Raw genomic sequence first — 57,671 nt, forward strand, 5'->3', positions numbered from 1 at the left:
AAAGAATAATCAAACAAATTTTCGGCAGTAACTCCCACATGAAAGGAACTTCGAGTAAGATCACCAAAATTAAAATCAAATCCTGGTTGAGCTGTTAATCCAAATGTTTTTTTGAAGTTAAAAAGAGGATCATTAGGTGCGTTAATTATTACTCGATTTTCATCAATCCCACTATACATAGGTATAACGTTTAAACCTAAGCGCAATCCCATATTATCGGAAAATTGCACATAATGTCCATAATTAAGTACAATACCCGTATTGGACATAATTCCTGCATTGCGTCTGTATACAAAAGCGTTGGCAGAACTTATTTCGTTCCAATTGATTCCGTACGAAAGTCCCATTAAGTTAAAGTTATCATTTTTAAACCCAGACCATTGTTGTCTATAATACAATCCCGCATTCTGTTCCTGAAAACCCAATAAGGGAAAGGCCGGGTTTGCCAAAAAGGTATTAAACTTAACAGATGAATGTGTTGGCATCTGATAAGGTAGATAAAATGATGCATCCTGGGCAAAAATATTCGCCCAGAATAGCATCATCAACCCCAAATAAATTCTTTTTAACATAATTCTTTTAATTATACCTTATCCTATTGATTTACAACAAAATAAGATTTGTTTTCATAAATGTGTTTATTTCTAATTTCTTTCTAATAAAATCCTATTTATACAGAAATCTACAATTAGTTAAGTACCGTGATTGTACCTTGTGCTTCGATTTGTCCTCCTTTTTCAATCACATAGAAGAAAATATTGGCTCGTCCTTTATTTTCTGTTCGCAACGATAAGGGAGGCCAGTCGCCTTTGTACGATTTTTGTTCTAAAACTTTTTTACCAGTTTGTGCATATATAGTAACGGTATATTGTGCATTGTTCATATATTGCTCTGGAAGTACCCATTTGTTGTTGGCATCTTCGGAAGAACTCATAATTACAATATTAGGTATTTTATCTATTTTAATAGCTTTTACATTGAAAATGATTTTTTCATCAATATATGTTTTGGTTTGTGTTGTCGAATTAACCACATAGGTTTTGAGTATATAATTTCCTTCTTTAGTTAATCGGAACGAATTAGTTTCTTTATCCACAACGCCATCTTCTGGCACTACTTCATAACCATCAAAAGCACCTTTCATATCAATACGAGCACCTACTCCTTCTATAATTTCGATTTTAAAAGCAACTATGGAGAGGTCTTGTGGTACATCTTTGATACGTAATTCGTCTAAACCATATTTTTTAAACTCAATATCTCGAGTAATTGAGCAATTTGGATCATCTTTAAGCGAAACTTTTAGTCGATATAGGCCCAAAGCATTTTTATATCCAGCAGAATTTACATCTTTTGTATCTGTGGTTACCTCCAAAGTAGGATTATTAGCTCCTTGTATTTCTTCTTCTCTTCCTGACACAATTTTATACCATTGATAATTAAAATCAGTACTTGTTTCGGAAGATTCTAATTTCAAAGGTTTGTTAGGTTCTAAAAGCCATACATTATTTCCAGAAGAAAGTTGAAAACCTGTTTCAGGTTTTTTAATAGCAATTTCTGTATGTTTTACTTCGTTGGAATATGTATTGCCTCCATTAAGTTGGACGCGATATTCACCACTTCCTGACGAAATTGTTATAAACGATTTTGTTTCACCAGCAATATCAATTTTATCTTTTTGCCACTGAAATGTAAAATATTGGTAATCAACACTTTCTACAACAGTTTGTTTATTATTATTCAAATGAGCTATAATTTTTTTAACATTGACTGTATTTTCACAAAGACGATACTCAACCTCTACATCGTAGTGTGTAGCTTCAGAAATTTCTCGTTTATCCAAAGGAATTGAAGAATTACAACCTCCAGTTTGAGTTACTACGGCATGATACGCTCCTTTTTCTGTTACATTATACGATGTACCTGTAGCATTAGTTATAACATTTCCATCTTTATACCATTGTACTGTATATTGTGCATTGTCTGGTATAATACGAAGTTCTAATTTAATCTCTTTTCCTCTATTGGGATAATAAATCTTATTGGTTATTTCAGCTTTTTTAGCTTGTTTTTGAATAGATGTTAGCTTATCATCTATATCAATATTATAAAAATCAAGATATTCTGCTCGGAACGGATCTTTTTCAATACGTACCGAAGAAGAAGTAACAGGACAACCTACCATAGGCGTTATCTCTACTTTGTACAAACCGAACTCAGAGGCAACATATGTATATTTGCCTTGCCCACTTGCACTCGTTATTTCTTTATCATCTTTAAACCATTTATAAGTCGCATTATTATCTTTAACCGAAGCAGTAAGCGTATGAGTTGTCCCCACACAAATAGATACTACCGGATTTCCTTCTATTTTGATATAATCAGCATCATAGAGTTTAACATCTAGTTCATTAGAATCAGTAATTGTTCCTGAAAAACTTGCCAACGTTGTTTTTACTTTGTATTTGCCATTTTGGCTGGCTCCTGTAAGTGTTAATGTTTTTCCTGTTTGTCCTGACGAGGTAGCATCTTTTTCCCAACTAAATGTAAAGAGGTCAAAATCAGATGCATTAACGGCTATTGATTGTCCTGCTGCTGTTTGTGCCTCTATTTTAGCTACTTGAAGCGTTACTTTGTCATACTTACAATCTTGATAAGCACTCTGATACGAAATTTCAATTTTGAAACTTGTAGGTGTTTCTATTTTTATTTTATCTGTTTCCTTCGTTACAGAACATTCGTCTTGAGAGGTAACTTTGGCATAATATTCTCCTGCTTCGGTAACGGTAAGTTGTGCTGAATTTTGTCCTGTCATTTTTGTACCATCTTTATACCATTCATATTTGGGAGAAACCGCTGTGGTAGTAACTCCAATAACTTTCGACTTACCAGGCAAAAGCACGGTACCACTAGGAGCTGTAATAGTTGTTGTAAAACCATCTTTTAAAGTAAGAGTTACATTAGCTGATTTAAGCATACATGTAGGATCATTTCCCATTTCTACACGATACACACCTGCTACATTACCTGTTGCTGAGGTTGTATAGCTTGTTTTCCCTATTCCTTCATCTATTTTCTGATTATCTTTATACCATATATAATTAGAGTTTGTTTCTTTTATGCTTGCTGTAAAAGTATGGGGTTTGCCTGAACACACATTTATATTGGCTGCTCCTTCGATACTAAGGGTTTGGGTACCTCGCATAGAAACTGTAATTGTTGGAGACATCGTAGCTTGCCCTAATGTTTCACAGTTTCCATAATTTACTTGTACTTTATATCTTCCAGATTGAGTAACAGTTAATGTATGAGATGTTTGGTTAGGAATTACAGCATCGTCTTTATACCATATATAAGCATTTGCTGTTTTATTATCTACTGAAATTTGACGAGAACCTCCACTACATAGTTCAACATTTTGATTATTATTCAATTTCAAATTAGTTGTAATAGAAGCATAATGAGCTTCAAAAGCCTTAGATTCTGACGAAGTTATACTACTATTAGATGATCTTACTCTAATTTTATAAGCAGCTCCATTCAACGTAGTAGGAACATTTGCAAAAATTATCTTTATATTATTTCTATCATTCTTTGCGTCCCTCCATTGAATACTACCTAATTGAGTTGGAGAAGAAAAATCTCCTGTTGGAGAAGATAATTCTGCAATCAAAGTATCTGTATCTGTTAAACTTGTAATTGCACCTGTAATTTTAAATGTTACGCCATAATGATTTTGTCCTGTAAAACTAGACGATATACACATTCTATCATAAGTACTAGAGTCTTTTGTCTTTAATTGCAAATCTGTAATATTCTGCCCATACCCTTGTTGCAAAAAACAAAAAAAGAGTATTATACCTATTATATTTTGCCATTTTTTCCACATAGTAGTTTTATTTTTTATAGTAAAAATATCTATTTTTAACATATTATTTTGTTTTGCTTAGCATATACAATTTTCAAAGGCAAATATATAAAAGTTTTTTTATATACAAATAGTTTTTTAAAAAAAGTTACAAATTTCTAAATTTTACAATTTCATTTTACATTTATTGAAAAAATAAAATATCTTAAAATCCTTGTAAAATAAGAGATTTCAAAGTTATTTTATTTGAAAATAAAACAAAAAAAAGTTATCAACACTTATGAACAATTGGCTGTTAATAATTTTTTATTCTCTATTTTTTCAATTTAGTTTTTCGAAACATCCTTTTTAGTAAGGATAATGACATACTATTTTTTTCAATATTTACACATTTTTACATAAAATCTGTTTAAATTTTTAGTTTTTATGCAATTTAACACAATATCAAACTAAATAAAATCGTAAAAGTAAGTATGTGCTGAATCTCTTAAATTTTATTTCTTGATTTTTGTCAAAACGATAAAAACATCGTCTTTACCCTATCTAATACGCTAAAGCTTCATTATATTTTCACAATACTATTTTTTTAAAATTGATGAGAAAATCCAGTAGATAAAAAGAATTTATTTTCACTATTATATATAGAATGTCCCAAACATATATCTATCTGCCAAGTATCTGTTAGTAAATACATAACTCCTATATCTATATTATGATCTGGATTAGCTTCCTTTGAAAAATTTGCAAAATACTCTACAAATAAATTAAGTGAATTTATGGGTGTATAATTTAATTCTGAAGTAATTAAATATGTATTAAATTGATTGATTAGTCCAAAATTTCCTACAAAAGATAACTTATTTATCAGTTCATATTCAAATGAAGATACTATTTCTACCGAAAGTTTTCTTTCAGGATAAATACTATAATTTGCATATCCAACTAAAGTAATTGCAGGTAATAATTCTTTTCCATTAGTTATACGCTGCTTTGCACTTAATACAACTCCATCTAATTCTATTATATGTTTATATTTTGAAAATAATGTTTCTAAACGGAGTTCTGTATGTTGTAATATTCCATATCTAAACATCAAATCATTTGTTATATTTTCTTTATTAAATATTAAACCCTCTTCTATTTGAAGTATTTTTTTAGGTAATATATATGTACCTTCACTCTGATCAGGTCTATCTGTATTGATAACTCCTAACTCTTGTCCTTGTATTTTGAAAAAAATAAAAATTATTAGTAAAAATATCCTTTTCATCTATTTTTTTAATAATTATTATATATAAAAAATATCTATTTTAAAATAATAATAACTTACTTTAAAAAAATATTTCTTTTTAATTTTTTAATAAACAATAACAACTAATTATTATCTTTTATCATTGATACCAAATTCTTTCCAAAGAGATTGATCTATAGAAAGTTTTACTACTTTTTTAGCTTCACTCATTTTTGATTGAATTTTTTCAACAATTTCATTAAAAGATTTTGTTTTATTTTTAAGCTCTGCTTTTAATTTTTCTTGTTGATTATTTTCTTCAATAGCTTCTACTAATAGTTTCTCTAATTCTTCAATAAAATCAGACTCTAATCCTCTTTTTGATACTTCTTTTAGATTATTTTTTAATCCTGAATTCATCAAATTTCCTTGTGATACAAGTTCTGCAAAACTCTTTCTTACTTTTGCCATAATTATTTTATTTTTAAAATTAAATTTTTATTTATTATATTTTTTTTGCAAAGATATAAAATTTATTCAAAATATAAATTTTTTAATGTATCTCCGTAATCACTAATAAAAAAATCTATTTGCCAAAAAATAGAATTCAAAAATAAAAAATACCATTGAAAATAAGATAATTATATTTTATGTTTTTGGTAAATTACCACAATGAAAATTATTTATTACACTAACCGGATATACAATATTTTTTAATTTATTTTTTTATTTTAAATACTATTTTTATTTTTAAAATTATATATTATTATTGTATATCTACATAAATAGATAGAATATATAAATAAAAAAATTGAGGAAACTATCCTCAATTTATAATTTAATATCCTCAACTTTAAGGAAATTATCCTCAATATAATTTTTATACTCCTCAATATTGAGGAATAATTCCTCAACTTATATTTTTTATTCCTCAATATAAAAAATTATTATATTCACTTATTTTTTATTCTAAAAAAGATATATAAACAAAAAAACATTTCAAAAAATATATTTTGAAATGTTTTTTTATTAAAAATAAAATTATCTCACCAATTTTTTATATTTGATTCTAGTAGGTGTAACCTCTTTTCCGAGTCTTTTGCGTTTGTTTTCTTCGTATTCGGAGAAACTTCCTTCAAAAAAATACACCTGAGAATCTCCTTCAAACGCCAAAATGTGTGTACAAATCCTATCTAAGAACCATCTATCGTGCGAGATGACTACTGCACACCCAGCAAAGTTCTCCAAGCCCTCTTCTAAGGCTCTGAGGGTATTAACATCAAGGTCATTGGTAGGCTCATCGAGTAAAAGGACGTTGCCTTCCTCTTTTAGGGTCATAGCAAGGTGCAAACGGTTACGTTCTCCTCCTGAAAGGGTAGCAACTTTCTTATTTTGGTCGCTTCCACTGAAATTAAATCGGCTGAGGTAGGCTCTGGAATTTACTTGATGTCCTCCCATAAGGATAAGGTCTTGTCCGTCAGAGAAATTTTCCCAAATAGATTTATTTGGGTCGATATTTTTATGCGTTTGGTCTACATAAGCGATTTTGACTGTGTCTCCAATGCTGAATTCTCCTGCATCGGGCTTTTCTTCTCCCATAATCATACGGAAAATAGTAGATTTACCTGCTCCATTAGGTCCAATAACCCCAACAATTCCTGCTTGTGGAAGTACAAAATTAAGATTATCATACAAAAGTTTATCCCCAAAGGCTTTAGCTACTCCTTTTGCTTCAATAACATTTGTTCCTAAGCGAGGACCATTCGGGATATAGATTTCGAGTTTCTCATCTAACTGTTTTTGGTCTTCATTTAAGAGTCTATCATAGTTTTGCAAACGTGCTTTTTGCTTTGTTTGGCGTCCTTTTGCTCCTTGACGTACCCATTCTAACTCTCTTTCAAGGATTTTTCTTCGTTTGGAAGCCGATTTTTCTTCTTGCTCCAATCGTTTTGCCTTTTGGTCAAGCCAAGAAGAGTAATTTCCTTTCCAAGGAATGCCTTCACCTCGGTCAAGTTCCAAAATCCAACCTGCAACATTGTCCAAAAAGTATCGGTCGTGGGTTACAGCGATTACAGTTCCTGCATATTGTTGTAAATGTTGCTCTAACCATAGCACAGATTCAGCATCAAGGTGGTTAGTAGGCTCATCAAGGAGCAAAACATCAGGATTTTGGAGTAATAATCGGCAAAGAGCAACGCGTCTTCGCTCTCCTCCCGATAAAACTTTGATAGGAGTGTCCGCTTCGGGGGTTCTTAGTGCGTCCATTGCTATTTCGAGCTTATTATCTATCTCCCAAGCCCCTGCAGCATCTATTTTATCCTGCAATTCGGCTTGTTTGTCCATCAATTTTTGCATTTTGTCGGGGTCAGAATAGACTTCTTCCAAGCCAAACATATCATTTATCTTGTTAAATTCGTCTAATAAGGCGATAGTTTGGGCTGCTCCCTCACGAACTACCTCTATTACGGTTTTGTTTTCGTCCAATTGGGGTTCTTGTTCCAAATATCCCACCGTATAACCGGGTGCGAAGACTACTTCCCCTTGATGATTCTTATCAACTCCGGCAATTATCTTCAAAAGAGAGGATTTTCCAGAGCCATTAAGCCCTAAAATACCTATTTTTGCTCCATAAAAGAAGCTAAGGTAAATATCTTTAAGTACTTGTTTATTAGTTGAAGCGTAAGTTTTGCTTACTTTCGACATCGAAAATATTACTTTCTTATCGTCTGACATTTTTTGTTAGTTTTAAACTTTTATAATTCTATTTTAAGATGATTTTATTCGTTAAAATTTGCAATCAAAATTAACCACAAATGAACACAAATATTTTTTTGATAAAAATATTAGCAAAATCTGTAATAAACTTTTTTATTGTCTATCAATGCTACTGATTTTTTCAATCAATTCTTGCACACTTTCATCAATGGATTTATGAGCTGTATCAATCACAATTCGGCTTTCTTCCCAAGGAGTGTATTTATATTTTTCGATTTCTTCCCAAGTAGGTAATTTCAAATTTGGAATATCTACTTTTCGTTGAGCTACACGTTTTTTATGTTCTTGAATATCAGAACATAAAACTTCTATATTTACCAAAAAACTATCGGTTGTGAGTGCGACATTTTTCCATTCTTCACGAGTCAATTCGATAGGGTTACAACAATCAATCACCACATTTTGTTGTAAATTTAGATTATCAGTAGCGATTTTGTAAGCCAAACGATAGCCTTCTCCTTGCACATCAAAAGAGCATAAATCCCTGATAGCCTGTTCGATAGTGTCTATTCTTAAATAATTAGCTTTGTATTTTTTTACGACAAATTGAGCAAGTGTAGATTTCCCGGAAGCTGGCAATCCTGAAAAAACAAACAACTTCGTTTTTTGCATTTTTAGGTATTTTTTTACAAAATTTCTGGTTATTACAACTTAAATAGTTGCTTCCATTAGCCTTTTGATGGTTTCAATATCTGAAATGGGGCGTACATTTTCATTCAAAAACTGCATTGAGTTCATTGAAAAAGGCATATTCCCTGCTGTTTTTTCAAAAATAGTTGCTGAAAAATGTATCTCGTTAAATCCTGCATTTTTTATTTCCTGAATATTCTGTGAATTGATACCTCCACCAGGCATTATAGACGGAAAACCTCCTGCTATTTCATTAAGTTTTTTTAACAGTGAGAGCCCTTCAATAGCGCTTTTTTTCTGTCCAGAAGACAAAATTCGTTTCACTCCCAAATTTTTTAATATCTCAATGGCTTCTTCGGGATTAGGCGTACAATCAAACGCTCTATGATAAATAAAATCCATATCGCCGGCAACCTCAATGAGTTTTTGGGTTCGCTCTACATCTATACGGCCATCTTTGTGCAATACGCCTGTGACTACACCATCACAATTAAGTTCTCGACAAAATTTTATATCACGTAACATCACATCAAATTCTGAGTCAGAATACGTAAAATCACCACTTCTGGGGCGTATCAGCACACAATTACTTATGGATAATTCATCCATAACTTTACTAATTAGTCCATAACTTGGGGTAATTCCTCCTACTCCCAATTCGGTACATAATTCTATTCGTTGAGCTCCTGCTAATTGAGCATTTCTTGCGGATTCAAACGAACTTGCACATACTTCAAATATCATAGTAATTTATTTTGAGCCACAAAAATACAAATTTTCTAAATCAAAAATATACTAATTGATACTTTTTTCATAACTTTGTATTTTCTATCTCGAATTTTCTTGAAAATGGAAACAAAAATACATTCTTTTTCATACAAAAAATACGATAACATAAACGATTTACCTACTGATTTGCAAACACTTATGCTCGAAGCTATTAAGATAAGAAATCAAGCCTATGTTCCTTATTCTTCTTTTGCTGTAGGCGTTGCTATTCTGCTTGACAATGGGGAAATCATAACTGGAAATAATCAGGAAAATGCTGCTTTTCCTTCAGGTACATGTGCTGAAAGAGTTGCTATTTTCTATGCAATGGCACAATATCCCAAAGCTAAGATTATGAAAATAGCTATTACAGGAACAAATATTAACTTTCCTAAAAATGAACCTGTTACTCCTTGTGGCAATTGCAGACAAGCCATTCTAGAATACGAATCCGTAAAAAAACAACCTATTGAAATACTTTGTATGGGTGCCACAGGTGAAGTTTTGGTGGTTTCGTCAGTAAAAGATTTTTTACCTTTTTGTTTTGATGAATTTTAATAATACATAAACATCTGTATTTCAACAACTTGAATAATAAAAATAATTTTTAATATATCTTTTGTTGGTAGATATTAGTATTTTTATCTATTTTTACACTCCAAAAAATAAAAAATTATCGTGAATAATCCGTTAGAACAATATAATCGTAGAAAGTTAATATCATCGTATTTCTCTGTTACTCTGAGTATTACACTTGTACTTTTTTTGTTGGGAGCCTTAGGATTTTTGGTACTCAACACTCAAAACATAACCAATAGCTTCAAAGAACAAATGTTAATTACAATATTCTTAAAAAATGAAGCCAAAGATGCTGATATTGAACAACTTCAAAAAACACTTTCGGTTGCCGAATATAGCAAATCTGTACATTTTATTTCCAAAGAAAAAGCTGCTGAAGTGTATAGCGAGGAATTGGGCGAGGATTTCGTTAGTTTTATAGGAGATAATCCTTTGCGAAATTCATTTGACTTGCATTTGAAAGCCGATTATGTAAATCCGCAACAAATAGTTGAAATTGCAGAAAATATTACTCAAAATCCATCTGTTTCAGAGGTATCTTACGATAAACCTATGATAGCCAAAATTCACGATAATATTAGTAAAATCAGTGTAATTATTCTCAGTATTTCGGGTATTTTTACTTTAGTCGCTATTCTGCTAATCAATTCTTCTATTCGACTTTCTGTATACTCTAAACGATTCATTATCAAAACAATGCAACTTGTAGGAGCTACTAAGAATTTCATCAGAAAACCTTTTATTTTGACTAATATTATGTTAGGAATTATTGGAGCTATTCTGGCATGTGGAGCGCTTTTTGTTTGTCTTTACTATGTTAATTTATATCTTCCTGATTTACAACTATTTAGCAATACCCAAAATTTTAGTATTGTATTTGGGGGGCTTTTCTTGCTGGGAATTTTCATTAGCTGGTTTAGCACATTTTTTGCAGCACAACGTTTTTTGAATTTGCATACAGACGATTTATATATTTAACAAAAATTTCTTAATAATGAAACAAGATTTTATTTTTAAAAAGAAAAACTATATTTTTATGCTTATTGGATTGTTTTTCATTGGGTTAGGTTTCATTCTAATGAGTGGAGGTGGAAGCGATAATCCCAATGTTTTCAATCCAGATATTTTCAATTTCAGGCGGCTTACTTTGGCTCCAACTTTAGTTCTTTTGGGATTCGCCATCGAAGTCTATGCTATTATGCTTAATGCTGATAAAAAGAAATAGATGGATACACTACATGCTATTATTATTGCTATTGTTGAAGGATTAACCGAATATCTACCTGTGTCGTCTACGGCACATATGATTTTCACTCGAACTATTTTGAGCATTCCTGAAGATGATTTTTTCAATATGTTTGCTATGTGCATTCAATTTGGAGCTATCTTAGCGGTTGTTACACTATATTGGAAAAAATTTTTTGACTTTACCAAATGGCAATTTTATATAAAATTGGCTTGTGCTGTTGTCCCTGCTTTGTTTTTAGGTGTTTTGTTTGACGATTATATTGATCAAATATTGGGCAAACCCATTCCCATAGCTATTGTACTAGTTATTGGTGGATTTGTTCTTCTGTTTGTAGATAATTTTTTCAAAAATCCTACTATTTTTCAAGAAAAAGATATTTCTATAAAAAAAGCAGTTATTATCGGCTTTTGGCAATGCTTGGCAATGATGCCCGGTACAAGCAGGTCAGCAGCTTCTATCATTGGAGGAATGCAACAAAAACTTTCGCGTGAAACAGCAGCCGAATTTTCATTTTTCCTTGCCGTACCTACAATGCTCGCTGTAATGGTTTATTCATTGATTATTAAAAACTACTTGATAGGTAATGCCAAACTCAAAGGATACGAACTTCTAGCTGAAAGTACTGATAAACTCTCGCTCTTTATACTGGGAAATATCGTTGCATATATAGTTGCAATTATTGCTATCAAAGGATTTGTTAATCTGATAAAAAAATATGGCTTCAAACCTTGGGGATACTATCGAATAATTGTTGGTACTTTGTTACTTATTTATTTTAATTTAAAAAATTAGAAAAATGCGTCTATTCTACTTATTTTTAATTAGTTGGACTTGTGGCTTTTCACAAGCCGTTGATTTATCTTTGGATTTGAACACCGGTAGTTCGTATCCACAGCATATGAAATCAAAAGTTCATATCAAACAACACATTAGCGGACAAGATATAGAAGCCATTGCTCAAACACAAACCGATTTGATTTTTAAAGTTCGAAAACAAGATAATTCTATCTACCAAACAGAGGCTTCTTATTCAAACATTTCAATGGATATGCAGACCAATATCAATGGTAAAGAAATGAGCTTAGGAAGAACTAAAGAACTTGTAAATCAAGGCATTGAACAAATCATAAATAATCCTTTTCAAGTAACAATCAACTCGAAAGGAAAAATTGTAAAAATAACACCTTTGGACATTATTTTTGAAAAAGCCATCCGAACTATTGTAAAAAATAATCAAAAAATACAACCTATTTCCAAACCTCAACAGGAGCAAACGCTGGAACAATTAAAAAAATCTTTTGGAGTAGAAACTCTTACTGCCAATTTAGAATCATTACTTACTATTTTTCCAAAAAAACGTGTTCAAATAGGCGAAAAATGGACTATTTCTTCTTTTCTTTCCAATGGAATGAATACGCTCATTACAACGGAATATATACTCAAAGAAATAAATCCTAATTATATTCTTATCTCTGGAAAAGCAAATATACATACTGAAAATGAAAGAGTTACGCTCGAACAAGGGCAAACTATTTTCTTTTCAATGAACGGAGAAATTCTTTCAACAATAAAACTTGACCCTAAAACAAAGTGGATTAAGCAGGCACAAATGAAGCAAGTCATCAAAGGAAATACACGAACCGTTGGTGACCGCTCTCACCCAGAAGGAATTACTATTCCTATTGATACGACTTCGGAGATAACTATTGATAATCAGTAAGTTAAAATATATAAAAATCTCTTTTTCAGTTTTTATTAGCCGAAATAGAGATTCTTTTCCTTTCAAAAAATATTATTTCTTATTTTCTGATTTTTGTTCAATTGGCTTTATTTTCTTATAAAGTGGAATCATATAAGTAATGGTATAATTATAATTTATTCCGTAAGTACTGCTTTCCCATACACGATTAACACCAGGTATCCAAAAATTGGGAAAATCATTGTCTTTCTGAAAAAGAATTTTGCTAAACCGAACCGATGCTCCTGCATACAGATTTTTGAATAACTCCACTTTCATTCCGATTACCAATTCAAGCCAATGGGCTGTTCGCCCGTTATACGTTGTTAAAATATTCGGATTAGTCCCTGTAATATTTTCGTTCCAATAGTTTCGTAGTGTATGAATTGTGTATGAATTGACCTCTTGGCTGAATTGCGCAAAACCGTATCTTCCTCCTACATAAATCATATTTTCCATACCATACCAGTTATCATACGAGTTGTAGTCGATACCAAGTCGTATGTACTGCCCATCGGTTGTGAAATTGAAATAATCTGTCTGTGAAGTCTTTTTTTCTTTGCCAATTTCTCCTGCCAAATAATATCGATAGTTCCAACGATAATCTCCTACAAGTTCAATTCCCCAATAATCTTTATCAAAAAACGAACGAATTGGTTTGCTAATATCAGCCCCAATACGCAATCCATAACGTTGTGTATAGGTTTGAGGCGCTAGTTCTGGCAATTTTTCTTCTTTTTTTTCTTTTTGTAGAGAATTTTCTCTTTTTGGCATGGCTTTTTCTGTTTTTTCCTGAGAAAATCCAACAAAAATCACTCCAAAACTAATAATAAATATGAATAGTAGCTTTTTTTTCATTTTCTAAATGATTAAATAATACACGAATCGAAGAAATCCACGAAGTAGTAGGTGTTTCTGCGGAAATATCTTTATAAATTACTTTGTATCCACAACCTTTATCGGCAAAAACTTGTTCGGGAGTGTAAGTTATTTTAAGTTCCGTTTCTTCTCCTGATGTAACAATATTATTAGTTATTACTGCATTTTTAACTAATACAAAAGTTGATTCGTTTTGAAACATTTTGAGCGGAAGTACGATAGAATCAGTTGAAGAAAATTGTATTGCTTCATTATTTACGTGACCTTTACCATATACGAGCAAATTGGACACAGATTTGGTTGTATTGGTTGCATCTTTGTCATACACCCGAACAATAAGGCGCGAGGTAACTACTGTATCTGCACAAATATCATCACGCTCACAAGAGGTTAGTCCGATAATAAATACTATGAATATAACAATTTTTTTCATTTTACCAAATATTTATTTTTTTTCTAAAAGTACCACATTTTCAACGTGATACGTTTGTGGAAACATATCAACGGGGCGTACTTTGGTTACCTTATATTTTTCGTTGAGTAAAGCCAAATCGCGGGCTTGGGTAGCACTATTGCAGCTTACATAAACAATTTTGAGAGGTGCTATTCGTAGAATTTGCTCTACAACATCTTTGTGCATTCCATCGCGAGGTGGGTCTGTGATAATCACATCAGGAAAGCCATTTTTTTGTATAAATTCATCATTAAATACGGATTTCATATCACCTACAAAAAAATCTATATTATTGATATTGTTATACTTAGCGTTCTCTTTGGCATCAGAAATAGCTTCTGAAACTGCCTCTACTCCAATTACTTTTCGCACCTTTTGAGCAACAAATTGAGCAATCGTTCCCGTTCCTGTATAGAGGTCATAAACCAATTCATCTCCTTTCAAATCAGCGAAATCACGCGTTACTTTATAAAGTTCATAAGCTTGTGCCGAATTGGTCTGATAAAACGATTTTGCATTGATTTTAAATCGCAAGCCTTCCATCTGTTCATAAATACATTCGCTTCCGTGATAGCAAATAATTTCTTGGTCATAGATAGAATCGTTGGCTTTACTATTTATAATGTATTGTAATGAGGTGATTTGTGGGAATTTTTCTATCAAAAAATCTAATAATTGCGTTCGTTTTTTTATATTTTCTTCAAAAAATTGAATTACAACCATAATATCACCTGTTGAACTAATACGAATCATCATTGAACGTAACAATCCGGTTTGATTGCGTGGATTATAAAAAGGCAAATTGTGTCGCAGAGCAAACTCTTTGGTTGCCAACCGAATCGCATTGGAGGGATCTTCTTGCAAATGGCACTGGTTAATATCCAACACTTTATCCCACGCCCCTGCTATATGAAACCCTAAACCATTTCGATTACTTATCTCTTGCTCTGATTGGATTTCTTGCGGAGTAAGCCAACGCATATCCGAGAAAGAAAACTCCATTTTGTTACGATAAAAATATTTTTCAGCAGAACTTACAATAGGTAAAAGTTCAGGGATTTCAATTCCTCCCAAGCGTTTAAGATTATTTTCTACTTCTTTTTGCTTGTAAAAAAGCTGATGTTCATACGCCATATTTTGCCATTTGCATCCTCCACAATACCCAAAATGTTCACAAACGGGCTCGGTTCGCTTTGTTGATTTTTGACGAAAAGCTATTATAGTTCCTTCGTAATAAGATTTGCGTTTTTTGAAAACCTGTACATCAACTACATCATCAGGGACAACTCCTTCTAAGAAAATCACACGTCCATCAGGAGCCTTAGCAACACTCTTACCTTTAGCTCCTGCATCAATTACCAAGATATTTTCAAAAATTTGTTTCTTATCCTTCTTTCCCATAGGTGCAAAGATAACTGTTTTTAATTATAAATGAATATGAATTTCAATCCAAATTTAAAATAATACCTGTTTTATTTTTGTTTTTTCCCAAACCCTAATATTCGGGCAAATTCGCCAAGCCAAAGTACAATACTTGTTCCAACTATAATAATCCCCCAATCTTCTATTTTTAAAGGAGTTACACTAAACATCACTCCTCCAAAAGTCGTAATAATAATTTGTCCTATAATAATAATCAACGCTATAAACAAAAATCCTTTATTATTAGACAAATTATAAAATGTACTTCTACCTGTTCGATAAGCCTTAGCATTGAACATATTCCAGAATTGCAACATTACAAAAATAGAAAAAAACAGCGATAATTCGTAAGGAGAAAGTCCGTTTTCTACATTTGTAAAATTAAAAAAATTAGAAAAATAATCTACAACAGAAAAATCTGTAATCGATTGTATATCTGTATTTTTAAAATATTGAACCAGTCCGAAAAGAAAAATAATGAAAAATCCGCCTACACCAAATATCGCTCTTGCCATTGGTAAGGTAATAATATTCGATTTTCGTTCGCGAGGTCTATCTTTCATTACTTTTTTACTTGGAGGAAGTGATGCCAAAGCCAAAGCTGCAAAGGTATCCATAATCAAATTGACCCAAAGCATCTGTGTAACAGTCAAAGGAGTTTCTGTACCTAAAAAAGCTCCTATAAGAACAATAATACATGCTACTACATTGATTGTCAACTGGAAAAGAATAAAACGTTGGATATTCAAATAAAGCGAACGCCCCCACATCACTGCCTTACCAATACTACTGAACGAATTGTCTAAAATAGTTATATCACTGGCTTCTTTGGCTACTGAAGTTCCATCACCCATTGAAAGTCCCACTTGGGCTGCTTTGAGTGCCGGAGCATCATTGGTTCCATCACCTGTTACTGCTACAACTCCATCTTTTCTTTGTAATAAATTGACCAAGCGGGCTTTATCTAACGGACGAGCTCTTGAAATAACTCGCAAATCAGAAAGTTTTTCTGAAAGTTCTTCATCAGAAAGATTAGCAAAATCAGCTCCTGAAATATGATTTTTATCATCGCACGTTGCGTCCCAAAGTCCAATTTGTCGTGCAATTTCCTTAGCTGTACCAGGAGTATCTCCTGTTACAATTTTTATTTGAATACCCGCAGACATACATTCTTCAATAGCCTTAGGAACATCTTGGCGAACAGGGTCACTAATAGCTGTTATCCCAATGAAATTTAATCCATAAACAATCAATTTACCATTTTCTGAAATAATGGTATTTTCATCATCAATCACTTTATAAGCAAATCCAATAGTTCGCATAGCTTGAGATTGATATTGTTCTAATTTACGTTCAAATTCAGGTTGTGAAATTTCAGAAAGTAATTGTTTATCTGATGATTGACAAAAATTCATTATAATTTCGGGAGCGCCTTTTACATACAAAATTGTTTTTTTCAATACAGGTGATTTCACCAATGTTGCCATATATTTTCGCTCAGTAGAAAACGTCAATTGTGATATAATTGGTGTTGCTTCGCGAATAGACAGATAATTAATTTTTTGATTATCAAGCCATAACAATAAAGCCCCTTCAGTCGGATTGCCCAAAACTTGTGGTTTTTCATTATCTGAGAAATCTAAATATGCCGTTGAATTAACTGCCATTGATTCAGCAATAAGTTGTCTTTCGTCAGTTTGATTTGAAAATTTATTAAAAAAAGTTTCGTATATTTTCATCTGATTTTGCGTAAGCGTTCCTGTTTTGTCAGTACAAATTACGGTGGTGGCGCCCATAGTTTCGCAAGCATGCATTTTTCTCACTAAGTTATTGGTTTTCATCATACTACGCATACTATATGCTAAACTTAGTGTCACGCTCATTGGCAAACCCTCAGGTACGGCAACTACAATTACTGTAATTGCAATCATCACAGTATTAAGCAGATATCCTCCAAAACTAACCCAATCTATTGGAGTATGTACTGGATTTGAAAAATAAACTAATAAGCGACCAATAATAACTAAAGTAGCTATTGCGTAACTGATTTTGGTTATCATTCCTGCTAAATGGTCAAGTTGTTCATTAAGAGGTGTTTTAACAGAATCATCGATCTGTACACCTTCAAAAACTTTTCCGTATTCGGTATTATCCCCCACTTTTTTTACTTGAAAAATACAATGTCCATCTACCACAGAAGTTCCGCGACAAATGTAATTAGACGGATACGTAGCCTCATACTCAAACTCTTGAGGATTAGTCGTTTTTGAAACCAAAGGCTCTCCCGTAAGTGATGATTCATTTATTTGCAAAGAAATAGCCTCTAGAAGTTCTCCATCAGCAGGAACCTCTTCACCTGTTTCTAAAATAATTACATCATCAACTACAATTTCTTTTTTGAGAATTTGAGTAATTTTTTCATTTCGGATAACTTTATAGTAAATATCATCATTAACCTGATTGAGTATTTCAAATTGTTTATTCGCCCTCATTTCAAAATAAAAAGCCACTCCTGTTGCCAAAAGGATAGCAAATAAAATTCCAATAGGTTCTAGAAATACACTAAATCCTTTATCGGTATGAACAAAATATTCGTAACAAGAAATTCCAAAAGAAAAGACCAAGGCTACTAATAAAATAGCTATAATTGGGTCCGAGAATTTCTCTAAAAATTGTTTCCACAGTGGCTCACCTTCCACAGCTGTTAGCGTATTGGTTCCATATTTTTGATGATTTTCAAGAACTTGTGTATCTGTAAGTCCTTTATAATGATAATTTTGAGACATATTCTTTTAGCTTTTTCCTTAAAATATCGAAGGCAAAAATATAAAAAATTTTGATTGCAAATCGTTTTTTTGTACTTTATATTTTAAAGTAATTAATTTTTAGTTTTATATTTCCAATCAACAAATGATAAAATTTTATCAAAAAATAAAATTTTATCAAATCTTATTGGAAAAATCATTTTTTGGTACTATTTTTGCTGTGTTTTAAATTAAAAAAATAATAAAAAAGATGAAAAAAATTCTATTACTTACAATTATTTTAGGAAGTCTATTAACTTCATGCGCAAGTGTTAGCGTATCTTCAGACTTCGATAGAGAGGTCTATTTTCCTCAGTTCAGAACTTTCGCCTTCTTAAAAGAAGGTATTGACAAAGTTGAAATTTCAGATTTGGACAAAAAACGTATTTTACGTAGTATCGAAGCAGAATTGACTAAAAAAGGACTTACTCTTACGGATAACAATCCTGATATTTTAGTTAATTTTTTCACAAAAGAACGAGAACGTCAAGACATTTATAACAATGTCGGTTTTGGCTGGGGTTGGGGACCCTTTTGGGGTGGTACATCTTACAATGTAAGTCCACCACGTACTGAAGGGACTCTCTTCATTGATATTATCAGTGCTGAGAAAAAAGATTTGATATGGCAAGGAAAAGGAGTCGGAACACTTTCAAACTACGACAAAGACGAACGAATAAACCAATTTGTTGCCGAGATTCTAAAACAATATCCTCCGCAGGTTAAATCTAAAAAATAAATGGTCCAAAGATTTCCTAAACAAAATTTAGGAAATCTTTTTTTATTTTTGTTGTTTTATACAATGAAAAAAAGTTTAAAATTTGACAGATAATAAAATATATTGTATCTTTGTAAAATCCTCTAATTAAGAGCTATAAAATTACAACAAATAGAGCAAATTATAATCCTGTCATTAAGCAAGTCAATTATGTAATTATTATTTGCTAGATTAAGATACATTAGTTGCATCTAAAATTAAAAAATTCATTTATTTTAATATTTCGTATAAAAAAACTATGATTCAAGCGACGAATATACATAAGAAATTTGGCGGTTTAGAAGTTCTAAAAGGCGTTGATATACAAGTAGATAAAGGCAGTATTGTTTCTATTGTGGGAGCTTCGGGAGCTGGAAAAACTACACTACTGCAAATATTGGGAACATTGGAAAGAATGTCTGCTGTGCCAAATGCTTCTTTGATAATTAACAATGTAAAAATCAACGAATTGTCTTCTAAAAAATTAGCCAAATTTCGTAACGAAAATATCGGATTTATTTTCCAATTTCATCAGTTATTACCTGAATTTACAGCGCTTGAAAATGTTTGTATTCCTGCTTTTATTCAAGGTAAAAACAAATCAGAAGCTATGCCTAAAGCCAAAGAACTTCTTGATTTTTTGGGGCTTTCAAACCGATTTGAACACAAACCCAATATGCTATCTGGCGGCGAACAGCAGCGTGTGGCAGTAGCCAGAGCACTTATCAATAATCCCGCTGTGGTCTTTGCCGATGAACCTAGTGGAAATCTTGATTCAGAAAGTGCAGAACATCTGCATAAATTATTCTTTCGACTCCGAGATGAGCTAAATCAAACATTTGTCATCGTAACTCACAATACCGATTTGGCAATAATGGCTGATAAAAAATTAGTCATGCAAGATGGAAAAATAATTTCATAAAATATTCTTTTACAACTATTTATGCTAAAAAACAATTTGTCGTTTGAAGAATTACGCGATTTTCTTAATCAAAAAACAGACCAATATAACCACCCCGAATTTGTAGAAACTGACCCTATACAAATTCCGAAATTTTTTTCAGAGAAAGAGGATATTGAAATTTCAGGATTCTTAGCCGCTACCATAGCTTGGGGACAACGAAAAACAATTATCAAAAATGCCAAACGCATTATGGATTTACTTGGCAATTCGCCATATGATTTTATAATGTCTTACAAACCTTCTGACTTAATTCCGCTACAATCTTTTGTTCATCGGACTTTTAACGGACAAGATTTAACCGAGTTTATACATTCGTTACGAAAAATATATTTACAATTTGGAAGTTTGGAAGAGGCTGTGTATCAATGTATTGAAAATAACAATCTACAAAAAGGAATTTCAAATTTCAAACAACTTTTTTTCAAAGAAACTCAATCAATACGTACATTAAAACATCTATCTGACCCCGAAAAAGGCTCTGCCGCCAAGCGTATCAATATGTATTTCCGATGGCTTGTTCGTCATGATAATAAAGGGGTTGATTTGGGAATTTGGAAACGAATTACCCCCTCTCAACTCTCGTGCCCTCTTGATGTTCACTCAGGAAATGTTGCACGCTGTTTGGGACTAATAACTCGAAAACAAAACGATGCCAAATCGCTTGCCGAACTTGACAAAAATTTACGACTTTTTGATGCAAACGACCCTGCCAAATATGATTTTGCTCTTTTTGGCTTAGGAATTTTTGAAGATTTCTGCAAACGAAAAGAGTTTTAATTCAAACCTTTTAACCAATTATATTTTATTCTTCTGTAATAACTGGTGTCTGTTCTTGTCGAGCTATTTCATCAATGTATTTTCTTAACTCTTTTCCGTATTTAGAATTGACAACTTCATTAGATAATGAATTATAAATCGAATCTAAGTACTTGCGTTGTAGAGCATATCCATCAGCCAACGCTATGTAAGGTGCTATATACGAATCCTTATGAGTTAATGCATAATTGACTGAAAATAGATATTGTCGAATTTTATTTTTGTTAGAAAGTTGTAAAATAGAATCCGCAAATTGCAGATTTTTATCTTTAACTGCTTGTATTTGTTGTGCTAAAAGTTCAGTATTACGTTGTCCGAATTTTCGCATTGTAAGATTGTATTCTTCAAATAATTTTTGAGTTTCAGAACCTGAAATACGTGCATTGAGGTCAAAAGTTTCGTTATATGTATCAATTATTATAGTTTTGGGCTCACCAAAAAATAAGATTCGATTACTGAAATTTGCATTATTTTTTCTATCCAAATACAAACAGAAAACTTCGGGACTTTTCAAGGGTACTTTGAATAAAAACGTACCGCTTCCGTTTGCTATAACAGAGTCTATATTATGTGTATTTCCGTGATTATCAAAATTTTGTAAAAAAATAGTTCCCTGTTTTAGTCCTTCTACATTTCCTTTGACTATCATCAGGTTTTCATCTGATTGCGAACATCCTATGGCAAGGAATATCACCAGAATTGTTATAAATATTTGTTTCATATATTCAAAACTTAATTGATTTGTATCTTTTCTATTGTCCTAAAAATGAAATATTTATAATGTTTTTATTTTCAATCTTATAAAATACTGAATAATATTTCATTACGTTTTATACGATATCAGCAAAACTTCTTATACAATTTCATAGCCTCTGCGTTTCCTATTATAAATGCGATTTTTGTATTCATCGTTTGTAATTTTTTGTAATCTAAAAATCTAAATCAAAAACCTTTTTGAGTTCGGCAAGTAACGGATTTTCAGCAAGCATTTTCTCATATTTATCTTCAGGCTTAAGTATATAGCGTTGTTTAAATTCGCTTGCTTTGACCTCTATTTCCAAATTTATTGAGTAATTACGTAATTTTTCTCTAACAAAAGACAGAATTTCTTCTTGGTTTGCTACTATTTCTTCTTTGGAAATTTCACTTGCAACCTCTATCAGAATAGTATTATTATAAACTTTGGGATGTCCCAGAGTAAGATTGGCAGCTTGTATTTTCTCTCCTTTTTCAATCAAATTCTGAATATATGTTTGCCAAACTTCGAAAAATTGTTCTTGAGTATAGAATTCATAGGGTAATTCTTTGGTGTTAGCATTATTATTTCTTCGGATTTGTTCAGCTTCTTTTTTCAATTCTATACTTTTGATAGAAAATACTGAAACTCCTTTTATTTCTGAATAGGTATCTATTTGTGATGAAGGTTGTAAAACTTTTTTTTCATCAGAAATTATACGTTCAAATGATGATTTATTTTTTTCAATTTTAGTGTTTTTGTGAAAAAAATCAGGAGGAATTATGAAATATCCATCATTTTTTTTTTATCCCCTTCAAAGGTCAATGAAGCTAATTGCATTAGCATAAGTTCTACCATCAACCGAGGTGTACGGCTTGTTTTGTATTTCAAATCACAATCATTGACAAGTGTCAGAGCATTCATAAGAAACTCAGTATCTGTACGTTGTGTTTGTTGAATATATTTATTTCGTGTCTCCTCTCCTACTTCCAAAAGTTTGATTGTTATATTATTTTTGCAAACTATTAAATCTCTTAGATGGCTTGCTAATCCTGTAACAAAATGCTGTCCATCAAAACCTTCTGAAATAATTTGATTAAATTCGACAAGTAACTGTGGAATGTTATTACTTAAAATAAGATCTGTAATTTTAAAATAGGTGTCGTAATCAAGAACATTGAGTATTTCGGAAACCTGCTGTCTTGTAATATTTTTTCCACAAAAACTCACTACTCTATCAAAAGTAGAAAGTGCATCGCGCATAGCTCCATCTGCCTTTTGTGCAATAATTTGTAAGGCTTCATCTTCGGCAGAAAGACCTTGTTCTTGTGCAATATATTTAAGATATTCTCGCATATCATTGATTGTAATTCTCTTAAAATCAAAGATTTGACAACGAGAAAGTATCGTAGGGATTATTTTATGTTTTTCAGTAGTAGCCAAAATAAAAATAGCATGTGCGGGTGGCTCTTCCAGCGTTTTGAGAAATGCATTGAAAGCCGCTGTTGATAACATATGAGCCTCATCAATAATATAAACTTTATATTTGCCCACTTGTGGAGGAATACGCACTTGCTCAATCAGGCTACGAATTCCCTCTACGCTATTGTTTGAAGCGGCATCTAATTCGAAAATATTAAATGAAAAATCACTCTCACTATCTAAATCAGAGGTTTTTTCGTTAATTTTTTTAGCCAAAATACGCGCGCACGTAGTTTTCCCAACACCTCGTGGTCCAGTAAAGAGCAAGGCTTGAGCTAAGTGATTATTCTCAATAGCATTCTCGAGCGTATCTGTAATTGCTTGTTGCCCAACTACATCTCGGAATGTTTGAGGACGATATTTTCTTGCGGAAACTACAAAATGATTCATACGGCAAATATACACCTTATTTTTTAGTAATCGAAATTTTTAATCAGATTTTAGCAAAAAAACGCTTTTTATTTCATTTTATGAATTTTTTTCGTACCTTCATATATGGAATAATTGAGTAATCGGCTTTCGAGTTTTCCGTTGAAAAGTTTTATTTTTCGAGAAGGGCGAAGTCCAATATTTTTAATAGCATCTTCAGAAGAAGTTATCAACCACGCTTCTGTATTTGGGTAATTTTTCTTCAATACATCGCCTATATTTTTATAAAAACTAGGAACATCTATTGATAAACGTTCGCCATAAGGCGGATTTGTTACCAAATGCAATTTGTTTTCACTATTCTTCTGCGTTTTGAAAAAATCTTCATTCTTAACATTGATATATTGTGAAAGTCGAGCATTTTTTACATTTTCTTTTGCTTTTTCAACTGCCGAAGGTGCTTTATCGTATCCTATTATTTGAAAATAAAATTCTTTACTTTTGGCAAGCGAACTATCAAATATTACCTCAAACAAATCTACATCATAGTCTTTCCATTTTTCAAAAGCAAACTCTCTACGATTAAGATTTGCTGGGATATTGCAGGCAATCATAGCTGCTTCAATAAGAAATGTCCCACTACCACACATTGGATCAAGAAAATCACATTGTCCTTGCCAACCACTTAGTAGTAAAATACCTGCTGCCAAAACCTCGTTGATAGGTGCTATATTAGTCGCCGAACGATATCCTCTATGATGAAGTGATGCGCCTGAACTATCAAGCGAAATATGTACTTGGTCATTCTTGTCAATGTGTATATGTAATTGATAATCAGGGTGAAGTATATCAATATTGGGACGTTTGTTATATAGTTGTCGAAACTTATCAACTATGGCATCTTTGGCTCTGTGTGCCATATATTGCGAATGTTTGAAAGTTTCGCTTGCAAGTGTAACTTCAATGGCGAATGTTTGTGAAGGCAAAAATACCTCTTGCCACGGATAGTTATATATCTCATTGTAATAGTCTTTTTCATTTCTGATACGAAAAGAGATTATTGGTTTTAGTATTTTCAAAGCTGTTCTCAAACACAAATTAGCTTTGTACATAAATCCTTTATCACCTTCAAAACTAACGCTTCGCACGCCTTTTTCAACGTTCATCGCACCGAGATTTTTGAGTTCTTTTTCCAAAATAGCTTCAAATCCATAAAAAGTTTTAGCTATCATTTTATAATTTTGTCCCATAAAATAGTTCTTATAAGGTTGCAAATGTACGATTATTTTCAAAAGAAAATATACCAGATGATAAAATTCATTTTATATTGATGTAAAGCCAATTTTTTGTCTAAAAAAATTTGTAATTTTGCTCCCAAAATATTTTCTATGGAAGAATTGATGAATTACTTCTTGCCCTTTCTCTCTGTATTTTTAGGTTTTTTAATCATTATTTTGTTACGCCCTGAAAATCAACGCAATATAAAACTATTATTAGCTTTCAGTGGAGCTTTTCTTTTAGCTATGACTGTTTATACACTTATTCCCGAAGTCTTCCACACTCAAGAACATTTGACAGAGGAACATTCGCACTCTTTTGGAAAAAAAATAGGCGTTTGGATTGTATTAGGGATTTTACTACAAATCATATTAGAATTTTTCTCACATGGGGCAGAACACGGACATATGCACAAAGAGGAATCTGCTCTACACAAGTCGTTTCCGTGGGCGCTATTTATCAGTTTGAGTATTCACGCTATTTTAGAAGGGTTTCCGTTACATCACCATCATAACTTGGTGTATGGAATATTCGTTCACCATTTGCCTATTTCTATGGTACTTAGTGTTTTTTTTCTAAATTCAGGAATTGGTATAAAACGAACTGCTATTTTCTTAATTCTCTTTGCATTGATGACACCTTTAGGAGCTTTTTTGGCAACTTCACTTCCTGAATTAGGTAAATATACCATTGAGATTTCTTCACTTGTTATCGGGATATTTTTGCATATTTCATCAGTTATATTATTTGAAACCTCTGAAAGTCATCAATTTAACATACGTAAATTATCCGTTATTATCTTAGGATTTGTATTAGCTTACTTTTTTTGATTTTTTCTAAAAAAAAGATACTTAAAATGTTAACATTTTAAGTATCTTTTGATCTTACTTTTTGTAAAAATTTATTTTACTCCGTGCATCCACCGAGTGATGAATGGTCCCATTAGGAATAGTATTCCACCACAAGCGATGGCAATAAATCCTAACATTGTAAATACAGATAAACCTTTGTCAAGCGATTCATTTTTGATTACATTACCGATTGCTGTACTCGGTGATTTCTCAGCCAATGAAGCGTATTCGGCAACACTTTCTACTTTCGTATTTACCTCTTTTCCTTTTTCAGAAAGGAACGACATTGTAGCCGAATTTTTCACCTTTTCTCGTTTAGCTCCACTATAATTTTCAGCATCTTTCAGAATATCATCAATAACAACCGTTGATACAACATATTGTTTTTCTGGATTTTTAGCATTGAGTTTAGTAATGAAATCATTAGAAACCAATATTTTATCAACTGACATTTTAGATTTTTTCACTTTTTCCATCTCTTCTTGATTCATCAATTTTAATATTTCTTCATCTGCAAAAATTGATTTAAAATCTTCATTGATTTCAGAGTTTTTAAAAGCATCACTCTTGACAATTGTTTCTTCGCTTACGGTAGTAAGTTTGGCTATGTGTTTTCCGCCTTGATGAGCGATTGATGACGACAAAAACCAAATTCCCATCATAAAAGCTACCATATGCTTAGGCGAAAGTTTGGTTACAAGCGAAAGTCCTACGGGTGACAAGGTAAGTTCCCCCAAAGTGTGTAATAAATATAGCAATATCATAAAAATTGCTGGTACCATTCCGAAAGTAGCATAACCCCCGCCCAATTTCAACGACAAAAATCCTAAACCTAAAAGTAACAAACCTGTCCCAAACTTATATGGAGCAGCAGGTTCTTTATTTAGGTTAGAAAGTTTTATCCAAATCCAAGAAAAAACAGGTGCGAAAAGCATAATAAACAACGGGTTAATCGATTGGAAGAACGTAGTTTTGATTTCCATTCCGAAGATGCTTTTATTTACGTTTCGTGCTGTAAATAAGTTCAATGCCGACCCTGCTAGTTCGAAGAATGTCCAGAAAATAGTCGTAAATAATAACAAAATCACTACAACCCAAATACGTTGCTTGGCTGTAATTTCCATTTTGCTTGCCTGATATAGCAAATACCCAATTATAACTACTGCCAAAATACCCAACATCACATCTACGATATCGTTATTGATGATTAGCACCCAAGAAAGAGCTATCATTACAAGTATTGCCACATAAGGTAGTACCGAATTAGGAATTGATTTTACAATATTTTTAGTAGGTTTTTCATCTGGTGTAAGTCCTATTTGTTCAAAAGTACCTGATTTATTACCCCACAAGAAGATTAAATACCCAAGCATCATTCCGATACCTGCTGTCAAGAAACCATATTGCCAACCTTCATTCTCGCCAATAGCCCCACATGTAAGAGGTGCTAGGAATGCTCCCATATTGATTCCCATATAAAACAATGTGAATGCTCCATCGCGTCTTTTATCACCATCGGCATAAAAACGTCCTATCATTGAAGAAATATTGGGTTTGAAAAAGCCATTTCCAACAACAAGTAACGCTAGTCCGATAAAAAAAGTTGTTTGATTATTAGCAAACAATGTAAATTGACCAGCAGCCATAAGCAACGCTCCTATAGCAATAGCTTTACGAAACCCTATGAGTTTATCAGCAAAATAACCTCCAATAATTGGCGTTAAATAAACCAATGCTCCATAAGCTCCATAAATTCCATAGGCTTTCGCGTCATCAAATTGGAAACCTCCGTCAAGCAAATTGGCAGTCATATAAAGTATGAGCAACGCTCGCATACCATAATAACTGAATCGCTCCCAAAGTTCTACCATAAAAAGGGTAAAAAGGGCTTTTGGATGTATTTTTCGGTTTGAAAATATTACAAAACCAATCCACAACATAACAGCTCCCCAAGCCATTAGCATAAATTTGTAATCAGGATTTAACATAACTTATTTAATATTTAAGTTTAACAATTTTTAAATTTTCTCACAGATTTTCCAAAACAAATTTAGTCATTTCTTCAAACAAATGAATTCGTGTATTTCCTCCGTAAATACTATGATTTTTGTCAGGATAGATAAACCATTGGAACGATTTGTTATGTTGTATCAAAGACTCAACTAAGTGCATTGTGTTTTGCAAATGTACATTATCATCAGCCGAGCCATGTATCAACAGAAATTTTCCAATAAGATTCTGAGTATAATTCAAAGGTGAATTTTGGTCGTATCCTTGCGGATTTTCAGCAGGAGTTTTCATATAACGCTCTGTGTAAATGGTATCGTAAAATCGCCAATTGGTTACAGGCGCTACGGCTATTGCCATTTTGAAAATATGATTACCTTTCAAGATACAATTTGCCGATGTGAAACCACCAAAACTCCACCCCCAAATACCTATTCGTGAGGCATCTATATACGGAAGTTTTGATAAATATTCGGCAGTTTTTATCTGGTCTTCGACTTCGTATTTTCCTAATTGAAATTGTGTAATCTTCTTAAAATCAGCTCCTTTCGCACCTGTCCCTCGTCCATCGACACAAACAACAATATATCCTCTCTGTGTTAGAAGCAAATGCCAATAATCATTATAATCAAACCATTCATTTTGAACAGATTGAGAGCCTGGACCAGAATATTGGTACATTAGAACAGGATACTTTTTCGTTGCATCAAAATTGGAAGGTTTCAACATCCACATATTTAGATTGTTACCATTTATATTGAGTACTTGAAACTCTTTACGAACTAAAGTATAGTTATCAACTAATTTTTTCACACGTTGATTATCAATAATTTGTTTATTTTTTTTTCGTGTTTTCGTTTCAAAAATACCTATAATTGGTGGTTCTGTTGCACTCTGATGAGTTTCTATAAAATACGAAAAATCGGCGCTGAAAGAAACATCATTTATTCCTTTTTTTTCTGTTAAAAGCATCTTTTGGGTTGCTTTTAGAGAAATTGCATACACATCACGATTGATAGCTCCTCTTTCGGTTGATTGATAATATGCCGTTTTGCTTTTTTCGTCAAATCCGTAAAAATCAGTTACTTCCCAATTTCCGCGAGTGAGTTGTTGCAGTTGCTTTCCTTCTTTACTATAAAGATAAATATGATTAAATCCGTCTTTTTCGCTAGTTATCATAAAATTATTGTTCGAAAGAATATGTAATGAAGGAATCTCAACGTATGTTGTATTTTTTTCAGAATAAACAATAGTATTTTTTTCAGTTAATACATTGTAATAAAGTAATTTAAATTCATTTTGATGACGATTCATAGTTTGTAAACTAACCACATTAGGGTCTTTTGTCCATTGCAATCGCGGTATATAATAGGGCATATTTAATTCAATTTCTTGCAACTTATCTTCTGAAAGATAATACACAAGAGCATTTACCTTAGAATTATTTTCACCAGCTTTTGGATACTTGAAAACCATTGGTTTTGGATATAATTCTTTACCATATATATCCATTGAAAACTCGGGAACATTTCGTTGGTCAAAACGAATAAAAGCAATTTTTTGGCTATCAGAACTCCAATCAAACATACGAACTACGGAAAACTCTTCTTCATAAACCCAATCGGTTATTCCGTTAATTATTTCATTGTCCTTACCATCGAAAGTTATTTGCGTTGTTTTATCATTTTGTAAATCTTTTATATACAAATTATTCTGATAGGCGAATGCTATTTTTGTTCCATCGGGAGAAAATAAGGGTTCTTGTATTTTTTGGTTAAAAACAATTGTTTTCTGTTGGGTTTTCAAATCAAAAACATAGTAATTTGCCTTTTGAGAATGTCGAAAAATACTTTCTGTATCGCTTGCAAGTAATATCTTTTGCTCATCGGGGCTGAATTTGTAATCATCAAAACGGAAATTAGACAATTCGGTCGATGATATTAAGGTTCGTTTTTTAGAAAATGACGAATAATCATACACGTCTATAGAAGGTTGATATGCCTCATCATAATTAACTACAACAAATTCTTTTCCATTAGAAAGAGCGTGCATTTCTTGTAATTTTTCTGTACGAAATTTACCTGTATAAATCTCTTGCAAGGTAATTTCTTTCTGTTGAGAAAATATAGAAAAACTTAATAGAAAAAAAAGATGAGTTATATATTTCATTGCATATGATTTCTGTTAGAAAGTACAAGATTACGGATTTTTTTTGAAAAAACAATACATTTGACTTAAAAATATCAAATTTTAAGAAATTTTATTTTCAGATATTTTGTTCTGAAAAAGGAATTTCTTCTATATTTTCTTTTTTTTCTTCTTGATTTTCTTTCAAAAGAAAAATTTGTGAATACATCAAATTGCTTAGCTTAGTTACCGGCATAAACAATACTGATTTTTGTGTATATTCCTCAGGAATAATCGGAATATAACCTCGTGTTAGAAATTGCAATGAAGTTCCTACAATTAGCGTCCATTTAAGCAAGCCGAAAATACCTCCAAAAAATCGATTGACAAATCCTAATGAGGCACCTTCGATTATTTTGGTAAGAATTTTGCTCAAAATACCAACCAAAATCATTATTGTTAAAAGCGTAAAAGCAAAAGCTGTTATTTTGATAGTTTGTTTATCCCAATCAAAATTTTGGGTCATATAATCTGAAACATAAAACGAGAAGTAAATAGCTCCATAAATACCTAAAACAACTGCCAAAAGTGCCGAAGCTTCTAAAATAAGACCTTTCCAAAGTCCTCTAAAAAAACCTATTGCCAAAATTATTGCCAAAATAACATCAATTGTATTCATTTTTACAAAATTTCGGCAAAGATACAAATTTATTAGGTCTCGTAGTATGTTTTTAGTAGGAAAAAAGTTAATTGAAATATAAATAATTTAAAGAATTATTTTTTCCAATATTGACTATAAAAATTAGAAGTTTTTAAAAGATTGGAAGGAGTATCGTTATACGTAATTGTATTTTCTAAAATACAAATATTATCTGCTATTTGCGAAAGCAAATGCAACCGATGAGAGATAAATAGTATAATGCAATGGGGTTTTATCTTTTTTAAAAGCTCTATTGCAAACTTTTCTGTATTCCTGTCCATTGCTGAAGTAGCCTCATCTAACAACAGAAATTGAGGTTTTTTATACAATGCTCGTGCCAAAGCTATGAGTTGTTTTTGCCCACCCGAAAGATTGATACCTTCTTCTCCCAAAAGTGTAGCTATTCCCTGCGGAAATTGATTAAAATACGTATCAAAACCATATTTTTGCAAAAACAAATAAAATTCTTCTTCCGACAAAGATTTATCTCCTAAAAGAATATTATCAACTACATTTCCGTTAAAAATAGTTACTTCTTGCGGAATAACACCTATCATATTTCGATAGCTTTGTAGCGAAATGGTTTCGATATTACGATTATTTACTTTAATAACTCCTTTTTCGGGAGTATAAAACTGCTGTAATAATTGCCCAAAAGTACTTTTCCCACAGCCACTCTCTCCAATAAGAGCTGTTATTTGTCCTTTTTTTAGTGTTAAATTTACATCAGAGAATAATTCTTTACGTCCTGCAAAACGAAATGACAAATTTTCAACAGAAATTGTATCTATTTTTTTAATATCTTCGCCTGCTACTTTCTCGCAAGGAACGGAAGCAAATTCATACATTCGTGAAAAAGCTATTTTGGCTTCATTGATAGGAATCGTGATAAGTGCCAAATTGGCAACGGACGGAAGCAACGACCCTGAAATTCCTAAAATAGCCATCATAGCTCCTAATTGTAGCTGGTTATCAAACACTTGGAATGACGCATAAAACAAGGTAACGACCAAAAATACAATACTCGCAACACCCGATTGCCACGAGAGTTTTAGCCCAAGTATTCCTAAATTAAAGGATTTTTGTTGTAAAAAACTGAAAATATGAGTGTTATTCTGCGCAAAAAATGCCTGTCTATTATTATTTTTTATCGTTTCAATTCCTTGCATACTCGTAATATAGTTGCTCTCAACAAGGGCATAGTTTTGCATTATTTCTCTTTGGGCTTTGATAAGTGATTGATTGCTTCGATATACGATGAAAAAATAAATAGGCACACTCAAAAGTGTGATTACTCCTATCTGCCAAGAGTAAAAAAATAAGAAAATTAAAGATACAATCGTTACCAAAACGTCAATCACCAAGCTATTAACCAACTGGTTAATTACCCGCTGAATACGTTGTGTATCATTGAGCCGAGCTACTAATTCTCCTATTTTTCGAGTATCAAAAAAAGGTTTGGGCAAAGATAATAATCTGGTAAAAAAATTGGTATTTATCCGAATATTAAAATCTTTGGCTTGTTTGAGTAAAAAATAACTTCGTAGCAAACTCAATCCTACGCGTGCCAAAAGCAATAAAGTAAGTAAAACAATGCCTACAACCAATTTATTTTTGTTGTGTGAGGGCAATATATCATCTATCAATTTTTGTGAAAACACCATCATTGCCATTGCCAAAACAGCCACTAATATCCCTATAATCGTACTCGAGATCAATAACTTATAATCATCTTTAAGCAACGAAAGAAACCACTGACGTTGCCGGATTTTATCGTCTTTATCCAATACAAAATCAGCATTGGGTTCAAGCGTAAGACACGAGTGAGAAATCCATATTTTTTCTAATTCTTCAACAGAAAGTTCATATATTCCTTGGGCTGGGTCGCCTATTATAAACTTTTTGTTTTCATAACCGAAACACACCACGTAGTGTTGAAGTTTTTCTTCTAAAACAACGTGCAGAATAGTAGGACTTGGGTGATTGATAAGTGACTGAATATCAGCCTCACAGCCTTCCGCTGTAAAACCCACTTTATTGGCTGCTTGATACAAACCCAAAAGTGTTGTCCCTTGTCGCGTAGTTCCGCTATATTCACGTAGTTTTTCAAGAGATTGATTTCCGCCATAGTAGCGTATAAGCGATAACAGACATGCTACGCCACAATCGTTCTGGTCGTGTTGTAATACGACCGATTTTTTGATGCGTTTTTTATCAAACATACTATTTTACAGGTATTTTAAGATGGTTTTGGCACGTGTTTGCCCTTTGTGCTGAAATACTAACTGATGTGTTGAATTATATACAAATAAAGAAGGTATATGATTAGAATCAAATATGGTAGCAAACTTGTTCAAACTATCTTGTAGAAAAATAACATTAGAAACCTTATCCAATCCTTGGTTTTGAGCAAATTTACGAATTTTATAACTTTCCTCTGTTGAAACAAAAATAAGTTGGGTATTTTTAAACTCACTTATATGTTCTTTTATATCTTGGGTTTCGTACCAGCAATAACTACATTCTGTATTGAAGTAGAGAAATACAACCGAAGTATTTTGAGTAATATTTTTGTTTGTAAAAGGCTTTCCGTCTGTTTGAGCAAAAGAAAATTTGGGTAATGAAACAATATGCCGAGCAAGTACCTTTTTTTGTTCTATTTTCTGATAGATATAATATCCACCTATCATAACGAAAATAACAATACTTACAAGCAATATTTTCTTAATGATTTGTTTAGCCATCTTTACTTTTTATGAATAATTAAGTGTGAAAAACATTACCACAACTACCCACAAAAGCAATAAAACTCCGTAACTTGACGCTACAAAATAAAACCGCTCCTTAAAACTAATTTTCAGTACCTTGCCCAGCAAATAGGTCAGCAATAGCCAATAACCTACCTCAAAAAGATTGGCTAACTGCAACGGATATACGTACCATTGCGCTACTTGCTTATAGTCTGTTAGGTTAAGAAGCGATAAGGGGTAGAAAAATTGTATATCTTCAAGTGTGTGTTGAGGTTGAAAGAAATAAAACCATATTATTTTGCATACAGGTACAAGCAAAAAGATGATTTCTGCCTCTGCAACAATAACAAAAAGCCTCTTGTACGGCACTTGGCGGTCAGTAAGCATACAAGCTATACTAAGAACTAATGCCGTTATACTCATTTTGATAAGAAGCAAAAACGGAATAAACCCATACCCTACCCATTGCCATTTTTGTTGCGCGTTTAAGAGATTTTCTACCTGTGTAGCTGTTAATTGCTCTGAAAGCGAATTTGCCAAAAGCGACCTTATATTTAGAATATCTTGTACCAAATATGCCAAAAAAGCATTTAACAACAAAAGCGAACAAATATAAAGCCTATTAAGGGTTTTATCTGACATTTACTACCGTATTTTCTAATGAGAAATTTCTTTTGTTTTACGTTCTTTTTCTATTTTTTTCAATTTGTTTTGCTTAGTTATATAAGCTATCATATAAATAAAAAAGAAAAATTTGTTTAAACTCGGGTCTATTTTGAATATGATATTTATTAACCATAATATCAAAATAATAAAACACTCTACATATCTTATAATATAGGTTTTTACAGTAGATAATATTTGTTTCATAATAAAAAATTGTTTTTTAATTATACATATTTTTCTTTTTAGGAAAATTTCTTATTATTCCATATTTTGTAAAAAACAAAATAAAGAGAATAATAAAAAACAACGGGCGATTAAGCATAGGTTCTAAGCCTGAAATATAATTAAGCCCCAACAAAGCGATAAACACCAATAACACGGCATATCGTTTTACCATTTGTAAAATTTTTTCTTTCATAATATTTTTATATTTGTAAGAGACTGACTGAAAAAGTTTGGTCAGTCTCTTGGTCTTTCAAAAGTAATTAGCTATTCCAACATTCAGCTATTTCTTTTCTAAAAATAGAAGCTATAATACCTGTATGAGTTAGCAACGCTGCTCCTAACAAAGCACATCCACCAGGAGAGATTCCCCCAATAATAGTTGCTTGCTGTTCAAAATTCAATTTTTTCATTATTCAAATTTTTAAAAGTTAAACAATTTTTTAAGCACATTCTATGATAGTAGCAGTAAGCACTCCAACTCCTGTCGATGGTAAAATAGCAAGAGATAGAGCAGATAAAGCTCCCAGCAATAAACATTCTCTCCCTTTACCTCCCCCTTGGATTTTTTCCATTTGATTTAAAGTAATCTTTTTCATCTTTAAAAAATTTTAAATTGTACATTATTTTATTCATTTTAGAAAAGTATCCACAAACGTCGACTTTTTTTGCTCCTCTTCGCTAAAATGATTTTCGTACTGCGAAGTTATAGTGTTTTTTTTTTTTTTGCAAAATTTATAAGTTAAATGTTTGTTAAATTATTTTTCACTCTGAAAATCAATGAATTACAAAGTAAAAAAGACAAACAAATATAAAGGGTATATGGGTTTTATCAGATATTTATATCTGCTTTTTCTAATGTAAAGTTTCTTTATCGACAAATTCTTTTTCCAAAGTAAGCAAGCCTTTTCTTTTAAATATTTGATTATAAGCAAGATATAAATAAGGAATTATTATTGCCAAAGCGATATAAGGGCTAATGTATTGAAAAAAAAGGAGCAACATAGCCGATAACATCAAAACATTCGCTCCTACAAACAAAAAATTTTGTACTTTGCTTGAAATCACAATACTATGAATTTTTTCTTCTTGTAGGTTGTCTATCAATATTTCGTTGGAAGTATAACGTACTGCTCTGATATACATTGTTTTACTTCCTTCGGGAAGTGATAACACTTTTTCTTTTTTTCGTGTTTTGAAGTAATCGTAGAACTTTCCGTCAATGTATATTTCGCACAGTAGCGGATACAACATATAATTCCCTGCTGATTTTAATGTTATTCTATTCATAATCTATATTTTTTACAAAATTATATTCAATATTTTATTTTTCAAAAATAAATATAAATACTGAAAAATCAATTCAAGTTCATGGAAATTATATTTAGTAAATCTACTTCATATAAAGTATCTACAAACGTCGACTTTTTTGCTCCCCTTTGTCAAAATGATTTTCATACTGCAAAGTTATAATACTTTTTTAAAAAAATTACTATAAAAAATATTGGTTATATTCATTTTTTTTGTACTTTTACCCCTAGTTTTGTCAAAAACATAGAAAAATACAATAACAATTAAAATTCTATATTTATGAAGGATAAAAAGTTAATGCCCAATTATCTGTTTGAAACTAGTTGGGAAGTTTGTAACAAAATTGGTGGAATACATACAGTTATCGCTACAAAATCAGAGATTTTATATAAAGAATTTGGCGATAATTACATCACTATAGGACCTGATATTTGGACACGAAAAGAAAATCCTGAATTTACTGAAGACTCTGAATTATTAACTTCTTGGAAAAGAAAAGCTGAAAAAGAAGGCTTGCGAATACGGATAGGTCGTTGGAACATCAAAGGAAATCCTATTGCTATTTTAGTTGATTTTTCTCAATATATCAACGAAAAAAATCAAATTTTACAATATTTCTGGAATGTACATCAATTAGATTCGTTAGATGCTGGTTGGGATTTTACCGAATCTGCACTCTTTGGGTATGCTGTAGGAAAAGTAGTTGAAAGTTTTACGAACTTCCAAGTAGGTACGCGCGAGAAAGTTATCTGCCATTGCCATGAATGGATGACTGCAACCGCTTTGTTATACTTGAAAAAAGAAATTCCTATGGTGGGGACTGTTTTTACAACTCATGCCACAGTTTTAGGGCGTTCTATAGCAGGTAATGGGCTTTCGCTTTACAATTATCTAACTGATTACAATCCGAAAGATATGGCATATCAGTTGGGAGTTCAACACAAGCATTTTTTGGAAGCAAAAGCAGCTCAACTAACAGATAATTTTACGACTGTGAGCGAAATCACAGCTCGCGAATGTGCACACTTTCTTAACCGAGTTCCCGATGTACTAACTCCCAATGGATTTGACGAACAACTCATTTTAGACAAAAAATCTTACAAAAACAAACGAGCAAAAGCACAACAAAAATTATTACAAATTGCTGAAAATCTTTCGGCTGAAACTTTCGAAAATCCTTTTTTGGTAGGAATTAGTGGGCGTAACGAATTCAGAAACAAAGGTGTTGATATTTTTATAGAAGCATTGGGGAAAATTAACCAAACTGCCAATTCATCTCGGAAAATACTGGCTTTTATTCTCATTCCTTCTTGGCACGAGAGCCCAAATCCCGATTTATTAGAAAATTTGAAATCATCTACCAAAAAACCTTGCTTACAGCCATATAGTACGCACATAATCAGAGATGAATATCAAAATATTATCCTTAACAAAATACGTAAACAACAACTTTTTAACAAAAAAACAGATGCTGTTAATGTTTATTTCTGTCCAAGTTATTTAGTAGGAAATGACGGAGTCTTCGATATGTCTTACTACGATGTACTTACAGGGCTTGATCTAACCATTTTCCCTTCATATTACGAGCCTTGGGGGTACACACCTATGGAAAGTATTTGTTTTAAAGTACCTACTATAACCACCTCGCTTGCTGGTTTTGGAACTTGGGCAAAATCACAAGGCAATAATACTTCTGTAACAGTTATTGACCGAGATGATACAAATAATGCCGTTGTTATTGAAAAAATTATCCAAAAAATAGAAGAAATAGCTACTTTATCGCAAGAACACTATACTTCTGTTCAAGAAAATGCTGCTTTGGTAGCAAAAAATACACTTTGGAAAAATTTTATAAAACATTACTTTAAAACATATCAAAATACAATAGAAAAAATAAATATCAAAATGAAAGAATTACCACAATCCGATACAAATGCTATGTACTTAGAACAATCTAAATCTGTCAATCAACCTCATTGGCGAAGTGTTATCGTGCATCGTTCTACACCCGAAAAGCTAAAAGCTCTTGAAATATTGGCTAAAAATCTGTGGTGGTGCTGGAATGAAGAAGCTGAGCAATTATTCAAAAGTATTGACCCCATAGAGTGGAAAAAAGTTCACAAAAACCCAATTATGCTTTTGGATACCATTTCTGTTTCAGAATACAAAGCACTGGAAAATAACCAAGATTTTATGCAACGATTAGATAACGTGTATCAGAAATTTCTTTCTTATATGGAGAAGAAAAAAGAAATGACACACCCTGCTATTGCATATTTCAGCATGGAGTTTGGATTACATTCGTCTTTGAAAATCTACTCAGGCGGATTGGGTATTTTGGCAGGAGATTATTTGAAAGAAGCTAGCGATAAAGCCACAAAAATAACAGGAATTGGGCTTTTGTATCGCTACGGATATTTCACTCAGAAAATTTCATCTTTCGGAAATCAAGAATCTGAATACGAACCGCAAGACTTTACCAAAATTCCGGTATCACCTGCCACTGATGCTGATGGTAATTGGATAAAAATTTCGTTAGAACTTCCTGAACGTATGTTATATGCTCGTGTGTGGCGTGTTGATGTGGGGCGTATCGAATTGTATCTGTTAGATACTGATTTTGAAGAAAATACCGACTACGACCGCTCTATCACGCATCATCTTTATGGAGGAAATTGGGAAAATCGTCTAAAACAAGAAATGTTATTGGGTTTAGGAGGTATCCAAATGCTTCGTAAGTTGGGTATTGAAGCCGATATTTACCATTGTAATGAAGGACATGCTGCCTTCATTGGGTTAGAACGATTAAACGAATATATCAATAAGCATAACCTTTCTTTTTCGGAAGCTACTGAGATTGTTAAAGCATCATCTTTATTTACCACACACACACCAGTTCCTGCTGGACACGATTTCTTTGAAGAAGGAATGCTTAAAGCCTTCATCGGTAATTATGCAGAGAAATTGCATGTGCGTTGGGAGCAAATCCTTTCACTTGGAAAAATTGACTTGAACAACCCTCATGAAAAATTCTCAATGAGTTTCCTCGCTGCCAACCTCTCGCAAGATGTTAATGGAGTAAGTTGGCTTCACGGAGATGTAAGTCGGGATATTTTCAAAGACCTCTGGCCTGGTTATATGCCCGAAGAATTACATCTAAGTTACGTAACCAACGGAGTGCATCAGCCAACTTGGACTTCGCCTCTTTGGAAAGAAATCCAGCGAAAATACTTCAAAAAAGATGTAGACCGGAATAATTACTCACCAAAATGCTTTGAAGGAATTTACGATGTTCCCAATGAAAAAATTTCACATATAAAAAATGAACTTCGAGCCAAATTGGTACAACGAATTAAAAATGGTCTTAACGATGGACAAAATATCACGTACTTCACTCCACGCGAAATTGTTGAAATCCAAGACAACTTACGTGATGATGTACTAACTATCGGGTTTGCACGCCGTTTTGCTACCTATAAGCGCGCACATTTGTTATTTACCAATTTAGAAAAATTAGATGCGATTGTCAATAATCCTGAACGCCCTGTTCAATTTATTTTTGCAGGAAAAGCACACCCTGCCGATAAAGCAGGACAAGATTTGATTAAAAATATTGTTGAAATCTCTAAACAACCTCGTTTTTTAGGAAAAATTCTTTTCTTACCCAATTATGATATGGATTTAGCTCGTACAATGATACAAGGTGTCGATGTATGGATGAATACCCCGACCCGACCCCAAGAAGCCTCTGGTACAAGTGGTGAAAAAGCTGCCATGAACGGAGTGATGCACTTCAGCGTACTTGATGGTTGGTGGGTTGAAGGATACCGCGAAGATGCAGGTTGGGCATTGCCTCAAAAACGCACTTACGAAAACCAAGCCTATCAAGACGAATTAGATGCTGAAACTATTTATAACATCATTGAAGACCAAATAGCTCCAACTTTTTACAACAAAGATAGTAAAGGGATTTCGTCTGAATGGTGTGCTTTTATCAAAAATACAATTGCCAAAGTAGCATCAAATTTTACAACATACCGAATGCTTACCGATTACGAAAATCAGTATTATTTCCCATTGGAAAAACGTGCTAACTTACTTAAAACTAATAATTTCCAAAAAGCAATCGAGCTTTCGGACTGGAAGAAAAAAGTAAGTAGAGAGTGGGATTCTATCCAAGTAGAAGAGTTTAAAACTCTAAACAGAGATAGACAACTTATTTCTCTTGGAAACACATACGAAGCTGAGCTAAAACTTCATATAGGAGAACTCACAGTTGAAGACATAGGAGTAGAACTTGTTGTTACCAAAAATGAAGATGGACAAACAAAAATATTTACTACCAAACAAGCACAACCGCTTCATTTTCAGAACAAACAGGTTACTTACAAACTCTCGGTAGAAGCCGAAGATGCAGGTCTGTTTATGTTGGCATTACGTATTTATCCCAAAAATGAACTTTTGCCACATCGGCAAGATTTCGCATTAGTTAAATGGTTGTAAAACAATTTGTCTATTATTTTGGGATTGAAGCCTACCGCTGAGGTAGGTTTTTTTATTTTTGCAAATTTATCTTAATTATTTGGAGTTCAACAAAAATACTATTTTGTATTATGTATTTTATAATTGATAAAAATTTTCATAAAAACTACTCACAAACACATCTTAGATGTTAAATTTCACTTTTTTTAAATTTTTTATGATTAAAAACTTGTATATATTTTTTTTCTTTTTTAGTTTTGCTTCGTGAATTAACATAAAATAATTTTTTATGAAAAAAATCTTTTCGACAATTACAGTAATGGCTTTGCTTGCGACTATGTCGTGTAGCAAAAGTAACGATGACGGAGGTGAGACACCTGCACCTGCCGTAGAAGAAGGAAAAACCTTTAATGCTTTTATTAAAGATGGTTTTACAGGAGACAAGGGAGAAGAACTTCTCCAACCTAGAAATCTTAAAAACATTAAGGTAGGAGATTTTATCCCTTATACGTTAACGATAACGGATACTGATTTAAAAAGTGGAGAACAATTTGCACTTTTTGCCATTAAAGAAGAAGATAAAAATCATCAATCTATGCGAGTAGATTATGATATTTATTTAGAAGACGAAAATGGTAAAAAACAGAAAGTAGAAGACCCTAAAATCGTATTTAAAAAAGAAGGGAAGTACAAATTCTACATTAAACCTTTGGTGCCCGGCACATTTCAACTCCCTTTCTTGTTCCAGAAGGAAGGAGTTGGAGAGATAAAATTACCAAAAGTTAATTTTAGTGCTGTAAAAATAACTGCTTGGTCGTGGGCAAGAAGAGACCGATGGGTTTGGAAAGGTTTTCCTATACCCGAGCAATGGTCTGTTAATAAAAGAGATTATAAATTTATAATAGATGATGGGGATAATGAAACCGATATTTACCTAACTCCTCTCCAAGCTTCTCAACATTTTGAAATTTATTACAACGGAAATAAAGCCTCTGGTTCTTTTGTTGTAAATAATCAATATGATTTCCACCCTGAACAAGAAAGAGAAAGAGCTGACCCTCCACTTCCCGCTCCTGTTGTTACTATTACCATAGTGCAAAGACGTGAAGGAAAAGAAGAAAACCGTATTACATATAATAATGTTTATATTGAAAATAGACACTAAATAATAAATTTAAAATTAAAACACAATGAATTTAAAAAATTTATCTATTCTTTCCCTTATTGTATTGGGAAGTATCGCTACTTCTTGTAGCAAAAACGAAAGTTTTGAAGAAAAACTTGGAGGACTTAAACAAGTAGTATTTCCAGAAGTTGCAGAGCAAATAAAATCTTCTAAGCCTACAGGACGTGTAGTAGGAAATGAAATAGAAGTTATACAAACTGTAACTAAACAACAGACCTTAGCACCTGTACAAATTGTTGATGGAAAAGACTTGGATGTTATCTACCCTGGTAGCGTGTTAGATGGAGAATCTTTCTTAAACGGTACTTATAACCCACTTGTAATAAATAACCCACGAGAAATTACGCTCTCCACTACCTTACAAGGACCTAATGCAATTATAAAAGTAGGAGCTATTCCGGTAGTAAGTGACGTTCGTGAGAAAGTTAATAAATTAGTAAGTCAAAATTCTACGGCAGTTGATTTCAGCAATACTGCTGCATACCTTACCTATATTTCTAATGAAGTAACAACTATTGAAAGTTTTAGTAAATCATTTGGTATTCACGCCAAATTAGATGTATTAAGTGGTTTAGTAAAAGCAAATTTTAGCTTTGAACAAACTAGTTTAACTATCAATAGCAAAAAATATGTACTTATCAAGGTACGCCAACAATTCTACAATGTTACTGTGGATCCTAAAAATGCTGATACTTGGGGTGATATTCAAAATATAGGTAGCTACGAACCTGTATATATCAGTAGTGTAGATTATGGACGAGTTGCTCACTTATTAGTAGAAACTGATGAAACTAGCGCAGAAGTTACCAAAACTATAAAAGCAGGTATTAGCGCAACTTTTCCAAAAATAGGAGGAAATGTAGATACTAAGATGCAAGAAACAGCAAGGAATTATTATAAAAATAAAAGAATACAAATAATGATAGCAGGAGGACCTTTATCAACAAGTCGTTCTGTTACAGATTATGATAGTTTTATGCTATTCCTTCAAAACCCTAAACCTGAAGACTTAGTGAAATCTTCCGCTCCTATAGGCTATAAAGTTCGTACTTTAAAAGATAATCGTGAGGTAGAAGTTCGTACTCTATATACTGAACAGCGTATTTATCCTGAATAAAAAAACAATAGAATTAAAAATTTATTGACTTATCGTTTCAAAAAAATATAAAAATCAGTTTTCTTAAATGAAAACTGATTTTTTATTCTAAATAAAATTGTAACTTTGCAGCACTTAAACAAATAAAAAAATGCAAGTAATACAAGATATTTTAACTCCCGTAGTTCAAACAGCTGTAAATCAGCTATTTGGAGTTAAGTTAGACACCGTTGAGTTTCAGCAAACCAGAAAAGAATTTGAAGGAGATATTACCTTAGTTATTTTCCCGATACTTCGCCAAATAAAAGGAAATCCTGAACAAATTGGCTCGCAAGTTGGCTCGTTTTTACAAGAAAACAGCAACGAAGTTGTCAGATATAATGTGGTAAAAGGTTTTCTTAATCTGGTTATATCCAACACGTATTACACTCATTTTCTAAAAGATATTTTACCTCAGAAAGATTTTGGAAAAACTCCCCAAAAACCTCATTCGCCTGCAATTATCGTAGAATACTCTTCCCCTAATACCAATAAACCATTGCATTTGGGGCACGTGCGAAATAATTTGCTCGGATATTCGGTAGCAAAAATTATTGAAGCCTCAGGCAAAAAAGTATATAAAACCCAGATTATCAACGATAGAGGTATTCATATTTGTAAATCAATGCTAGCTTGGCAACGCTTTAGTAATGGGGAAACTCCTGAAAGTACAGGGCTAAAAGGAGACAAATTGGTAGGCAATTACTATGTTATTTTTGACAAAAAATACAAAGAAGAAATAAATCAACTCATTTCAGAGGGAAAAACCAAAGAAGAGGCTGAAAAACAAGCACCTATATTCTTGCAAGCCCAAGAAATGCTTCGCAAGTGGGAAGCTGGCGATCCAGAAGTTATTTCCCTTTGGAAACAAATGAACCAATGGGTATATGACGGATTTTCAGTAACTTACAAAAATTTAGGTGTTGATTTCGACTCGTATTACTACGAAAGCAATACCTATTTGCTTGGCAAAGATATCATTGATGAAGGATTGCAAAAAGGCGTTTTCTATCGTAAAGAAGACGGTTCGGTATGGTGCGACCTTACTGCCGACGGATTAGATGAAAAATTGGTACTTCGCTCCGATGGAACTTCTGTATATATAACCCAAGATATTGGGACGGCAATTCAACGCACCAAAGATTATCCTGATGTAAAAGGAATGGTCTATACGGTTGGTAATGAACAAGATTATCATTTCAAAGTTTTGTTTCTAATCTTAAAAAAATTAGGTTTCGATTGGGCTAAAAATTTATATCATTTGAGCTATGGAATGGTCGAACTTCCCAACGGGAAAATGAAAAGCCGCGAAGGTACTGTGGTTGATGCCGATGATTTGATACAAGAAGTTACGTTTGTTGCCAAAGAAATCTCCCAAGAATTGGGCAAATTGGAAGGATATTCCAAAGTGCAAAAACAAGAATTGTACCGAATTATTGGGTTGGGTGCTTTGAAGTATTACATTTTAAAATATGACCCAAAAAAGACTATCAAATTCAATCCCGAAGAATCAATTGATTTTCAAGGAAATACAGCGCCTTTTATCCAATATGCTTATGCTCGTATTCGTTCTATTTTAAGAAAAGCTAATGCTGAAAATCAATCCTTTACTTTCTCAACAAATATTGAATTGCACGAAAAAGAAAAGGAATTGATAAAACTTATTTTGCAATTTCCAGAAGTGATACAAAACGCTGCGAATAATTATAGTCCTGCGCTAATTGCTAATTTTGTCTATGATTTGGTCAAAGAATTCAATTCTTTTTATCAGAATGTATCCATTTTGGGAGAAGAAAATACAGATATACGCAATTTCAGAATAGAACTTTCACGAAAAGTAAGCGAAGTTATTGCCAGCGGATTTGACCTTTTGGGCATTCAAGTTCCCGAAAGAATGTAAATTTGAATTCTATTTATTTTCATTTTCTTATTTTTTTAAATTATAAATTACTGATAAATATGTAGTTACATTTTTTTTGTAAAAAATTAGAAAAACGCCTTGTTTATTTTAATAATAGTTGTATCTTTGCACCGCAAGTAAAGTAATAAAAATTATTACTTTATTTCTAATAATTGCGAAAATAGCTCAGTTGGTAGAGCGCAACCTTGCCAAGGTTGAGGTCGCGGGTTCGAACCCCGTTTTTCGCTCTCTTTTTATTTAAAAAAGGCTCGGATGGTGGAATCGGTAGACACGCTGGACTTAAAATCCAGTGGGCAGCAATGCCTGTGCGGGTTCAAGTCCCGCTCCGAGTACACGAAAAAAACGCAATATCTTATAATACAGGATGTTGCGATTTTTTTTATGTCAAAAATTATCCAACTAATCAATACCAAGTATAAAAGCGAGTATACATAAATGGTTATTTCCTATTCGTTTTCAATGGGTTGCAATCCTTGCAAATAGATATTATATTTCAAATGGTTGACGGGAGTGCTATTATAACCAGGATATACGTAATTATCTTGATAATTAGTAAATTTTTCAGTTATCAGGATAATATCGCCGTCAAATTGGCTTTTGCTACCACCGCGCATTTTGCCATCTGTGGTTTATTGAAAAACAACCAAAAACAACTTGCCGTCATACTTTTTGCACAAATCTTTGTCTATTTCAAATTTGCTATAAATCATCATTTAGCTTTATCTCTATTTCTCCTTTGTTTAAAAACTCCTGATACCCCGAAAATTCAACAACACGAAATTTGAACTCCTTTTCAAGGATTGGAAAATACCAAGTGTGATAATTCTGCTCCAACAAAAAAGTAACAAAATCAAAATACTTACTTTTATCAGCCAATAAAAATGATAATTCAATATTTTTTTATCCTATTTAGGTACTATTTCTAACCCGTAATATTCTGCCTAATAGTTGCGAACGCTTTTCAGAAGGGTATAAAACCAAACTAAACCTTCGATAAGTAACGTGGCTGTAAAATCGGATATGTTTTTTTAGAAAAATAAAAACAAACACGAAAATTTGATTTTAAACAAAAAAGCCCAAAAACTTCATACAGGAAAAGGCATTTATCGAAGTTCTTACAAAAATGCTTAATAAACTTTCTTGTTGTTTCATTTTTGTGAAAAAAAAATTGTATATTTACACCCAACAAAATACATTTTAAAATATATTTATTTAATAAAAATTTCAACCTTTACAAATTAAAATAATCATGCTCAGATTTTTATCTTTTACAACCGTATGCTTACTACTTTTTTTTGCTTGTAAAAAAGATAGTATAGAGTCAATTCAGATTAACTCAGAAAAACCTGAAATCCTTACCCCTGAGAAACAAAAACCCATCGCGTATGATTGGGATTTCTATCTACAGCCCTCTCGATTGTATATGGTGAAAAATGAACCCAATATCGAGCTTAAAAAAATCTATTATCAAATAGCAGCTACCCCGTGTGGCGACTGGTTCGATGGCGTTACTCCCAATAGCGAGAAAAGCGATAATCGGTTGAAAAACTACATTGATAATGCCGAAAAAGCTCAGAAAACGCCTATTGTAGTCGTGTATGGTATTCCGAATCGCGATTGTGGAAGTTTTTCGGCAGGTGGTCATAAAAATGCAACAGATTACAAGGCGTGGATAAACCGCGTTAGTAATATTATTGGTCAGCGTCGTGCTGTGGTCATTATAGAACCCGATGCTATCAATTATTGTGGCTTAAAACCCAATGACCCTAAGCGTATTGAACGTGCTGAATTACTTACTTACGCAGGCAAAACTATTTCTGAGAGAAATAAAAATGCTGTAACTTACATTCACGCAGGAAGTTCTGGATTGCGAGTGAATGACGTTGCCAATACCATTATCGAAAGTGGTGTAAAATATATGCGCGGTTTCGCGACCAATGTTTCAGGAGTTCGTGGTACCAAAGAGGAACAAGAATGGGCAGAAAAATTAGTCCAACGATTAGGAGAATTAGGCATATCAGGCAAACATTATGTAATAGATACAGGACGCAGTGGCATTCACGCTCCCAAAAATCCGAACCCTAATGCGACGTATAATTCTTGTAATAATTTTGCAGCGGCATTAGGTCCACGTAGTACTAAAAATACCACAGGAACACACGCCGATGCTTATCTGTGGATCAATGGTGGAGGCGGCTCTGACGGTGCTTGTGGTATGGGAGCTCCAGCTGCGGGACAACCCTATCCCGAATATGCCCGAGCTTTAGTTAATAATGCTATTCGAGTAGGTTCAATCGAAATATTAGAATTACCTAATGGATTATAGCATTTTTCAATAAAATTTATTTACTTGATAATCAATAGATTTTAAAGATATTTTTTCTGTTGATTCTTTTTGCTTATGAAAAAAAATTATCTATGCACGATAATACCATTTCTGCTCCAGAAGATTGAGTTTATTACAGAGGAGATGAATTTGATGCAAATCAATTAAATAAATCACATAAACTATATTTATAATTCGATTTTAAGAAAAATATTTTTTTTATTTTTCAAAAAATTGTAATTTTACACCCGTAAAACATAAAAACAATATCCTTATGAGTTTTAAAGAAAAATACAACTCTTTGCTTACTTTTGCCAAAGATTTGGGTATGCGCAATACCAACGTAGAAGAAAAAACCGATGCTCTTTATATAAAAGGAGAAGTGAACACTCCCTATGAAAAAAATATTTTCTGGGATAAGTTAAAAGAAATCGGTGGGGAGGCAGCCTCTGATATCAAAGCAGATATTAGCGTATTAGACAACTCTATTTATCACATTCATACAGTGGTTAAAGGAGAAACTCTTAGCAAAATTGCTAAAAAATATTATGACGATGCCAACAAGTATCAAATTATTTTTAAAGCCAATACTGACAAACTTAAAAATCCTGATTTGATTCAGATAGGGCAACAACTAATCATTCCTAAATTGTAATAACAAATTTAGCTAATTTAAGAGATATGAAAACTCCTGTGTAACATACATAGGAGTTTTTTACTTCAATAAAAATAAATCATAAAATTTTTAAGAAAAATGTATTTTTTTAAGAAAAACACTACAAAATCAATACTTTTATTACTCATTCTTTTTATAAATTGTTCAATTTCTTCTGCACAAGAAATTGTGCTTCCTATATCTTCCAAAACGATTATAAACATATTCAACACAGGCGAAAAAAATATCAAATGGGAATTCCCAATTGATAATTCAAATGAAATATCATTGGTTTGGAGTGAAAAACAAACTTCTTTTTCAGTTCAAAATATAAAAACTTTTGTAGGTTACGAAAATGACACATTCCGTGCAACTCTTTCTTTTCAAAATGACCAAATTAGTGGAAATTTAATGCTTTCTGATAGAGAAATTACACTTTTTACCAATCCACAAGGAAGCATCTCAATAACCTCTTCCCATTTACACAACGCACATTGTGGAAATTGTGTTTCAAACGAATGCAGTATATCCCCTCCTGCATCTATCAGATTTCAATCTGGCATAGAAACTCCATTACAATTGAGTGAATTTACAACCAATCAAAGTAAAAGTCTTGCCGATGATGTACTTCGTGTATATAGACTTGCGATGCCTATTACTTATGAATATTATACATCAAAATTTCGAAATAATCTTCTTGATGTACAACTTTTTTGGGCAAATACGGAAATATCTCTTAACGAAATTTATCTAAGAGACCTTGCTGTAAAATTTCAAGTAGTCAATAACGAAAAACTTGTTATTACAACCATAGACGACCCTATAAACAATGCCAATTTTAGAAAGAATGCACGAGAAATTATATTAAATTCTACCGAAAATATCAACAAACTAATCACTGCTAATGATTACGATATAGGAATTGTTATTGGCAAAAACTCTCAATTACAAGAATTTCCTGATGGAACTCCTCAAGGAGGCTTGCTTGGTTTAGCAGGCGTTGGGGCTGGTTATATTAGCTCGTTTAAGGCACAAGGTATAGCTATTGCTTCTACCTTGACTATTGCCCACGAAATAGGACATATGCTGGGGGCTCAACACACGTTTTCTGAAGGAGGAGATGGTTCTGTAAAAACAGAACCCAAAGAAGGTCAATCAATAATGAGTTACGGAACTCCTGCCAACTTTTTTTCATTGGTTAGTATTTTCGAACATATAAAACCTTTGCTTGCTCGTATGCCATATTATTCAGATAATGCAAGGAAGAATTTAGTAGGAATTCCCTTCTACAATGACAATTTTTACTACAATAATGCTTCTTACGGAATAAAAACAGGTAACAAAGCGCCATCTTTGAACAAAAGCAATCTAAAAACAAAATATACTCTTCCACAAAATACTTTTTTCCAATTTCAGATGAAAGCTACCGATCCAGAAAATCAGAAATTGTATTATCTTGCTCATCAAGCCGATATAAAAAGTCTTGATACGAATGAAGCTTCTAATGCTGTCTTTCTGACACAACCTGCTTCTGTCAAAAATAGAAGCTGTTTTCAAACAGAATATGAACCAAATCTCATCAATTTTTATAAATTGAATGAAGAACTTTATACAGAGAGGGCATTTTCAACTCCAACACAAACAGGGACTTTTACATTTTGGCTTGGCGTAAGAGATTCTGACCTTGATCCGAACTACACTGAGCGAACCAATCGAGCAACCACTTATGATATGATGCAAACAAGCGTAGAAATAAAACAAGGTATTCCTTTTGTATTGACCAATGAGTTTGCACAAAGTTACAAAGCTGGGCAGAAACTCAATCTCAAATGGAATGTAGATGCCAATAGCTTTGGTAGCCATTCCAACGTACGTATTTTACTCTCTGATGACTTCGGAGACACTTTCAGATATGTATTAGTGGATAAAACTGAAAATGACGGAACTTGTGAGATTGTTTTTCCTTCGGATATTTCGATAGGGACAACAAAAATTAAATCGCCTTTCTCAGCAACTGATACATTTGATATTCCGGCAGGAGTTATCAAGATTGAAGTAATTGACCATATAGCTTATGCTATCTCGCATACACGTCCGTTTTCAGCAAAAAGGCGCTTGTCATCTATTGAAACTCAAATTATTGGTGGATTTACCCTTGAAAAATCAGAAATTACCTTCCAAAATACACCCGAGCGTGAGATTACAGTGTTTTGCCATCAAATACCTGAAAAAGCTACAGTTACTGCTATTTCAACTTGTAATGCAAATACCTCACCAAATATTTCTTATAAAGAAACCAATGTGCAATCGCAATGTAAGCAACATACCTTGATTAGAGAATGGACAGCAACAGACCTATGTGGTAATACTGCTATTTTCCAACAACTGATTCACATAATACCTGCCAGTGAACCTCTTGTTTTCATAGGAAATTTACCTCAAAATATAGTTGTTAGCTGCAATAACATTCCACTTCCTGCCACTTACTTAGCTACAAAAGGCGGTTGTGATGCGGTTCAAATAACCTATGAAGAACAGAAAGACAGCAACACATCGTGTAAGGAAACCTATACCATTACTCGATACTGGACGGCAACAGACCAATGTGGCAACAAAGCCACACATACACAAACCATTATGGTTTTGCCTGAAATAAAAATATACAATGCCGTTTCTAAAAATTATAATACAAATTACTTCAAAATAGAAGGATTAGAGGCTTATACTGATACACATGTTTTAATTTTCGACCAGATGGGCTTGCGTGTTTATGAAACGTATAATTATGGCGTAAATGGCAATGTTTTCAAAGGAATTTCAAATGTTAAAGGCTTCTCGCAAGGGAAAAAAGTTCCCAACGGAACCTATTTTTATATACTTTCGTATAAAGATTTCCAAAAACAATCTTATCGTAAGAGTGGATTCTTATACGTAGGAGGCGATTAAACTATTATGGATAGAAAACTCATACGAATATATAACCAAAAATCAGTAGAAATGCTTAGTCTCTACTGATTTTTTATAAATACATACAATGAGATTCTATTACAAATAGCGAGCGGTATAACTTATGGTATTTTGAGCCACTTGTGTAGGAGTTCCTTCGGCTACGATAGTTCCTCCGTCTTTTCCTCCATCAAGTCCTAAATCTATAATATAATCGGCACAGCGAATAAGCTCCATATTGTGTTCAATTACAATAATGGAGTGTCCGCGTTCAATGAGCGCATTAAACGACTTGAGTAACTTGCTAATATCATGAAAGTGCAAGCCTGTGGTGGGTTCATCAAAGATAAACAAGGTATGATTCTCGGAGAAGGACTTAACCAAGAATGAAGCCAGTTTTATTCGTTGAGCCTCGCCTCCTGATAGTGTTGAAGATGATTGCCCAAGTGTTACATATCCTAATCCGACTTGTTGTAATGGTATCAATTTTTGTGCTATTTTTGTTTGTTTATGCTCTGTGAAAAAGGCTACGGCGTCGTCAATGGTTGTATTCAAGATATCATCAATAGATTTGTTGTGAAACTTAACATCGAGTACCTCTTTTTTGAATCGTTTTCCGCCACATGCTTCGCAGGGCAAATGTACATCAGCCATAAATTGCATCTCGATAGTTACTTCTCCTTCGCCTTTGCACACTTCGCATCTTCCTCCATCGACATTGAACGAAAAATGTTTTGATGAAAAGTTATTCAACTGGGCTAACTTCTGCGATGCGAACAAATTGCGTATATCATCGTAGGCTTTTATATAAGTTACAGGGTTAGAACGCGAAGACTTACCGATGGGGTTTTGATCAACAAATTCTACCTGTTTGATATGATTGTATTTTCCGCTAATTGATGTAAATTGTCCTGCCTTCTCCCCTGCTATTCCCAATTGTTTCAACAGAGCTGGGTACAAAATATTTTTAACCAAAGTACTTTTTCCGCTACCAGAAACACCCGTTACTACTGTGAGTCTATCTAACGGAAAAACAACATCAATATTCTTCAAATTATGTTCTCTTGCACCTGTTATTTGAATAAAATGGGGTGAGGTACGCACTTTATTAGGCGGTTCGATACGCAATTTGCCACTGAGATACTTTCCGGTAAGCGAATCGGCGTGTAGGAGCTGCTCATATGTACCTTGTGCAACGACTTCTCCGCCTAGAGTACCTGCTTGGGGCCCAATATCAATGATGTAATCAGCGGCTTTCATAATCTCGGCATCGTGTTCTACAACAATTACCGTATTGCCTAAGTCGCGTAACGATTTGAGTACCTGAATGAGCTTCTCCGTATCTTTGGGGTGCAATCCGATACTAGGCTCGTCTAAAATATACATAGAACCAACCAGACTACTCCCAAGAGAGGTCGCTAAGTTAATTCGTTGACTTTCTCCTCCTGAAAGCGTATTTGATTTTCGGTTAAGGGTTAAATATCCTAGTCCGACATCTATCAAAAATTGTAATCGAGTACGTATTTCTTTCAAAAGACGCTTTGAAACCTGCTCTTGATAGGTTGTCAGAGAAAGTTTTTCGAAAAAAGCATATAACTGATTCACAGGCATTTCTACTAAATCGGTTATTGATTTATCGGCAATACGAACATAGGTTGCTTCTTTGCGTAATCGCTTACCATCACAGGTAGTACAGCGTGTTTTTCCTCGATAGCGAGCCAATAATACACGGTTTTGTATCTTATAATTCTTCTCTTCCAATTCTTTGAAGAAATCGGTCAGCCCAACAAAGTATTTATTACCTGTCCAGATGAGTTTTCGTTGCTCTTCGGTTAGTTCAAACCAAGGTTTATGTATGGGAAAGTCAAATTTGTACGCATTATTGATTAGTTGGTCTCTGAACCAGCTCATAGTCTCGCCACGCCACGGATAGATAGCATTGTCATAGACCGAAAGTGCTGTGTTGGGAATGATAAGGCTCGGGTCTAAGCCAATTGTATCTCCATATCCATCGCAAGTAGGGCAAGCACCATACGGATTATTAAAACTGAACAAATGGACATTGGGTTCAAGAAAAGTAAGTCCGTCCAATTCAAATTTGTTAGAAAACTCGGTACGTTCTCCGCTGTCAAGTGCTATAATCAGACAAGAACCTTTTCCTTCGAAGAAAGCCGTAGCTACCGAGTCGGCAAGTCGATGTGCAAAATCTTCATCAGTAGCAACCACAATGCGTTCTACCACGAGCATAAAGTCCGTTGTTACTTGCTCGAAATCCAATTCGTCTAAACGCAAGACCTCTTCTTGATAAAAGATACGAACATAGCCTTGTTCTTGCAAGAGACGAAGCGTATCGGCATAAGTACGCTCGGGAGCAAGGCTAATAGGCGCTAAAAGAAGTAATTTGCTTGCCACAGGAAAAGTCTTGACAAAATCGACCACGTCAGAAACGTTGTGTTTTTTGACCTTTTTACCTGAAATAGGCGAGAACGTTTGCCCGATACGAGCAAATAATAGTTTCAGATAATCGTATATTTCGGTAGAAGTACCCACCGTTGAGCGTGGATTAGAGGTGCTGACCTTCTGTTCGATGGCAATAGCAGGAGCGATGTTCTCGATAAAATCAACTTGGGGTTTATCTAATCTTCCCAAGAATTGTCGTGCGTAAGACGATAAGCTCTCCACATAGCGACGCTGACCTTCGGCATACAACGTATCAAAAGCAAGGCTAGACTTGCCCGAACCTGAAAGTCCCGTAATGACTACCAATTGGTTACGCGGAATACACACGTCTATATTCTTCAAATTATGAAGTTTTGCTCCTTTTACAATAATGTTATCAGTTGTATCAATCTTTGTTTTCATCAGAAATAAATAAAGGGCAAAAGTACAAATTTTAATTAGAAAATTACTACTTGCAAATGCTTATTTTCATAAAAAAAGCGAATGAAATTCTTCACTCGCTTTGTTGTTTTATGCCTTGGTATATCAAGCTCCGGTTTGTTCTTGTAACTTAGAGGTTGAGGTGGTTGATTTGCTTGCTAACAAGGTATCGTCAATGAGTTTGTTCAAGTGAGTAACGAAAGTTTCTGACTCAGACGAAGGAGCAACCACGTTTTGCGATTGCGCTCGTAGGGCAATACCATCAAACTGCTCGTCGGTTTGTTTGCGGATATCTTTGGCATTGCTTACCGAGGTCGTTGCTTGTCCTTGCATTCTATCGCCCATTTGGGTTTCAAAGTCGGTATTGACCTGCGAGAGCAAACTTACACTATCGGACAAACCAAGTGTGGCAAGGTGTGCCACATTGTCAGCTTTGGCAAAATCAGCAAGTAATGCCTTGATAGCCAAAGACTCTTCTCGATACGGAAGCTGTGCGATTCCTTTATAATTCTTGGTGGCTTGATAGAGTGCCGTAGCAGCTACTTTGCGCTGTGCGTTGTGCGACTTACGCTCTACACGAATCACGTCCAACAAATAACCTACCAACTCATCGCGCTGTTTGTCGAGCTTTACTAACACTTGAGTCTGCGAATTGGTTCGGTTTTCGTATGCCAATTGTGTAAGTTGCTGAATATTTTGCTTCAAGGCATCGAACAATTCGCTTTCGATGAATAATTTCTCGGGAGTAGCTTTGGCAATGAGCTTCTCAACCTCACTCAAAAATTGCGTATATTGGGCGTTATTAAGCCTACGCAAACTTATTGTTTTTATTTTTGCATATTTTTTCATACGTATTTATTTTATTATGATAAATTGTTATTTGAATAAACAAAAATCATACCAAAAACATAGTATTGATACCTTATTTCTGTCTTTTTAACAAAAGTTTATATCAAACCTTTATTCCCTTGGCTATTTTTCTTTAAGTTTTCGATTGAAAATCTATCTTTTTGAAATACAAATACTATAAAAACAATTCAAAAAGAATTAGTTTAACTTTTAAACACCCAAGATACAGCTGTGAATTTCATAAACTGAGTACAAAAAACCCAAGATACAGCTGTGGATTTCATAAACTGAGTACAAAAAACCCAAGATACAGCTGTGGATTTTATAAACTAAGTATAAAACAACCAAGATACAGCTGTGGATTTTATAAACTAAGTATAAAACAACCAAGATACAGCTGTGGATTTCATAAACTGAGTATAAAACACCCAAGATACAGCTGTGGATTTCATAAACTGAGTATAAAATACCCAAGATACAGCTGTGGATTTCATAAACTGAGTACAAAACACCCAAGATACAGCTGTGGATTTTTTCTATTTATCAAAAAATAAATAAAAACGCATTGAATTTTTCAATCTACTAAGGAACTACAACCCCAAAACAATCAAGGCTGATTTGTTAGTATTTTCATAAATTATTTCCTGCATTTATATTTGGTATTTATCAATGAAAAAAGTTTAAAAAAAAAGACACTTTTGTATATTGCATATATCAAATAAATATCCTATCTTGCGCCCTGCAAACGAAACCTTTTTTGAAAAAACATTTTATGCAAAATTATACAAAATACGAGTTAGAATACCCGTTTCACGCCTCACCTCAGTTGCTGTACCAGTACATTTCAACTCCATCGGGGCTGTCTGAATGGTTTGCCGACAATGTGAATTCGCGTGGTGAGTTATATACATTTATTTGGGAAGACACCCAAGAGCAAGCACATCTTATTCGCAAAAGAGTAGACGAATTGGTCAAATTCCGATGGTTACACCACACCGACGAATGCTTCTTTGAAATGCGAATTATGGTTGATGAACTTACTCAAGATGTTTCGCTACTAATTACCGATTTTATCCGAAATGGCGAAAACTTAGAAGAGGCAAAACTCTTTTGGAACAATCAAATAACCGATTTGAAACACGTGTTAGGAAGTTATTAAATAGGCAAACTTATGACCCTTATAAGCGGTACAAAATCAATATCCTCTGCCAGCATTTCTCCCGAAAATAGAGGTATCTTGTTTGGCGATGGCGTTTTCGATGTACTTAAATACGCCAGCGGAAAATTATACTTCTGGGAAGCACATTACCTACGACTGATGGCAACTATGCGCATCGCACGTATGGAGATACCCGATACCTTCACAATGGAATTCCTCGAAAGTGAAATTCTCTCCCAAATTGAACAAAACCAACTTGCCAATCAAGCCGTTAGTGTACGCCTGACCATTGTCCGCAAACAAGGTGGCGACTATACTCCACAAACCAATACCATTGAGTATTACATAAGCGTTGCTCCACTACAATCGCCTTTTTACCAAAATCAACCCATCGAATATCGTATAGAACTCTACAAAGATTTCTACCTGCAACCCGATTTGCTTTCCAATCTGAAAACAACCAACCGCCTGCTGAATGTTATGGGGAGTGTTTTCGCTCAAGAAAATGATTATCAGAACTGCATACTGCTCAATTACACACATAAAAACGTAGTAGGATTTCTCAGCGGAAACCTATTCTGGGTTAGTGGCACACATATAAAAACCCCACCGCTAAGCGATGGGTGTATCAACGGAATTACACGCAAAAAACTTATTGAAACCATTACGAAAACAAATGATTTTACCATTGAAGAAACCAGTATCTCGCCTTTTGACCTACAAAAAGCCGATGAACTTTTCGTAACCAATAGTATTATAGGTATCCAGTCTGTAAGTCATTACCGAAAAAAAGAATATACCAACCAAGTGGCTAACAATCTGATAGGAAAACTCAATACCTTAGCTCGTTTGGGCTAAAAACGAAGTTTTTTGCAAAAAAATTGCTTGGCAAATTCATTTTATGAAAGGTTCATTGAAAAAAGTGTACTCCCCTTCTGGGCAAAACCTAATCGCTTATACAACCGATGTGCCGCTTCACGTTTAGGATTTGAAAACAACAAGATAGTTTGTACCCCTAGTTGCTTAGCACGCATAATCAAAGTCTGTGTCAGTTGCTCCCCTATGCCTTGTTGGCGAAACTCATAGCTTACAACCACATCTTCAATCCATGCTTTACGTCCCGAAATAACCTCATATACCACCATTGTAGCCATTGCAATAGGGCGTTCGTCTTGCCAGCAAACAACTATATATGGCGGATTTTCTTTACGCAACAAGTCCGAAATGCATATCGGGGGAATGTCCGTCAGTTGTGCAAATAGCTCCGCTATATAGGCTTCTGTTTTCGGAGAAATTTCTTCTTGTGAAAGAAATTCGATACGATATTTTTTCATTGTAAAAAGGTTTTTGGAGTTATTATTCCCATTTGTGAAGCTCGAAGAATATACTTACCCACTACATCGAATTCTAAATTGACCAAATCGCCCTTAGCAATCCATCGTAAATTGGTATGTTGCATCGTATAAGGAATAATAGCTACACTAAACATCCCTTTTTGCGAATTAACCACCGTAAGACTTACACCATTGACCGTAATAGAACCTTTTTCTATGGTCAGATTTCCTTTGTCAGTATCATACGAAAATGTAAATACCGTGCTACCTTTTTGGTCTTGAACTTGCTGACATACACCTACTTGGTCTATATGTCCTTGCACAATATGCCCGTCAAGGCGGTCGCCCAATCGCATTCCGCGTTCTAAGTTAAGTTGTGTTCCTACTTGCCAAGTGTGTAAGTGGGTCTTTTGTAAGGTTTCGCTAATGGCAGTTACTTTATAAACTTTGCCTTGTATCTCAACAATAGTAAGACATACACCATTGTGAGCAACACTCTGGTCAATTTTCAACTCACTGGCAAATTCACTTTCGATAAAATAATGCGTATTGGTTTGTTCTTGTTCTATTTTGACTACTTTTCCTAAGGTTTCTACTATTCCTGTAAACATTTTCAATTTTTTTATTTATCTTTGCGTTTAAATTGCAAATATAACAAGAAAAAATGAAACGTAAAATAAATATACGAATAGGTATTTCCGTCGGTGATATTAACGGAATAGGTCCCGAGGTGGTTCTTAAAGCATTATCCGATACACGCATACTTGAACTCTGCACTCCGGTGATTTTCGCCTCTAACAAATTGATTTCTTTCATGAAAAAACAACTCAATTTGGAATTCAATTTCAACGGAATAACTACACTAAGTAACATTATTGATGGAAAAATGAACGTAATGAACTGCTGGCACGATATGCCACAGATTGAATTCGGACAAGAAACTCCACAGGCAGGAAAATGCGCATTCGAATCGCTCGAACATGCGGTCAATGCACTCAAACAAGAGGCTGTCAATGCCATAGTTACAGCTCCTATCAACAAGAAAAATATTCAATCTGAGGTGTTTCACTTTCCTGGTCATACAGACTATTTAGCACAAGAGCTAACGGGGGATAGTCTGATGTTTTTGATTAGTGACGAACTGCGTGTAGGACTTCTGACCGACCACATTCCTATCAAAGATGTGGCATCGCACATTACCCAAGAGCTTATTTTCAAAAAAGCAACCCTCATCAATGACTCATTGATAAAAGACTTTCATGTTACTCGTCCGAAAATAGCTGTATTGGGGCTTAATCCACATTGTGGAGACCAAGGCGTTATCGGGCAGGAAGATGATTTGATTATTCGCCCAGCTATTGAAAA

General features: G+C 33.3%; 50 protein-coding genes and 2 tRNA genes (2 of these 52 cut by a window edge). 21 read left to right on the plus strand and 31 right to left on the minus strand.

Features of this window, described 5'->3' with window-relative positions:
* From OO775_RS00320 to OO775_RS00350, 7 genes are all read right to left on the minus strand, one after another.
* Window positions 1-572: the 5' end (the start) of a PorP/SprF family type IX secretion system membrane protein gene (locus OO775_RS00320; RefSeq protein ID WP_264844976.1), read on the minus strand. Its footprint begins 847 nt before the window's first position; only the first 572 of its 1,419 coding nucleotides appear in the window; its start codon is at window positions 570-572; its stop codon lies off the left edge, out of view.
* A 116-nt stretch (window positions 573-688) separates the two neighbouring features.
* Window positions 689-3,931, minus strand: a complete 3,243-nt coding sequence (locus tag OO775_RS00325; protein ID WP_264844978.1) for a hypothetical protein — start codon at window positions 3,929-3,931, stop codon at window positions 689-691.
* Between the two features lie 523 nt (window positions 3,932-4,454).
* Window positions 4,455-5,138 (minus strand): transporter, encoded by a 684-nt coding sequence (locus OO775_RS00330; RefSeq protein WP_264844979.1) that lies wholly within the window; start codon window positions 5,136-5,138, stop codon window positions 4,455-4,457.
* Window positions 5,139-5,249: 111 nt separating this feature from the next.
* On the minus strand, window positions 5,250-5,570 hold the full coding sequence (locus tag OO775_RS00335; protein ID WP_264844980.1) for a hypothetical protein: 321 nt from the start codon (window positions 5,568-5,570) through the stop codon (window positions 5,250-5,252).
* Between the two features lie 570 nt (window positions 5,571-6,140).
* Complete coding sequence (ettA, locus tag OO775_RS00340) at window positions 6,141-7,832, minus strand: energy-dependent translational throttle protein EttA (protein WP_264844982.1); 1,692 nt, start codon at window positions 7,830-7,832, stop codon at window positions 6,141-6,143.
* A gap of 135 nt (window positions 7,833-7,967) precedes the next feature.
* Window positions 7,968-8,486 carry a P-loop nucleotide/nucleoside kinase family protein gene (locus OO775_RS00345; RefSeq protein ID WP_264844983.1) on the minus strand — a complete coding sequence of 173 codons (519 nt, stop codon included), beginning with the start codon at window positions 8,484-8,486 and terminating at the stop codon, window positions 7,968-7,970.
* Between the two features lie 39 nt (window positions 8,487-8,525).
* Window positions 8,526-9,248: a copper homeostasis protein CutC gene (locus tag OO775_RS00350; RefSeq protein ID WP_264844985.1), complete on the minus strand. Its 723-nt coding sequence runs from the start codon at window positions 9,246-9,248 to the stop codon at window positions 8,526-8,528.
* Window positions 9,249-9,353: 105 nt separating this feature from the next.
* Here OO775_RS00350 and cdd point away from each other — a divergent pair, with 105 nt between their 5' ends.
* From cdd to OO775_RS00375, 5 genes are all read left to right on the plus strand, one after another.
* Window positions 9,354-9,830: a cytidine deaminase gene (gene cdd / locus OO775_RS00355; protein ID WP_264844987.1), complete on the plus strand. Its 477-nt coding sequence runs from the start codon at window positions 9,354-9,356 to the stop codon at window positions 9,828-9,830.
* Window positions 9,831-9,950: 120 nt separating this feature from the next.
* Window positions 9,951-10,829 carry a cell division protein FtsX gene (locus OO775_RS00360; protein ID WP_264844988.1) on the plus strand — a complete coding sequence of 293 codons (879 nt, stop codon included), beginning with the start codon at window positions 9,951-9,953 and terminating at the stop codon, window positions 10,827-10,829.
* A 16-nt stretch (window positions 10,830-10,845) separates the two neighbouring features.
* On the plus strand, window positions 10,846-11,076 hold the full coding sequence (locus OO775_RS00365; RefSeq protein ID WP_264844989.1) for a DUF3098 domain-containing protein: 231 nt from the start codon (window positions 10,846-10,848) through the stop codon (window positions 11,074-11,076).
* A complete protein-coding gene (locus OO775_RS00370; RefSeq protein WP_264844990.1) occupies window positions 11,077-11,892 on the plus strand; it encodes an undecaprenyl-diphosphate phosphatase in 816 nt (271 codons plus the stop codon).
* A gap of 4 nt (window positions 11,893-11,896) precedes the next feature.
* Window positions 11,897-12,820 (plus strand): DUF6263 family protein, encoded by a 924-nt coding sequence (locus tag OO775_RS00375; protein WP_264844991.1) that lies wholly within the window; start codon window positions 11,897-11,899, stop codon window positions 12,818-12,820.
* Window positions 12,821-12,892: 72 nt separating this feature from the next.
* On the opposite strand, the gene OO775_RS00380 is transcribed toward OO775_RS00375, so the two are convergent.
* The 4 genes from OO775_RS00380 to OO775_RS00395 form a co-directional block, all read right to left on the minus strand.
* Complete coding sequence (locus OO775_RS00380; RefSeq protein WP_264844992.1) at window positions 12,893-13,696, minus strand: DUF6048 family protein; 804 nt, start codon at window positions 13,694-13,696, stop codon at window positions 12,893-12,895.
* Window positions 13,662-14,150: a DUF6452 family protein gene (locus tag OO775_RS00385; protein WP_264844993.1), complete on the minus strand. Its 489-nt coding sequence runs from the start codon at window positions 14,148-14,150 to the stop codon at window positions 13,662-13,664. Before OO775_RS00385 ends, OO775_RS00380 begins: the two co-directional genes overlap by 35 nt.
* Window positions 14,151-14,162: 12 nt before the next feature.
* The gene (gene rlmD / locus OO775_RS00390; protein ID WP_264844995.1) at window positions 14,163-15,572 is read right to left on the minus strand and encodes a 23S rRNA (uracil(1939)-C(5))-methyltransferase RlmD; all 1,410 of its coding nucleotides are present in this window, start codon (window positions 15,570-15,572) and stop codon (window positions 14,163-14,165) included.
* 71 nt (window positions 15,573-15,643) lie between these two features.
* Window positions 15,644-18,379: a calcium-translocating P-type ATPase, PMCA-type gene (locus tag OO775_RS00395; RefSeq protein ID WP_264844996.1), complete on the minus strand. Its 2,736-nt coding sequence runs from the start codon at window positions 18,377-18,379 to the stop codon at window positions 15,644-15,646.
* A 229-nt stretch (window positions 18,380-18,608) separates the two neighbouring features.
* Between OO775_RS00395 and OO775_RS00400 the strand changes: the two genes are divergently transcribed.
* From OO775_RS00400 to OO775_RS00410, 3 genes are all read left to right on the plus strand, one after another.
* A complete protein-coding gene (locus OO775_RS00400) occupies window positions 18,609-19,136 on the plus strand; it encodes a DUF4136 domain-containing protein (protein ID WP_264844997.1) in 528 nt (175 codons plus the stop codon).
* Between the two features lie 277 nt (window positions 19,137-19,413).
* Window positions 19,414-20,076: an ABC transporter ATP-binding protein gene (locus OO775_RS00405; RefSeq protein WP_264844999.1), complete on the plus strand. Its 663-nt coding sequence runs from the start codon at window positions 19,414-19,416 to the stop codon at window positions 20,074-20,076.
* Between the two features lie 21 nt (window positions 20,077-20,097).
* Complete coding sequence (locus OO775_RS00410; protein WP_373874536.1) at window positions 20,098-20,895, plus strand: TIGR02757 family protein; 798 nt, start codon at window positions 20,098-20,100, stop codon at window positions 20,893-20,895.
* A 25-nt stretch (window positions 20,896-20,920) separates the two neighbouring features.
* Here the strand turns inward: OO775_RS00410 and OO775_RS00415 are convergent, their stop codons facing one another.
* The 4 genes from OO775_RS00415 to OO775_RS00430 form a co-directional block, all read right to left on the minus strand.
* Window positions 20,921-21,655 carry a DUF4369 domain-containing protein gene (locus tag OO775_RS00415; protein WP_264845001.1) on the minus strand — a complete coding sequence of 245 codons (735 nt, stop codon included), beginning with the start codon at window positions 21,653-21,655 and terminating at the stop codon, window positions 20,921-20,923.
* Between the two features lie 208 nt (window positions 21,656-21,863).
* On the minus strand, window positions 21,864-22,289 hold the full coding sequence (locus OO775_RS00420; RefSeq protein WP_264845003.1) for a DUF8439 domain-containing protein: 426 nt from the start codon (window positions 22,287-22,289) through the stop codon (window positions 21,864-21,866).
* A gap of 161 nt (window positions 22,290-22,450) precedes the next feature.
* Window positions 22,451-23,542, minus strand: coding sequence for a DNA polymerase III subunit gamma/tau (gene dnaX, locus OO775_RS00425; RefSeq protein WP_264845004.1), 1,092 nt, complete (start codon window positions 23,540-23,542; stop codon window positions 22,451-22,453).
* A 68-nt stretch (window positions 23,543-23,610) separates the two neighbouring features.
* Window positions 23,611-24,771, minus strand: a complete 1,161-nt coding sequence (locus OO775_RS00430) for a THUMP domain-containing class I SAM-dependent RNA methyltransferase (protein WP_264845005.1) — start codon at window positions 24,769-24,771, stop codon at window positions 23,611-23,613.
* A 150-nt stretch (window positions 24,772-24,921) separates the two neighbouring features.
* On the opposite strand from OO775_RS00430, the gene OO775_RS00435 reads away from it, so the two are divergent.
* Window positions 24,922-25,629, plus strand: coding sequence for a ZIP family metal transporter (locus OO775_RS00435; protein WP_264845064.1), 708 nt, complete (start codon window positions 24,922-24,924; stop codon window positions 25,627-25,629).
* A 71-nt stretch (window positions 25,630-25,700) separates the two neighbouring features.
* Here OO775_RS00435 and OO775_RS00440 read toward each other — a convergent pair whose 3' ends face one another.
* The 10 genes from OO775_RS00440 to OO775_RS00485 form a co-directional block, all read right to left on the minus strand.
* Window positions 25,701-27,638: a peptide MFS transporter gene (locus tag OO775_RS00440; protein ID WP_264845007.1), complete on the minus strand. Its 1,938-nt coding sequence runs from the start codon at window positions 27,636-27,638 to the stop codon at window positions 25,701-25,703.
* 40 nt (window positions 27,639-27,678) lie between these two features.
* On the minus strand, window positions 27,679-29,826 hold the full coding sequence (locus OO775_RS00445) for a S9 family peptidase (RefSeq protein ID WP_264845008.1): 2,148 nt from the start codon (window positions 29,824-29,826) through the stop codon (window positions 27,679-27,681).
* A gap of 97 nt (window positions 29,827-29,923) precedes the next feature.
* The gene (locus OO775_RS00450) at window positions 29,924-30,463 is read right to left on the minus strand and encodes a CvpA family protein (protein WP_264845010.1); all 540 of its coding nucleotides are present in this window, start codon (window positions 30,461-30,463) and stop codon (window positions 29,924-29,926) included.
* A gap of 95 nt (window positions 30,464-30,558) precedes the next feature.
* Complete coding sequence (locus OO775_RS00455; RefSeq protein WP_264845012.1) at window positions 30,559-32,706, minus strand: peptidase domain-containing ABC transporter; 2,148 nt, start codon at window positions 32,704-32,706, stop codon at window positions 30,559-30,561.
* A 6-nt stretch (window positions 32,707-32,712) separates the two neighbouring features.
* A complete protein-coding gene (locus OO775_RS00460) occupies window positions 32,713-33,228 on the minus strand; it encodes a peroxiredoxin family protein (protein ID WP_264845014.1) in 516 nt (171 codons plus the stop codon).
* A gap of 9 nt (window positions 33,229-33,237) precedes the next feature.
* Window positions 33,238-33,876 carry a hypothetical protein gene (locus tag OO775_RS00465; protein ID WP_264845015.1) on the minus strand — a complete coding sequence of 213 codons (639 nt, stop codon included), beginning with the start codon at window positions 33,874-33,876 and terminating at the stop codon, window positions 33,238-33,240.
* Between the two features lie 244 nt (window positions 33,877-34,120).
* Window positions 34,121-34,318 (minus strand): hypothetical protein, encoded by a 198-nt coding sequence (locus OO775_RS00470; RefSeq protein ID WP_264845017.1) that lies wholly within the window; start codon window positions 34,316-34,318, stop codon window positions 34,121-34,123.
* 67 nt (window positions 34,319-34,385) lie between these two features.
* On the minus strand, window positions 34,386-34,535 hold the full coding sequence (locus tag OO775_RS00475) for a hypothetical protein (protein WP_264845019.1): 150 nt from the start codon (window positions 34,533-34,535) through the stop codon (window positions 34,386-34,388).
* A gap of 30 nt (window positions 34,536-34,565) precedes the next feature.
* Window positions 34,566-34,721, minus strand: a complete 156-nt coding sequence (locus OO775_RS00480; RefSeq protein WP_264845020.1) for a hypothetical protein — start codon at window positions 34,719-34,721, stop codon at window positions 34,566-34,568.
* Between the two features lie 256 nt (window positions 34,722-34,977).
* Complete coding sequence (locus OO775_RS00485; RefSeq protein WP_264845021.1) at window positions 34,978-35,412, minus strand: hypothetical protein; 435 nt, start codon at window positions 35,410-35,412, stop codon at window positions 34,978-34,980.
* 300 nt (window positions 35,413-35,712) lie between these two features.
* Here OO775_RS00485 and glgP point away from each other — a divergent pair, with 300 nt between their 5' ends.
* The 6 genes from glgP (at window position 35,713) to OO775_RS00515 (ending at window position 44,489) form a co-directional block, all read left to right on the plus strand.
* Window positions 35,713-39,936, plus strand: coding sequence for an alpha-glucan family phosphorylase (glgP, locus tag OO775_RS00490; protein ID WP_264845022.1), 4,224 nt, complete (start codon window positions 35,713-35,715; stop codon window positions 39,934-39,936).
* A 268-nt stretch (window positions 39,937-40,204) separates the two neighbouring features.
* Window positions 40,205-41,080 (plus strand): hypothetical protein, encoded by an 876-nt coding sequence (locus OO775_RS00495; RefSeq protein WP_264845023.1) that lies wholly within the window; start codon window positions 40,205-40,207, stop codon window positions 41,078-41,080.
* A 25-nt stretch (window positions 41,081-41,105) separates the two neighbouring features.
* A complete protein-coding gene (locus OO775_RS00500) occupies window positions 41,106-42,218 on the plus strand; it encodes a thiol-activated cytolysin family protein (RefSeq protein ID WP_264845024.1) in 1,113 nt (370 codons plus the stop codon).
* Window positions 42,219-42,348: 130 nt separating this feature from the next.
* Window positions 42,349-44,136, plus strand: a complete 1,788-nt coding sequence (gene argS / locus OO775_RS00505) for an arginine--tRNA ligase (RefSeq protein WP_264845025.1) — start codon at window positions 42,349-42,351, stop codon at window positions 44,134-44,136.
* 175 nt (window positions 44,137-44,311) lie between these two features.
* Window positions 44,312-44,384: transfer RNA gene (locus OO775_RS00510), tRNA-Gly, on the plus strand.
* A 19-nt stretch (window positions 44,385-44,403) separates the two neighbouring features.
* Window positions 44,404-44,489 (plus strand) — tRNA-Leu (locus tag OO775_RS00515).
* A 114-nt stretch (window positions 44,490-44,603) separates the two neighbouring features.
* On the opposite strand, the gene OO775_RS00520 is transcribed toward OO775_RS00515, so the two are convergent.
* Window positions 44,604-44,771 carry a hypothetical protein gene (locus OO775_RS00520; RefSeq protein ID WP_264845027.1) on the minus strand — a complete coding sequence of 56 codons (168 nt, stop codon included), beginning with the start codon at window positions 44,769-44,771 and terminating at the stop codon, window positions 44,604-44,606.
* Window positions 44,772-44,856: 85 nt separating this feature from the next.
* On the minus strand, window positions 44,857-45,033 hold the full coding sequence (locus OO775_RS00525) for a hypothetical protein (protein WP_264845028.1): 177 nt from the start codon (window positions 45,031-45,033) through the stop codon (window positions 44,857-44,859).
* Between the two features lie 373 nt (window positions 45,034-45,406).
* Between OO775_RS00525 and OO775_RS00530 the strand changes: the two genes are divergently transcribed.
* The 3 genes from OO775_RS00530 (at window position 45,407) to OO775_RS00540 (ending at window position 50,084) form a co-directional block, all read left to right on the plus strand.
* The gene (locus OO775_RS00530) at window positions 45,407-46,483 is read left to right on the plus strand and encodes a glycoside hydrolase family 6 protein (RefSeq protein ID WP_264845029.1); all 1,077 of its coding nucleotides are present in this window, start codon (window positions 45,407-45,409) and stop codon (window positions 46,481-46,483) included.
* Window positions 46,484-46,757: 274 nt separating this feature from the next.
* On the plus strand, window positions 46,758-47,138 hold the full coding sequence (locus OO775_RS00535) for a LysM peptidoglycan-binding domain-containing protein (RefSeq protein ID WP_264845030.1): 381 nt from the start codon (window positions 46,758-46,760) through the stop codon (window positions 47,136-47,138).
* A gap of 99 nt (window positions 47,139-47,237) precedes the next feature.
* Entirely contained in the window at window positions 47,238-50,084 is a 2,847-nt protein-coding gene (locus OO775_RS00540) for a T9SS type B sorting domain-containing protein (protein WP_264845031.1), read from the plus strand.
* A 99-nt stretch (window positions 50,085-50,183) separates the two neighbouring features.
* Here the strand turns inward: OO775_RS00540 and uvrA are convergent, their stop codons facing one another.
* Window positions 50,184-52,946, minus strand: a complete 2,763-nt coding sequence (gene uvrA, locus OO775_RS00545) for an excinuclease ABC subunit UvrA (RefSeq protein ID WP_264845033.1) — start codon at window positions 52,944-52,946, stop codon at window positions 50,184-50,186.
* A gap of 123 nt (window positions 52,947-53,069) precedes the next feature.
* Window positions 53,070-53,813, minus strand: a complete 744-nt coding sequence (locus OO775_RS00550) for a DUF6261 family protein (protein WP_264845034.1) — start codon at window positions 53,811-53,813, stop codon at window positions 53,070-53,072.
* A 772-nt stretch (window positions 53,814-54,585) separates the two neighbouring features.
* Here OO775_RS00550 and OO775_RS00555 point away from each other — a divergent pair.
* Window positions 54,586-54,972: an START-like domain-containing protein gene (locus OO775_RS00555; RefSeq protein ID WP_264845036.1), complete on the plus strand. Its 387-nt coding sequence runs from the start codon at window positions 54,586-54,588 to the stop codon at window positions 54,970-54,972.
* A gap of 12 nt (window positions 54,973-54,984) precedes the next feature.
* Window positions 54,985-55,830: an aminotransferase class IV gene (locus tag OO775_RS00560; RefSeq protein ID WP_264845038.1), complete on the plus strand. Its 846-nt coding sequence runs from the start codon at window positions 54,985-54,987 to the stop codon at window positions 55,828-55,830.
* A 41-nt stretch (window positions 55,831-55,871) separates the two neighbouring features.
* Here the strand turns inward: OO775_RS00560 and OO775_RS00565 are convergent, their stop codons facing one another.
* Both OO775_RS00565 and OO775_RS00570 read right to left on the minus strand, forming a co-directional pair.
* Complete coding sequence (locus OO775_RS00565; RefSeq protein ID WP_264845040.1) at window positions 55,872-56,306, minus strand: GNAT family N-acetyltransferase; 435 nt, start codon at window positions 56,304-56,306, stop codon at window positions 55,872-55,874.
* Window positions 56,303-56,917, minus strand: a complete 615-nt coding sequence (locus OO775_RS00570) for a riboflavin synthase (RefSeq protein ID WP_264845041.1) — start codon at window positions 56,915-56,917, stop codon at window positions 56,303-56,305. The genes OO775_RS00565 and OO775_RS00570 overlap by 4 nt, the downstream gene beginning before the upstream one ends.
* 53 nt (window positions 56,918-56,970) lie before the next feature.
* Here OO775_RS00570 and pdxA point away from each other — a divergent pair, with 53 nt between their 5' ends.
* A protein-coding gene (gene pdxA, locus OO775_RS00575) for a 4-hydroxythreonine-4-phosphate dehydrogenase PdxA (RefSeq protein ID WP_264845042.1) crosses the window boundary here: on the plus strand, window positions 56,971-57,671 show its 5' portion. The gene runs 349 nt beyond the window's last position; the window shows 701 of its 1,050 coding nt (coding positions 1-701); it begins with the start codon at window positions 56,971-56,973; the stop codon falls past the right edge of the window.

Origin of the sequence: Capnocytophaga catalasegens (genome assembly GCF_026005215.1) — a bacterium.
GTDB lineage: Bacteria > Bacteroidota > Bacteroidia > Flavobacteriales > Flavobacteriaceae > Capnocytophaga > Capnocytophaga catalasegens.

Bases quoted from the DNA above. Each gene is read 5' to 3' on its own strand.
- OO775_RS00325 (WP_264844978.1), bottom strand. From the start codon at position 3,931: ATGTTAAAAATAGATATTTTTACTATAAAAAATAAAACTACTATGTGG.
- OO775_RS00330 (WP_264844979.1), bottom strand. From the start codon at position 5,138: ATGAAAAGGATATTTTTACTAATAATTTTTATTTTTTTCAAAATACAA.
- OO775_RS00335 (WP_264844980.1), bottom strand. From the start codon at position 5,570: ATGGCAAAAGTAAGAAAGAGTTTTGCAGAACTTGTATCACAAGGAAAT.
- ettA (WP_264844982.1), bottom strand. From the start codon at position 7,832: ATGTCAGACGATAAGAAAGTAATATTTTCGATGTCGAAAGTAAGCAAA.
- OO775_RS00345 (WP_264844983.1), bottom strand. From the start codon at position 8,486: ATGCAAAAAACGAAGTTGTTTGTTTTTTCAGGATTGCCAGCTTCCGGG.
- OO775_RS00350 (WP_264844985.1), bottom strand. From the start codon at position 9,248: ATGATATTTGAAGTATGTGCAAGTTCGTTTGAATCCGCAAGAAATGCT.
- cdd (WP_264844987.1), top strand. From the start codon at position 9,354: ATGGAAACAAAAATACATTCTTTTTCATACAAAAAATACGATAACATA.
- OO775_RS00365 (WP_264844989.1), top strand. From the start codon at position 10,846: ATGAAACAAGATTTTATTTTTAAAAAGAAAAACTATATTTTTATGCTT.
- OO775_RS00370 (WP_264844990.1), top strand. From the start codon at position 11,077: ATGGATACACTACATGCTATTATTATTGCTATTGTTGAAGGATTAACC.
- OO775_RS00375 (WP_264844991.1), top strand. From the start codon at position 11,897: ATGCGTCTATTCTACTTATTTTTAATTAGTTGGACTTGTGGCTTTTCA.
- OO775_RS00380 (WP_264844992.1), bottom strand. From the start codon at position 13,696: ATGAAAAAAAAGCTACTATTCATATTTATTATTAGTTTTGGAGTGATT.
- OO775_RS00385 (WP_264844993.1), bottom strand. From the start codon at position 14,150: ATGAAAAAAATTGTTATATTCATAGTATTTATTATCGGACTAACCTCT.
- rlmD (WP_264844995.1), bottom strand. From the start codon at position 15,572: ATGGGAAAGAAGGATAAGAAACAAATTTTTGAAAATATCTTGGTAATT.
- OO775_RS00395 (WP_264844996.1), bottom strand. From the start codon at position 18,379: ATGTCTCAAAATTATCATTATAAAGGACTTACAGATACACAAGTTCTT.
- OO775_RS00400 (WP_264844997.1), top strand. From the start codon at position 18,609: ATGAAAAAAATTCTATTACTTACAATTATTTTAGGAAGTCTATTAACT.
- OO775_RS00405 (WP_264844999.1), top strand. From the start codon at position 19,414: ATGATTCAAGCGACGAATATACATAAGAAATTTGGCGGTTTAGAAGTT.
- OO775_RS00410 (WP_373874536.1), top strand. From the start codon at position 20,098: ATGCTAAAAAACAATTTGTCGTTTGAAGAATTACGCGATTTTCTTAAT.
- OO775_RS00415 (WP_264845001.1), bottom strand. From the start codon at position 21,655: ATGAAACAAATATTTATAACAATTCTGGTGATATTCCTTGCCATAGGA.
- dnaX (WP_264845004.1), bottom strand. From the start codon at position 23,542: ATGAATCATTTTGTAGTTTCCGCAAGAAAATATCGTCCTCAAACATTC.
- OO775_RS00430 (WP_264845005.1), bottom strand. From the start codon at position 24,771: ATGGGACAAAATTATAAAATGATAGCTAAAACTTTTTATGGATTTGAA.
- OO775_RS00435 (WP_264845064.1), top strand. From the start codon at position 24,922: ATGAATTACTTCTTGCCCTTTCTCTCTGTATTTTTAGGTTTTTTAATC.
- OO775_RS00440 (WP_264845007.1), bottom strand. From the start codon at position 27,638: ATGTTAAATCCTGATTACAAATTTATGCTAATGGCTTGGGGAGCTGTT.
- OO775_RS00445 (WP_264845008.1), bottom strand. From the start codon at position 29,826: ATGAAATATATAACTCATCTTTTTTTTCTATTAAGTTTTTCTATATTT.
- OO775_RS00450 (WP_264845010.1), bottom strand. From the start codon at position 30,463: ATGAATACAATTGATGTTATTTTGGCAATAATTTTGGCAATAGGTTTT.
- OO775_RS00455 (WP_264845012.1), bottom strand. From the start codon at position 32,706: ATGTTTGATAAAAAACGCATCAAAAAATCGGTCGTATTACAACACGAC.
- OO775_RS00460 (WP_264845014.1), bottom strand. From the start codon at position 33,228: ATGGCTAAACAAATCATTAAGAAAATATTGCTTGTAAGTATTGTTATT.
- OO775_RS00465 (WP_264845015.1), bottom strand. From the start codon at position 33,876: ATGTCAGATAAAACCCTTAATAGGCTTTATATTTGTTCGCTTTTGTTG.
- OO775_RS00470 (WP_264845017.1), bottom strand. From the start codon at position 34,318: ATGAAAGAAAAAATTTTACAAATGGTAAAACGATATGCCGTGTTATTG.
- OO775_RS00475 (WP_264845019.1), bottom strand. From the start codon at position 34,535: ATGAAAAAATTGAATTTTGAACAGCAAGCAACTATTATTGGGGGAATC.
- OO775_RS00480 (WP_264845020.1), bottom strand. From the start codon at position 34,721: ATGAAAAAGATTACTTTAAATCAAATGGAAAAAATCCAAGGGGGAGGT.
- OO775_RS00485 (WP_264845021.1), bottom strand. From the start codon at position 35,412: ATGAATAGAATAACATTAAAATCAGCAGGGAATTATATGTTGTATCCG.
- glgP (WP_264845022.1), top strand. From the start codon at position 35,713: ATGAAGGATAAAAAGTTAATGCCCAATTATCTGTTTGAAACTAGTTGG.
- OO775_RS00495 (WP_264845023.1), top strand. From the start codon at position 40,205: ATGAAAAAAATCTTTTCGACAATTACAGTAATGGCTTTGCTTGCGACT.
- OO775_RS00500 (WP_264845024.1), top strand. From the start codon at position 41,106: ATGAATTTAAAAAATTTATCTATTCTTTCCCTTATTGTATTGGGAAGT.
- argS (WP_264845025.1), top strand. From the start codon at position 42,349: ATGCAAGTAATACAAGATATTTTAACTCCCGTAGTTCAAACAGCTGTA.
- OO775_RS00520 (WP_264845027.1), bottom strand. From the start codon at position 44,771: ATGCGCGGTGGTAGCAAAAGCCAATTTGACGGCGATATTATCCTGATA.
- OO775_RS00530 (WP_264845029.1), top strand. From the start codon at position 45,407: ATGCTCAGATTTTTATCTTTTACAACCGTATGCTTACTACTTTTTTTT.
- OO775_RS00535 (WP_264845030.1), top strand. From the start codon at position 46,758: ATGAGTTTTAAAGAAAAATACAACTCTTTGCTTACTTTTGCCAAAGAT.
- OO775_RS00540 (WP_264845031.1), top strand. From the start codon at position 47,238: ATGTATTTTTTTAAGAAAAACACTACAAAATCAATACTTTTATTACTC.
- uvrA (WP_264845033.1), bottom strand. From the start codon at position 52,946: ATGAAAACAAAGATTGATACAACTGATAACATTATTGTAAAAGGAGCA.
- OO775_RS00550 (WP_264845034.1), bottom strand. From the start codon at position 53,813: ATGAAAAAATATGCAAAAATAAAAACAATAAGTTTGCGTAGGCTTAAT.
- OO775_RS00555 (WP_264845036.1), top strand. From the start codon at position 54,586: ATGCAAAATTATACAAAATACGAGTTAGAATACCCGTTTCACGCCTCA.
- OO775_RS00560 (WP_264845038.1), top strand. From the start codon at position 54,985: ATGACCCTTATAAGCGGTACAAAATCAATATCCTCTGCCAGCATTTCT.
- OO775_RS00565 (WP_264845040.1), bottom strand. From the start codon at position 56,306: ATGAAAAAATATCGTATCGAATTTCTTTCACAAGAAGAAATTTCTCCG.
- OO775_RS00570 (WP_264845041.1), bottom strand. From the start codon at position 56,917: ATGTTTACAGGAATAGTAGAAACCTTAGGAAAAGTAGTCAAAATAGAA.